Genomic DNA, 52,656 nt, shown 5'->3' on the forward strand with positions numbered 1-52,656 from the left:
GCGCTACGTTCGGGACGTAGAGGTCGCAGGTTCGAATCCTGTCTCCCCGACCACTTCGGTGGTCACCAAGAAGCCTGGAAGACATCACTGTCCTCCGGGTTTTTTTGTATCAAGCGCCAGGCCGCCCGCATGACGGGACCTTGCCGCGCAGCGCACGTACAATGGCCGCGCTGCCGGCCCTCCTGCAGCCCCCACCCCCACCTGCCGCTTCGGCGTAGACCGATGCCGGCGCTGCATGCCGTTGCTGCGGCGTGCGACACCTGCAAGGACCACCGATGAGTTCCTCCCCTTCCGATTCGCCGTCGCTGCTGCACGGTCGTGTCCTCGCGTTTGCCGCGATCCTGCTGGCAGCGGTCAACCTGCGCACTGCGGTCACCTCGATCACCCCGCTGCTGGACGTGCTCGGCCAGCAGTTCGGCTTCGGCACCACCATGACCGGCGTGCTGGGCATGCTGCCGACCGCCTCGTTCGCGCTGTTCGGCGTGGCCACGCCGGCATTGGCGCGTCGCCTGGGCCTGGAACGCACCACGCTGCTGGCGATGGTGATGGCGATGGCCGGCCTGCTGCTGCGTTCCAGCGCCGGCAACGTCGGCACGCTGCTGCTCGGTTCGGTGGTTGCACTGGCCGGCATGGGCATCGGCAACGTGGTGGTGCCGCCGCTGGTGAAGCGCTATTTCGCCAACAAGGTTGGCACCATGAGCACGCTGTACATCAGCGTGCTGCAGCTGGGCACGATGCTGCCGGCGCTGCTGGCAGTGCCGGTGGCGAATGCTGCGGGCTGGCGCGTGTCGCTGGGCATGTGGGCGCTGCTGGCGCTGGCCGCCGCCCTGCCGTGGCTGCTGCTGGCCAGGCGCGCACCGAAGCCGCAGGCCGACGCCACCGATCCCACCGCACAGCCGCACGGCAAGGTCTGGCGCACGTCGCTGGGCTGGAGCATGACGCTCATGTTCGGCATGACCTCGCTGATGACCTATTCGATGTTCACCTGGCTGCCGCGCATCGTGGTCGAGGCCGGTGGCACGCCCGCGTTCGGCGGCGTGATGGTCGCCGTGTTCTCGGCACTGGGCCTGCTGCCGTCGCTGGTCATTCCGTCGATGGCGGTGCGCCTGCAGAACCCGTTCCCGCTGGTGCTGATCGGTTTCTTCTCGTTCGTGATCGCCTTCACCGGCCTGCTTGTGGCCCCGATGAAGGCGCCGCTGCTGTGGGCCTGCCTGCTCGGCGTCGGTCCGTCCACCTTCCCGCTGGCGCTGACCCTGATCAACCTGCGCACCCGCACCCCCACCGGCTCGGCCGCGCTGTCCGGGTTCATGCAGGGCGTGGGCTACAGCTTCAGCTGCCTGGGGCCGTTCCTGGTCGGCTGGCTGCACACCGTCAGCGACGGCTGGACGATCCCATTCAGCTTCCTGTTCGGCTGCGCCACCCTGATGCTGTGCGCCTCCTGGGTGGCCTGCAAGCCGCGCAAGCTGGAAGACCTCTGGTAAGCCACGTGGGGCCTCGCAACCGGCCCCACCTACCGCTCGTCAGCCCGTCTGCGCATTTTGACGCCGGGCTGACAATTCCGGGCGGATAGTGCCCACGAATGCCCATCCTTGCCGCGTGCCGGCATCGGGCATGGGGGCGGCAGCGCCGCCCAGGCCACCACTCGGTGTGCGGGGGACTCTCGTTTCAGACAAGACATTGCAGGTCGCTGTCCTGGTTTCGCCCATCCCTGTTGGATGGGAGTTCGCGAGGGGAGTGACGCAGGCCACGGCCATCCCAAAATCTGGCATGTGATGTGCGTCACATTTTTCAGGTTGTCTGGTTCGGAAGCCAAGGGGGTCCCCAATGGTTGTCCACCGCCGGCTGGCACTCTGCGTCGGCCTTGCCTGTACCGCCCTGGCCTGGGCCAGCAGCGCTGCCCCGCCTGACCGCGAGGCGGCCCTGGCCGAGATCGGCCGCTACCGCGACCAGGCCCGTTGGCTGGATGCGCTCGGCGCGATCGAGCGCGCCAGCCAGCAGCAGCCCAACGACGACCTGCTGTTCAAGCTGCGCGTCCTGACCCTGGGCGACATCGGCAATGCCTGGCGCGCCTGGGAGCTGTACCAGCAGCGCCCGCAACTGTTCGACGCTGCTCAGAAGCAACGCATCGAAGGCGACTACCTGGCCAAGCTGGTGGTCTGGAGCCTGGCCTACAGCAGCAGCGAAGACAGCCGGCTGGAAGAAGCCGAATCGACCCTGGCGCGCATGCAGCGCTATCTGGGCAGCGAAGGCACCCCACCTGTGCAGGCGCCATTGCGCATCCGCATGGACCGGCTGATCCTGCTCAACCGGCTGGGCCGCCATGCGCAGGTGCGAGAGGAAGCCCGCGCACTGCAGGCTGAAGGCCATGCCCTGCCCGACTATGTTCTGCCTGCGGTCGGCGATTCGCTGATGGGCACGCTGCATCCGGAAGAAGCCATTCCGGTGCTGCAGGCGGCCGTCGCAGGCGATCCGACGCGCGACGCCTCGCATTCGGAACTGGCTTACGCCTACCTGGAAAGCGAGCAGCAGGAAAAGGCCGTCGACCTGCTGCAGGCGTGGCGCGACAAGGAACCTGCCTGGCGCTGGAGCAACGGCAAGTCGCCGTATCCAAACTGGTCGCGCTACGAAGCCGACCTCAACCTGGCGATGGTGCGCGCCTACAGCGGTGACCTGCCCACCGCGCAGCGCGATCTGGAATCGATGGTCGACATCGCACCGGGCAACGGCGGCCTGCAGAGCGCGCTGGGCAGCGTGTACATGATGCGCGGCTGGCCACGCAGGGCGCTGCAACGGCAACAGATGGCGCATGCGCTGGACCCGCGCGACATCGAGCCACGGCTGGGCATGCAGGAAGCCTACGTCGCCCTGCAGCGCGATGACCTGGCGCGACCGCTGCACGACGATCTGGTCGCGCGCTACCCCACCCAGCCCGCCGTCGAACGCATGGACCAGGCCTGGCGCGCGCACCGCGGCTGGCAGCTGAAGGCATGGACCGACATCGGACGCAGTTCCGGTGGTGGTGGCACCTCGCCACTGGGCAACGACGACCGCCGCTATGGCATGGAAGTCCAGACACCCGTACTCGACGATCGCTGGCGGCTGTTCGCCTTCGCCGACCGGCGCTCGGTCGATTTCCAGGACCGGCGCATCGACCCGCTGTGGCTGGGCGCGGGCGTACGCTACCGATTCGGCCGTCTGGATGCGGAAGCTGCAGTGCTGCGCGCCAACGACCACATCGGTGATACCGGCCTGCGCGTCGGCGCGGGCTGGCAGTTCAACGACTACTGGCATGCCGGACTGACCGCCGCACGCAATGATCCGGATGCATCAATGCAGGGGCGCGTGGCCGGCATCACTGCCGACAGCGTCAGCGCGCAGGTCGACTACCGGCGCAGCGAACGCACGCACTGGATGTTCGGCGCCAGCCGCTTCCGCTACGACGATGGCAACCATCGCGAACTGTTCAGCACCAGCGTCGAGCAGCGGCTGCTGACACGCCCACGGTGGCTGATCGATGGCCTCGCCAGTGCCTATACCAGCCGGGGCAGCCGCGACGATGCACCCTACTTCAACCCCAGTCGTGACCGCATGGTCGAGATCGGCCTGCGCATCGACCAGCAGCTGTGGCGGCACTATGAGCGCCATTTCCGGCACCGGCTGACGGTCTCGCTGGGCGACTACTGGCAGGACGGCTTCGGCAGTGCACTGGTGCCGTCGGTGTCCTACATGCACGAGTGGCAGATCGGCCAGGGCCGCGTGTTCGAGTATGGCGTGCGCTGGTCGCGGCCGGTCTACGACGGCCACCGCGAGCGTCATATCGGCTTCGAAGCCGCACTGCGCTGGGGAGACTGACATGACCCGCATCCTGCGCCTGATCGTGCTCCTGCTGCTGTCGGCTGCGCCGCCGGCCTTCGCGCAGCAGGCCCTGCATCTCGATGCGATCGACAACGGCCTGCTGATCCTCAGCTACCACGACATCCGCGACCAGGTCGCAGCCAAGGGGGATGCCGATACCTATGCGGTGAGCACGCAGAACTTCGCCGCCCATCTGGACTGGCTGGGGGCACACGGTTACCACCCGGTGTCGCTGTCGCAGGTGATCGACGCCTCCCGGGGACGCGCCACGCTGCCACCGAAACCGGTACTGCTGACCTTCGATGACGGCCTGCGCAGCGTCTACGACAAGGCCTTCCCGTTGCTGCAGGCTTACCGCTATCCGGCGCTGGTGGCGGTGATCACCGACTACGTGGACATGGCACCTGGCCGCACCATCGACTATGGCTACCGGCCGTTCGGCCGCGACGACTTCATCACCTGGGCACAGCTGAAGCAGATGCACGACAGCGGCCTGATCGAAGTGGCCAGCCATACCGACGACCTGCACCACGGGGTGCTCGCCAACCCACAGGGGAACTCCACCCCGGCTGTCGTGACCCGCGTTTACAACCCCGCCACGCGCAGCTATGAGAGCGAGGCGCAGTACGCGCAACGCCTGCGCGCCGATCTCTCGCGCAGCGTGCAACGCATCGAGCAGCATCTGGGCGTGCGCCCGCGCGCCATCGTCTGGCCATACGCGGCCTACAACCAGTTGAGCAACGACATCGCCGAGCAGCTGGGCATGCCGGTGTCCTTCGATCTGGAGGGCCGCAGCACGCCGGTGGCCAGCGACCTGCATGGCCTGGCGCGCTTCCTGGTCAGCGACAACCCGACCGTGGAAGGACTGGCCTACGAGCTGCGCCGCGACGTCGCACTCGATGGCATCCGTGCCCTGCAGATCGACCTGGATGATGTCTACGACCCCGAGCCCGCACAGCAGGCGCGCAATCTGGATGCACTGATCGAGCGGGTCAAGCGCATCGCACCGACGCACGTCTACCTGCAGGCGTTCGCCGATCCGGACGGCAACAACACCGCCGATGCACTGTACTTCCCCAACCGCCACCTGCCGATGCGCGCGGACCTGTTCAGTCGCGTCGCCTGGCAGCTGAAATCGCGTGCGGGGGTGAAGGTCTACGCATGGCTGCCGGTACTCGGCTTCGAGCTGCCCAACCCGGTGCAGCGCAAGGCGCTGGCGATCCGCAACGGCGATGCCGATGGCATGTACCGGCTGGACTTCACCAATCCCCAGGCGCGCCAGGTCATGCTCGACCTCTACGAGGATCTGGCGGTCAACTCCTACTTCGAGGGCCTGCTGTTCCATGACGATGGGTACCTGCGCGATTCCGAGCTGCCCACGCTGGCGGCCGGCGATGGGGGCAGCGCACGCACGCAGGCGTTGATCGACTTCACCCTGGCGCTGCGCAACAGCGCGCAGCGCTGGCGGCCGAAGCTGGCCACGGTGCGCAACCTGTACGCGGAGCCGGTGCTGCGCCCGCAGAGCGAAGCCTGGTTCGCGCAGCGCCTGGACCTGTTCAACAAGGCCTACGACCAGACCGCACTGATGGCGATGCCGTGGATGGAAGGCAGCAAGCATCCGGAGCGCTGGCTCGACCAGCTGCTGGCCGCGGTGCGTGCACATGACCCACAGCTGCAGCACACCCTGTTCGAACTGCAGACCGTCGATTGGCGCAGCGGGCAACCGATTCCCGCCGAGCGCCTGCGCGCGCAGATCCGCCAGCTGCAGGCGCAGGGCGTGCACCACTTCGCCTGGTACCCGGACGACTTCATCGCCGACCAGCCCTCCACCCGCGATGCCCGCGCGGCAATGTCCGCCGGCAACTTCCCGTACCCGGAGAAGTGACATGGACATGCATCCGTTGCTGCAGGTCCTGTTCCAGTTCGCCTTCTACTACCCGATGGTGATGGCATTCTTCTGGATGTCGGGCGGCCTGTATTACTACTTCCGGCGCGAGCGCCATTCGCGCCCACGCAACGACCCGCCGCTGATGGTCGATCCACCGTTCGCGAGCCTCCTGATTCCCTGCCACAACGAGTCGGCAAACCTCGACGACACACTCGGCGCGGCGCTGGCCCAGCGCTACCCGGCCGACTATGAGGTGATCGCCATCGACGACGGCAGCAGCGACGACACGGGTGCGCGGCTGGACGCCCTGGCGGCAAAGCACCCACGGCTGCGCGTGCTGCACCTGGACCGCAACCTCGGCAAGGCCAATGCGCTGCGCATGGGGGCGCTCGCCGCATGCTCGGAATACCTGGTGTGCATCGACGGCGACGCGATGCTGGAAGAACACGCGCTGCACTGGATGATCTGGCACCTGGTCAGCGGCAACCGGGTCGGCGCGGTCACCGGCAACCCGCGCATCCGCAACCGCTCCACCCTGCTCGGACGCCTGCAGGTGGCCGAGTTCTCCTCGATCATCGGCATGATCAAGCGCGCGCAGCGGGTGTACGGGCGCATCTTCACCATCTCCGGCGTGATCGCCGGCTTCCGCCGCACCGCCCTGCACCAGGTCGGCTGGTGGTCCGATGACATGGTGACCGAAGACATCGACATCAGCTGGCGCCTGCAGCGCGCGCACTGGGACATCCGCTACGAACCCAACGCACTATGCTTCATCCTGATGCCGGAAACCCTGAAGGGACTGTGGCGGCAGCGGCTGCGCTGGGCCCAGGGCGGCGTGGAGGTGATGCTGCGCCACGCCCGCTCGCTGCTGCACTGGAAGGAGCGGCGCATGTGGGGCGTACTGCTGGAGTACGTGCTCAGCGTGATCTGGGCCTACACCATGTTGTTCATCGTGGTGCTGTGGGCGCTGGGCAAGTTCATCGAACTGCCCCCGCAACTGCATATCGCCAGCCTGCTGCCGGAGTGGCATGGCGTGATCCTGGCCCTGGTCTGCCTGCTGCAGTTCGCCAGCAGCCTGATCATCGACCGTCGTTACGAAACACAGATTGGACGCAACTACTTCTGGGTCATCTGGTACCCGATGGCGTACTGGCTGATCAGCCTTTCCACCACCCTGGTGGCACTGCCGAAGACCCTGCTGCGCCGACGCAGCAAGCGCGCCACCTGGACCAGTCCCGATCGGGGGATCCGATGAACGCACAACGCCCGTCCAACCGCTTCGACTCGCGGATGATCCGCAAGCCGCATCGCCAACCACGCTTCCAACGCACCGCCTGGGGCTTCGTCACCCTGGCGTTCTGGGGGTTCTACTTCTACCTGTGGGCCCCACTGGTCACCCTGGTGTCGTGGCTGGTCGGCGGCCAGCTGGCCTGGCAGCAGCTGTACGAACGGCAAAGCCAGTTCGACCCCTATGTGCTGGTGGCGTTGCCGCTGATGCTGCTGTGCGCCAGCGTACTGCTGATCGGCTGGGCCGAGTACAACCGCGCGCGCTTCCGCGGCCACGACCGGCGCCTGCCGCGGCCGCTGGCCAGCCTCAACGAAGTGGCCGCCGACCTGGGGGCCAGCACCGGGCTGGCCGAGCGCCTGCTGGGCTGCAAGGCCGCCACGCTGCACATGGACGATCACGCGCGGCCGATCGGCATCCGCCGCGAGGTTGTGTAACTCGATTGCCCTGGGTGCCGACCCTGGTCGGCACTTGCTTTGGTAGATGCCGACCTTGGTCGGCGTTCTCTCTGGTGGGTGCCGACCTTGGTCGGCACCGGGGGCTACCGCGAAGAGCATCCACGCATGGCGTGGATCTACTTGCGGGTCTGCCCTTCACCGCGCACGACAAATCGTTCGACGGTGAGTGCCTCCAGCCCCATCGGGCCGTACGCGTGCAGGCGCGTGGTGGAGATGCCGATCTCGCTGCCCAGGCCCAGCTGGCCGCCGTCGGAGAAACGCGAGGACGCATTGACCATCACCACCGCCGAGCGCAGCGCAGTGACGAAGCGCTCGGCATGGCCGGCGTCTTCGGTGGCGATCACTTCGGTATGGTCGGAGGTGTAGGCACGGATGTGCGCGATGGCCGCGTCGAGGTCTTCAACCACGCACACCGCCAGCACCAGATCAAGGAACTCGGCGGCGTAGTCGTCTTCGGTGGCCAGCGTACTGCCCGGCAGCAGCGGCTGCGCCAGCGCATCGGCGCGCAGCTGCACGCCGCGCTCGCCAAGTGCCTGTGCCACGCGCGGCAGGAACGTATCGGCCACGGCACGATGCACCAGCAGCGTTTCCAGCGAGTTGCAGGCTGCAGGGCGGCTGCACTTGCCATCCACCAGCAGGTCAATGGCCTTGCCGAGGTCGGCGCTGGCATCCACGAACAGATGGCACACGCCCTTGTAATGCTTGATCACCGGCACCCGCGCATGTTCGGCAACGAAGCGGATCAGGCCTTCGCCACCGCGCGGAATGGCCAGATCGATCAGCTCATGCAGCTGCAGCAGTTCCAGCATCGCTTCGCGACGCAGGTCGGTCAGCACGGTCACCGCCGCCGGAGGCACACCATGGGCGGTCAATGCACCGGCCAGTGCCTGGGCGATGGCGGTGTTGGAATGGATCGCTTCGGAGCCGCCACGCAGGACCACACCATTGCCGGCCTTCAGGCACAGCGCCGCGGCTTCGGCAGTCACGTTCGGACGTGCCTCGTAGATCATCGCGATCACGCCCAGCGGCACGCGCACCTTCTGCACACGGATGCCGTTCGGGCGAACATCGTCGCGGGTGACCTGGCCAACCGGATCGGGAAGCGCAGCGACCTCACGCACGGCTTCGGCCATCGCAAACAGGCGCGGCGGGTCCAGCGCCAGGCGGTCGAGCATGGCACTGCCAACGCCCTTGTCGCGCGCGGCGGCGAGGTCACGTGCATTACCGGCCAGGATCAGCCCGGCATTCACTTCCAGCGCCTGTGCCATCGCCAGCAGCAGCGTGCGGCGGGCCTCACTGTCGAGGCCGGCAACCACCTGGGCCGCATCACGACAGGCACGCGCCTGCGCTTCGATTTCGCTCATTGGGGTGTCCTTCAAACGGGTCATGGCAGCACCAGATCGTCGCGGTGGACGACAGCGCCACCGTAGTTGTAGCCGAGCATGGCCTGGATATCGCGGGTGTGGCGACCGGCGATGCGGCGTACATCGTCGGCCGCATACTGACTGACCCCGCGCGCAACGCAGACACGGCCCTGTGGTGCATTCCAGCACACCTGCACCATATCGCCACGCCGGAACGCGCCCTCCGCACCGGTGATGCCACCGGGCAGCAACGAAGCGCCTTTCTCACGCATGGCCTGCGCCGCGCCCGCATCGACGATGATCGCGCCCTCGGCCAGCGGCGCGTGCCGCAGCCAGTGCTTGCGTGCGGCCTCACGGCTGCGCGCGGCGTGGATGCGGGTGCCGAACAGGCGGTCCTGCGCCAGTGCGCGCACCACGTCACTGCTGCGGCCATTGAACAGATAGGTCTCGATGCCGAGACGACCGGCCTTGGCCGCCGCTTCCAGCTTGGTGCGCATGCCGCCGGTACCGGCACGCGAGCCCGCACCGCCTGCCATTGCCAGCACCCCGTCGCTCAGTTCCGGCACGTCATGCATCGGCCGTGCATCGGTCACCGTGCGCGGATCGGCGCTGTACAGGCCATCGATGTCGGTGGCGATGAACAGCGCATCGGCATCTACCAGCGCCGCCACCGTTGCGGCCAGATTGTCGTTGTCGCCGAGCTTGAGTTCGTCCACCGATACCGTGTCGTTCTCGTTGACCACCGGCAGCGCGCCCAGCCGCAGCAGCTCGTTGAGGGTGGCCCGTGCATTGAGGTAGCGGCGGCGGTTGCGCAGGTCGTCGTGGGTCAGCAGCACCTGCGCCACCGGGCGCTCGAAGAAGCGCTGCCAGAGCCCGATCAGCTGGGCCTGGCCGAGCGCGGCCAGGGCCTGCCGCGCCGCCATCGCCGCACCGGGTTCATCGGCCCGCGGCAGGATCGCGCGCCCCGCCGCAACCGCACCGGAGGAGACGATCACCACCTCGCGCCCGGCCAGGACGTTGGCGGAAACAAACTGGGCCAGGCCCAGCGCGTGGCGTGGCGACAGGCCGCCCCCATCGGCCGCCAGCAGGCTGCTGCCGACCTTCAGCACTGCACGCCGCCACGGCGGCAGCGCTTGTTCGGGGAACGGCGAGGCGACGTGGGCAGCGTGCTGGATCATCGGTCAGGCTCTCAGCGGGTGTTCCATTCGTGCACGGTCAGCGCGGAGGCCTGCATCGTCACCAGCGGATCGGTGGCGACGATGGCCTGCGCCTGCGCCAGGCTGTCCACGTTGCACAGCACATAGGCGCCACCGCTGCCATCGGCAAAACCGCCGGTCAGCTGCAGCTTGCCCTGTGCCTGCAACGCATCGAGAAAGTCACGGTGCGGCTGCACGGCGGCAGCGGTGAAATCGGGCCGGCGCATGGCCAGCACCAGGTAGACGGTGCCGGCCATCAGGACAGCGCCTGCCAGCGCGCGTGCAGTTCGTCCAGGCGCAGGTCGGCGGCCGAACCCGGCGATACGCGTGCGGCCAGGCTGCCTTCCGGGGTACGCCCCTGCCCTGCGCTGTCGGCACCGGCGGCAGCAGCCTTGTAGGCCTCGCGGAACGGCACACCGGCCACGGCCGCTTCCACCGCCACATCGGTGGCGTACATGCCCGAGTCGATTGCCGCGCGAACCTTGTCGTCGCGCCATTCCAGGTTGGCCAGCAGCGCCGGCAGCAGTTCCAGCGCCGACAGGCCGCGACCGAAGCCGTGGAAGATGGCGCCCTTGGACGACTGCAGGTCGCGGTGATAGCCCGACGGCAGCGACAGCAGCTGCTCGATCTCGGTACGCGCGGCGGCGACGCTGGCGTGGGTCGCGCGCATCAGCTCGATCACGTCCGGATTGCGCTTGTTGGGCATGATCGAACTGCCGGTGGTGTACTGCGCCGGCAGCGCGACGAAGCCGAACTCGGCGCTGGTGAACAGCGACAGGTCCCAGGCAATGCGGCGCAGGTCCAGCGTGGCGCCGCCCAGCGCTTCCAGCGCGGCCAGTTCGAACTTGCCGCGCGACAGCTGCGCGTAGATCGGCGAGATCTGCATGCGGGCGAAACCGAGCGCGGCCGTGGTGTGCTCACGGTCCAGCGGCAGGTTCACACCGTAGCCGGCAGCCGTGCCAAGCGGATTGGCGTCGACCAGCGCATGGGTGTCGCGCGCGCGGATGGCGTTGTCGATGAAGGCCTCGGCCCAGCCGGCCCACCACATGCCGGCCGAGGACACCACGGCACGCTGGATGTGGGTGTAGCCGGGGATCGGCAGATCCTTCTCGGCCTGCGCACGGTCCAGCGCGACCTTGGCAACCTCGGCGCTGAGCTGGGCCACACGCAGCAGCTTCTCCTTCAGCCACAGGCGGGTGGCAACCAGGATCTGGTCATTGCGGCTGCGGCCGGTGTGGATCTTGCGGCCGGCATCGCCAAGGCGTTCGGTCAGGCGCGCTTCGATCGCCGAGTGACCATCTTCGTACTGCGTGTCCAGCACGAAGCGGCCTTCACGGAAGTCCTGCGCCAGCACGTCGAGCTCGCGCAGCAGGCCCGCCAGCTCATCGGCGCTGAGGATGCCGATGTGCTGCAGGCCCTGTGCATGCGCGGCGCTGGCGGCGATGTCGTGCAGGAAGAATTCGCGATCGAGGATCACGTCATCGCCGGCGAGGAAGGTCTGGATCTGGGCGTCGACGGCGACGCCGGGCTTCTGCCAAAGAAGGTCTGCCATGGGGGCTCCGGAATACGTGTTCAGTGCGGGATCGACGTCAGTTCGTCGATGCCCAGCGCGAGGTTGAGGTTCTGCATGGCCTGGGTGGCCGCGCCCTTGAGCAGGTTGTCCAGGGTCGCCACCACCACCACCCGCTTGCCGCCCGGGGCCAGGGTGAAGCCACCGACCTGCGCACCGTGGCGGCCGGCGATGCGGCTGACCCACGGCGCTTCATCCACTACCTCGATCAGCGGTTCGCCCGCATAGGCCTGCTGGAAGCGCTCGACGATCTGTTCGCGGGTCTGCACGCGGTTCAGCCACAGGTTGGCGGTGAGCGTGATGCCCCGGAAATGCGGCGCGACATGCGGCATGAATTCAACCGCAACGCCCAGCTGGACCGACACTTCACGCTCGTGCACGTGGTTGGTCAGCGCATACGGCATCAGGTTGTCGGCGAGCAGTTCGACGTTGTTCTTGTCCGACGGCGTGGTGCCGGCGCCGGAATAGCCGGACACACCGAAGCACTGCGGCGGGCCGGCCAGCAGGTCCAGCAGCGGATGCACTGCCAGCTGCATCGCCGTGGCATAGCAGCCCGGGTTGCTGATGTGCTTCTGGCCGTTGTAGCGGCCGCGGGTCAGCTCCGGCAGGCCGTAGTACCAGCTGTTGTCGAAGCGGTAGTCGGCCGACAGGTCGACGATGACGGTGTCCGGCTTCGCCGCTTCCAGTGCGGCCACGAACGGTGCGGCCAGGCCGTTGGGCAGGGCCAGGATCACCGCGTCCACTCCCTTGGCGGCCACCGCGTCGGCGTCCAGGTTCTCGTACTGCAGCTCGCCCTGGAATTCCGGATGGTGGTCGGACAGGCGCTGCCCGGCGCGTTCGCGCGAGGACACGAAGGCCAGCTTCAGCCGCGGGTGTGCGGCCACCAGCTTGATCAGCTCGGCGCCGGTATGGCCACGGGCGCCGACGATGCCCAGGGTGAAAGTCGAATCGTTCATGCGTGGCTGTCCAGGCGGTACTGCAGGTGGCGCTTCACGCCCTGCCATTCCGTATCGATGATGGAGAAGATGACGGTGTCGCGCGGCGTGCCGTCGGCGTGCCGCTTGTGGTTGCGCAGCACGCCGTCCTGCTTGGCGCCGAGGCGGGCGATGGCGGTGCGCGAGGTGAAGTTGAACCAGCTGGTTTCCAGCACCAGGCTGATGCAGCCCATGGTTTCGAAGGCGTGCTGCAGCAGCAACAGCTTGGTTTCGGTGTTGACGCCAGTACGCTGCACGCGCGGTGCATACCAGGTGTAGCCCAGGCTGAGCTTGGGCACGCCGGCATCCAGGTCGTAGAAGCGGGTGGTACCCACGATGTCACCCGCCGCATCGAGGATCACGAACGGCAGCACCTTGCCTTCTGCCTGTGCCTGCAGCGCGGCCTGCACATAGTGCTCGACCCGCTCCGGCGAAGGCACCTGGGTGTACCAGAGCTGGTCCAGGCCGCTGCCCTCCACGGCGGCGCGCAGGCCAGGCACATGCTCGGGCTGCAGCGGCTGCAGTGTCACGTGCTGGCCGCGCAGGGTGGGAATCGTAGTCCAGTGATCGGAATGGTCCATCATTCAGCCCTGCAGGCTCGGTGCGCGCTGGGCGCAGTGGTCGACATAGGTGCTGATCCGGTCGATGCCATCGGCGCCGTACCAGAACACCTTCCAATGGCCCTGCTTGTAGCAGCCATCGGATTCAGCATAGTAGAAGTGATTGATCGGGTTGCCATTGCGCGAACGCCAGAACAGCTGCGGCGTTTCATCCCGCATCACGTTCCACACCGCGCGGCCGAGGCCTTCACCCTGTGCATCATCGAGCACGGCGAACTTGTCCAGGTACACGCCCTCGGCTTCGTCAGTGAGGATCACCGCGGTGCGGTAGTTCTCGCTGACATAGGCGCGCAGCAGCTTGGTCTTCTGGAAATAGTCAGGCACCAGCGTGCGGCCGAAGCTGGATTCGATCAGGCCCTTCAGCCGTGGCAGGTCCAGCTCGTTCCACGCGGTGGCGCGCAGCACCTTCTCGCCCTTGCGCACCAGCGTGCCCGAGCCCTTGTGGGTGAACAGTTCCTTGGCCAGGTCAGCCGGGCGCGTGATGGACACCGACGATTCCAGCGGCAGGCGGTCGAGCAGATCCTTGATCTGTTCGATCTTCACCTTCATGCCACCGTGGATCCACGGCTGCGCGATCAGGTGGTCGTACTCGGTGGACAGGTTGATCGAATCGATCACGCTGCCCTGCTCGTCCAGCAGGCCGCCGGTGCCGGTCAGGAAAATGATCTTGTACGGCTGCAGCTCCTGCACCAGCTCGTTGGCGGCGAAGTCGGCGTTGACGTTGAGGATCTGGCCACCCGCGGTTTCGCCCAGGCTGGTGATGACCGGGATCGAGCCGGCGCGCAGGCTGGCCTCGATCGGCGCCAGGTTGACCTTCTTCACCTCGCCGACCAGGCCGTAGGTGTCCACGCCCAGGTACTCCGCCTCGAACACGCCACCGGTGATCGAGGTGGCACGCGCGCCGTTCTGCTGCAGGGCTTCGACCAGGCGCAGGTTGGACTGCTGGAACACCCGGCGCACGATCGCCAGTGCCTCCGGCGACGTCACGCGCAGACCGTTGACGGTCTGCTTTTCGATGCCGGCGGCCGACAGCTCGGCATCCAGCTGCGGGCCGGCGCCGTGCAGCACGATCGGGGTCAGGCCGACTTCCTGCAGGAACGACAGCGAAGAGGTCAGCGCGTCGAGATCGTCGCGCAGCACCGCGCCGCCGACCTTGACCACGGCAAAGCGCTTGGCGTCCAGCTGCGAGAAGCGCTTGAGGTACTGGCTGATCTCCTTCGCGCTGGCCATGCTGGAAAGCAGGCGCACGATGGTCTGGCGGGTCTGGCGGTGGGGCTGGAGGGCAGGAGACATTTCGGTTTCGTCACAGGCGGCGGTCGCCGCGTTGCAGTTCCACCGTGCCGGAGCACGGCGGCGTTGTGGGGTCGATCAGGCGCCGGCGGCGATGATGCGGTGCACGGCGTCGGTGTAGCGCTGCAGCTGGTCCAGCGTCACGAACTCATCGGCGGTATGGGCCTGGGCGATGTCTCCCGGGCCGAACACCAGCGTGGTGTATCCACCGGCCGAGAACAGCGACGCCTCGGTCCAGAAGTCCACCGCGTTGCCGATCGGCAGCTCCAGTGCGTCGGCCACATCGCGCGCCAGCAGGCGGCGGTTCTCGGCTTCGGCGATGTCACCGGCCGGCAGGCTGGGGCCACGGAACGTCTCGGTGAACACGGCAGCTTCCGGTTCGGCGAAACCGGCAAAGGTCGCCAGCAGGCCATCAATGTCCATCGACGGCAGCGGGCGGAACCCGAACCGCACTTCGGCGGCCGGGGCAATCATGTTGGCCTTGATGCCGCCCTCGACGCGGCCGATGTTGAAACGCAGGCCGGTGAGGCCGCCGAAGCGCGCCGAGGCCAGCGATTCCACATGGTCCAGCGCACGGTTGCCCCAGCGCATGGCCTGATGCAGTGCGCTGGCGGCCGCATCCTGCTTGCCCGAGGCATGCCCGGCGCGACCGGCGAACTGCATCAGCACCGAGCTGATGCCCCGGTGCGCCAGTACGGCTTCGCTCATGGTCGGCTCGGCCACCAGCACTGCTTCATACGGAATGCCACGGGCCAGGAACGCGGCGATGCAGCGCGGATCGTTGGCTTCCTCGTCACTGGAGAACAGGAACGCGGCATCGCCATCACTGGCATTGGCCGCGGCCACCAGCGCGGCGGCCGCGCCCTTGATGTCGCACACGCCAAGGCCGACCACGCGGTCGTCCAGGCGGCGCATCACGTGCGGGTCGGCACTCCAGTGCGGCGAGTCCGGCACGGTATCCAGGTGCACGTTGAACAGGTACTTCGGCGTGCCACGCACCGCATACAGGCTGACCGCACCGGCGCCATGGTCGATCACCTCGACGTTGAAGCCGGGCAGGTTCGCGCGCAGGTAATCGAAGATGCCACCGGTGGTGATCGCACGCGGCGGATTACGGGTGTCGAAGGACACCAGGGCCTGCAGGTGATCGAGCGTCTGTTCAAGCATGAATCAACAATCCTGTGGAATTCCGCCGGGCATGGCCCAGCGCTACCGGAGCGCATCTGGAGGAGAGCCCCCTTCTTGTTGAAGGGGGCGCGCCAACGGCGCAGGGTTAAGGTGAAATGCGCGGGCTCGTGCTCAAGTCAACCACGGTTGACTTGAGCAAAGAGCGTCGAGCTCATGCCGAACAGCTTGATGAAGCCCTCAGCCTCTTCCACGCCCCAGTCGGCCGACTGCGCGTAGGTGGCGCCCTTGGTGTTGAGCAGGTACGGCGACTTCACGGCCACCGCGTCGACGCGGCCACCACGGGTTTCCAGCACCACTTCACCGTTGACCTTGGCCTGCGAGGACTTCAGGAAGGCCTCGATGTCGGTCTTCAGCGGGTCGTGGTAGAAGCCTTCGTACACCAGCTCCACCCACTTGCGTGCCACGTCCGGCTTGAAGCGGTTCTGCTGCTTGGTCAGCACGGCGTCTTCAAGCGCGCGGTGCGCGGCCAGCAGCGAGACCAGGCCCGGCGCTTCGAACACGATGCGACCCTTCAGGCCGATCACGGTGTCGCCGGTGTACACGCCGCGGCCAACGCCGTACGGGGCGAACAGCTTGTTGAGCTGGGCCAGGATCTGGTCACCCGCCAGCGCCTTGCCGTTCAGTTCGACGGCTTCGCCCTCGACGAACTTCAGGGTCACGGTCAGTGCCTGTTCCGGCCACTCGCTGCGCGGTGCGCACCAGCCACGCGCGCCCTCGCCCGGGGCTTCCCAACGGTCGATCTCGCCGCCGGACATGGTCAGGCCCAGCAGGTTCTCGTTGATGGTGTAGGCCTGCTGCTTGGCGCGCACGCCGAAGCCGCGCTCTTCCAGGTACTTCTGCTCGTAGGCGCGGGTCTGGGTGTGTTCCTTCTGGATCTCGCGGATCGGCGCGATGATCTGGTAGTCACCCAGGGCCTTCACGGCCAGGTCGAAACGGACCTGGTCGTTGCCCATGCCGGTGCAGCCGTGGGCGATGATGTTGGTGCCCAGCTCGGCAGCACGCTTCAGCGCGGCATCGACGATCAGGTAGCGGTCCGAGACCAGCAGCGGGTACTGGCCCTGGTAGCCTTCGCCGGCCCACACGAACGGCTTGACGAAGCCTTCCCAGATGGCCGGACCACCGTTGACGGTAACGTGGCTGGCCACGCCCAGTTCGGCGGCGCGCTTCTCGATGAAATCGCGCTCTTCATCATCCACGCCGCCGGTGTCGGCGAACACGGTGTGCACGTTGTAGCCGCGCTCCTGCAGGTACGGCACGCAGAAGCTGGTATCCAGGCCGCCGGAGAAGGCGAGAACGACGTCTTTGTTGCTCATGGGGATCAGGTCCACTTGGGGGATGGGAATTCGGTAGAGCCGACCGCTGGTCGGCTGAAATGTTGGATGCGCCGCTGCGGGAGCAGCCGACCAACGGTCGGCTCTAACCCCTTGCTTGATTCAGCGCCCGGCAACCGCCGCCATGATCGCCTTCTGCACGTGCAGGCGGTTCTCGGCTTCGTTGATGGCGATGCACTGCGGCGAATCCATCACCGCGTCGGTGGCCTTCACGTTGCGGCGCAGCGGCAGGCAGTGGCTGAACACACCGTTGTTGGTCAGCGCCATCTTCCGCTCGTCCACGATGAAATGCTTGAACTGGTCGCGGATCGGCTTTTCCGGTTCCCAGTCGCCGAAGAACGGCAGCGCGCCCCAGCTCTTGGCGTAGACCACGTCGGCACCGGCGTAGGCGCTGTCGATGTCATGGCTGATCTTCAGCGAACCGCCGCTCTCGGCCACGTTCTGCTCGGCCCAGCCCATGTAGCGGTCGTCGAGGATGTAGTCGGCGGTCGGGCACAGCAGGGTCACGTCCATGCCCATGCGGGTGGCGATGGTCAGCGCCGAATTGGCCACTGCGGTGTTCAGCGGCTTGGGGTGGTAGGTCCAGGTCAGCACGTACTTCTTGCCGCGCAGGTCCTGGGTGCCGAAGTGCTCCTGCAGGGCCATGATGTGGGCCAGCTCCTGGCACGGGTGGGTGATGGTCTCCATGTTGATGACCGGCACCGGCGAGTACTTGGCGAAGCTGTTGAGGACGATGTCCTGGCGGTCGTAGGCCCAGTCGATGAACTTGGGGAACGCACGCACGGCGATGATGTCGCAGTAACGGCCCAGCACCTTGGCCACTTCGGCGATGTGCTCTTCGGTATCGCCGTCCATCACCGTGCCGAGGTTGAACTCGATCGGCCACGCATCCTTGCCCGGCTGCAGCACCACCGCGTGGGCGCCGAGCTGGAACGCACCCAGTTCAAAGCTGGTGCGGGTGCGCATGGACGGATTGAAGAACACCAGCGCGATCGACTTGCCCTTGAGCTGGTCGCCGAGCTTGTTGCGCTTGAACAGCGCGGCCTGGGTCAGCAGCGCGTCGAGCTCGCTGCGGCTCCAGTCCTGGGTGTTCAGGAAGTGCTTGGGGGACATCATCTTTCCTTGCATGGCGGCGCCGGGTTCGACGCGGTGGAAGGGAAAACAGGAAGCAAAGGTGGAACGAAAAGGTTGCAGTTGCAGCTTTCATGACGCGGAAACGAAAAAACCCAGCCGGCGGGCTGGGTTTTTTTCGGACGAACAGCAAAAAGCTCCGGTTACCCAGCGAGGATGTGGGGTTCCGGTCGACGCGCACGCGAGGTCATGCCCGACGCCTGTCGGGCTGCGCTGCTGTCGTGCTGGAAGTCGGTGAGCTTCATGGTCAACCATCTTTGCATGCGGCCGGGGCCGACGCAAGGGGCCGGGGTCGCAGAATCAGGGATTGCCGGCGGCGCCCTGCTCGGGGCCGACCCAGGGGGTGATCGACACCCGGATCTTGAGCCGGTTGCCGGGGTCTTCCGGCAGCCGCGAGCGGTACTTGGTGCCCTTGTAGACGTAGTCCACGTCGTAGGCGATGGGCCGGCGGAATTCACGTCCCACCGGCACGATGCGACAGTCGCGGGTCAGCATCGGACCATTGTTGGCCGGTGCCGGCGCCGGAGCCGGTGACTCGGCGGCGGTATCCTCGGAGACCTCTTCATCGCTGCGCTTGAACATCGAGCGTACCGAGTCCCAGAAGCGGCTGATCCGTCCCTTGTCCTCGACCGGCTCCTCACCAGTGACATTGACCGGCGCCAGGGTCCGGGTCGAGACCGGCTCGCAGTGTTCTTCGGTACGGGTCGCGCGCAGGGTCTGGAACACGGGTTCGACGTTCAGTACCTGCGCGTAATCGAACTTCACGTTCTCCACGATCACCACCCGGTTGCGGGGCTCGGCCTCCTGCGCCTGGGCCACGGCGGCCAGCGCCGACAGGCAGGCCAGGGTCAGCAACGCGGTGGATTTCATTGGCGAAGGGAGCAAGGACACGGCAATAGTGTAGGCAGTGGCGAGCGCAAGGGGCTGAACATTACCCGTCCACGCTGCTCCTGCCCACCCCACCCTGGTTGCACCCGGCGTCCACCGGTGGCAGGCGGTGCCCCCAAAAGGGGGCCGACACGTTCTAAAATCACAGGCTTGTCCCCCAGCCACAGCCCCATGACCCTGCGCCTGCACAACAACCTGACTCGCCAGCTCGAACCGTTCACCCCGCTCGACCCGGCCTGTCCGACCCTGTATGTGTGCGGCCCGACGGTCTACAACTACGTGCACATCGGCAACGCCCGTGGCCCAGTGGTGTTCGGGGTGCTGGCCGATCTGCTGCGGCGCCGTTTCGGTGGCCTGCGCTACGCGCGCAACATCACCGACGTGGACGACAAGATCAACAACGCCGCGCGTGAGCAGGGCGTGCCGATCAGCACCATCACCGACAGGTTCGCCGCCGCCTACCGTGAAGACATGGCCGCGCTGGGCGTGGTGCCGCCGGACATCGAGCCGGAAGTGACCGCGCACATCCCGCAGATCATCACCATGATCGAGCAGCTGATCGCCAATGGTCATGCCTACGCCGCCGAAGGCCACGTGCTGTTCGCGGTGGCCAGCTTCGAAGGCTACGGCAAGCTCTCGCGCCGCGACCCGGAAGAGATGCTGGCCGGCGCCCGCGTCGACGTGGCCCCGTACAAGCGCGACCCAGGCGATTTCGTGCTGTGGAAGCCGTCCAGCGATGACCTCCCTGGCTGGGAGTCTCCCTGGGGCCGTGGCCGCCCGGGCTGGCATATCGAATGCTCGGCGATGGCCGCCGCCCACCTGGGCGAGACCATCGATATCCATGCCGGCGGCGTCGACCTGCAGTTCCCGCACCACGAGAACGAGCTTGCGCAGAGCGAATGCGCCCACGGCGGCAAGATCTTCGCCCGCTTCTGGCTGCACAACGGCATGCTCAACTTCGGCGGCGCCAAGATGAGCAAGTCGCTGGGCAACATCGAACGCGTGCACGATCTGGTCCGCCAGCACCCGCCGGAAGCGCTGCGCCTGGCCCTGCTGTCGGCCCACTACCGGCAGCCGCTGGACTGGTCCGATGGCCTCATCGAGCAGTCGGTGCGCACCCTGGACCGCCTGTACGGCACGCTGCGCGAGCTGGCGTCGGTCGAGGCGGTCGTGGCGATCCCGGCCACGGTCGAGGCAACCCTGGATGACGACCTGAACACCCCGCAGGCACTGGCCGAAGTGGCCCGCATCGCCGCCGATGCACGCCGGGCCACCGACCCGGCCGAACAGGCGCGCCTGAAGGGCGAACTGCTCGGTGCCGGCCTGGCCCTGGGCCTGCTGCAGGCCGATCCGGCGCAGTGGTTCGGCACCGCGGCCAGCGATGATGGCGAAGATGCCCGCATCCAGGGCCTGATCGACGAGCGTGCCGCCGCCAAGCAGGCACGCGACTTCGCCCGTTCCGACGCCATCCGCGACCAGCTGGCCGCCGAAGGCATCGTGCTGGAAGACACCCCGCAGGGCGTGCGCTGGTCGCGCAAGCGCGGCTGACCCACCCTGCCCCGTGGCCGGTCCGCCGGCCACGCTCCACTGTAGAGACTGTTGTGACCGACTCCCCGTTCCCGCTTGAACCCACCGCCGCCGAGGCCCAGACCGCCATCGCCGAGGAATTCGGCTTCTTCGGCGACTGGTCCGAGCGCTACCAGTATCTGATCGACCTCGGCCGTAAGCTGCCCGCCTTCCCGGACGAATGGAAGACCGAAGAGCACCGCCTGCTCGGCTGCCAGTCAATGGTCTGGATCGTGCCGGAAGGCAATGCGCAGTCGCTGCGCTTCCACGCCATCAGTGATTCGGCCATCGTCTCCGGCCTGATCTTCCTGGCCCTGCGCGTGTACTCCGGGCGCTCGGCGCAGGAGATCCTGGATACCGAGCCCAGCTACATCCAGGACATCGGCCTGGCCCGCCACCTCTCGCCCACCCGCAGCAACGGCGTGGCGGCGATGCTGGCCTTCATCCGCGAGACCGCGCAGGCCCAGCTGCAGCGCGACCCGTCGTGAGCGAACCTGCCACGGCCGAAGACACCGCGCTGGGGCTGCTGTCCCGGCCCGGTTTCGCCAAGCTGCTGGCCTACCGCATCTTCGCGATGCTGTCCTACCAGGTGGTCGCGGTCACCGTCGGCTGGCACATCTACGAAGTCACCCGCAATCCGTTCTCGCTGGGCCTGGTTGGCCTGGCCGAGGTGCTGCCGTTCTTCTGCGTCGCACCGTTCGCCGGTTATCTGGTCGACCACCTGCCGCGCCGCCGGCTCGGCATGGTCGCCTGCTCCGGGTTGATCGCCACCGCGCTGGTGTTGACCGGCGTGGCCAAGGGCTGGCTGCCGTTCGAAGGCGTGTGGCCGATCTATGCGGCCATTGCGCTGACCGGCATGGTCCGCGCCTTCCTGTCGCCGATCTACAACGCACTGTTCGCCCGCGTGCTGGCCCGTGACCAGTTCGCACGTGGCGCTGGCCTCGGCGCCGTGGTGTTCCAGGCCGGCATGGTGGCCGGTCCGGCATTGGGTGGCGTGCTGGTCGGCTTCGGCGGCAAGGGCCTGTCCTACGCGGTGGCCACGGGCTTCGCGCTGGTGGCGATGGCCTGCCTGGCCACGCTGAAGGTGGAAGAACCGGTGCATACCGGTCCGGCCGCCCCGATTTTCAAGAGCATCGCTGAAGGCGCGCGCTTCGTGGTCGGCAACCGGATCATGGTCGGGGCGATGGCGCTGGACATGTTCTCGGTGCTGCTGGGCGGCGTGGTGGCGATGCTGCCGGCGTTCCTGCACGAGATCCTGCACCACGGTCCGGAGGGCCTGGGCATCCTGCGCGCAATGCCGGCGCTGGGCTCGGTCTGCGTTGGCCTGTGGCTGGCGCGCCACCCGCTGCACCGCAATGCCGGCCGCGTGCTGCTGTTCGCGGTGGCCGGCTTCGGCCTGTGCGTGATCAGCTTCGGGCTGTCGCAGCACTTCTGGCTGTCCGCGCTGATCCTGCTGTTCTATGGGGCCTTCGACGGCGTGTCGGTGGTGATCCGCTCGACCATCCTGCAGCTGGCCACACCGGAAGAAATGCGCGGCCGGGTGTCGTCGATCAACGGCATTTTCATCAGTTCGTCCAACGAACTGGGCGCGTTCTATGCCGGCACGATGGCAAAGCTGCTCGGCCTGGTGCCGGCAGTGGTGCTGGGTGGGTTCGCGGTGCTGAGCGTGGCCGGGATCACGGCGTGGAAGAACCCGACGTTGCGGAAACTGAATCTTCGCGACCTGCAGTGATCACGGCGGCGCCGCTCTTTTCTGTAGAGTCGAGCCATGCTCGACTGCTTTCCAGAGGCGCCAGTCGAGCATGGCTCGACTCTACAGAAGTGCCTGCCGAGCATGGGCTCGGCGCTACAGGGGACAACCAGCCGCCCAACAAAAAACCCGGCCGAGGCCGGGTTTTTCGCATGACCAGACAACGATCAGGAATCAGTCGCCCTGCTGCTTCTGCAGGTGCTCCCAGCGCTCCTGGGCGTCGATGGTGCGTTCGGCGGTGAGGCGCGCTTCCAGGCGCTCCAGGCCGATTTCTTCGCCGGTGTCGACGCAGTAACCGTAGTCGCCGGCTTCCAGGCGCTTCAGGGTGCTGTCGATCTTGCCGATCAGCTTGCGGTAGCGGTCACGGGTACGCAGTTCCAGCGAGTTCTCGGTCTCGCGGGTCGCGCGCTCGGCTTCGTCGCCGATGTCACGCACTTCCTCGCGCAGGTTCTCGATGGTCTGCTTGGACTCTTCCACCAGGTCCGCGCGCCAGTTCTGCAGGCGCTGACGGAAATACTCCTGCTGCAGCGGGCTCATGTATTCCTCTTCCGAGGACGGCTTGTAGCCAGCCGGCAGGATCGGGCGGCCGGTGGCCTCGTCGGTCTTGTACTCGACCACCTTGTACTTGCTGCGCGGGGCCGGTGCCGCCGAGCGGGCGGCGACGGCCACGGCAACCTTGCCGACAGGGCGCGACACGGTCTTCGGGGCGGAATCGGATTTCACGGCGGTTTTGGCAGGCGATTTCGAAACGGGCACGGGATTCTTGGATTGCGGGGCCTTCGAAGCAGCAGGAGCGGCGGCCGGGGCCGGCTTGGGGGCCGGTTGGGCTGCTGCCACTGCCACGGTCTTGGCCGGGACAGGCTTGGCCGGAGCCGGCTTGGGGGCAGGCTTCGGTGCGGACTTCACTACGGGGGCCGGGGTCAGCTTTGCGGCCGGCGCGGCAACATTCTTGGTGACTTTCTTTACAGCGGCAGGCGTGGCCACCGGTTTAGCCGCAGCAACCTTCTTCGCTGCAGGTTTGGCGACCGGCTTGGCCGCAGCCTTCTTCACCACCGCCTTCGGCGCCGGCTTGGCTGCTGCCTTCTTCGCCACCGGCTTGGCGGCGGCCTTCTTCACCGGCGCGGCCTTGCTGGCGGCTTTCTTCACCACCGGCGCCTTCTTGCTGGCAGCGGCAGGCTTGGCCTTGGCGGGCGCAGCAGCCTTCTTCGCCACCGGCTTGGTTGCCTTGACCGGCGTTTTCTTTGCGGTGGCCTTCCTGGCCGCCGGTTGCGAGGACGCTGCCTTGGTCGCCGGCTTGCTGGCCGGTTTCCTGGCAACGGGCTTTGCCGCCAACTTCTTCACAACAGGCTTGGCGGTTTTCTTGGCGGCCGTTGCGGCCTTCTTTGCAGTTTTTTTAGCAGCCACGAAACGCTCTTCCTTGGATTCCCCGGGGCCCGGGAAAGCGGGCCTTTATAGCCTACCCGACCCGCAGCAGCAACCTCGACCCCCTGCTCCATTCAGTCCTGGAGTCAAGGCGCCCTTGGAGGCAGTCCGACGAACACGGACCGCCTTGCGCGGTACGGAACCTGGCCAGCACCCGAAGGCGCTGGTACCGGTCGCAGGCCATCGGCGACATGCGACCAACGGCCCATCCTGCACAAATGCGGCCTTCATGCCAACTGGCATAAGATGACTGGGTGATCTCGCGCCTGCTCATTGCCCTGCTGCGCTTCTACAAGCGCTTCATCAGCCCCCTGCTGGGGCCACGCTGCCGTTTCGTGCCGAGCTGTTCTGAATACGCGATGGACGCCATCTCGCGGCACGGCCCGCTGCGCGGAAGCTGGCTGGCTGCGCGCCGGCTGGGCCGCTGCCACCCGTTCCATCCCGGCGGCTTCGACCCCGTGCCCGAGTCCCCCAACGCCCCCTCTTGCCGTTGCACAGGAAAACACTGACATGTCCTCCACCCTCATCACCAACGCCCGCATGGTCAACGAAGGCCGCACCTTCGACGGCGACCTGCGCATCGAGAACGGCCGCATCGCGCAGATCGGCAACGGGCTGGCGCCGCGCGACGGCGAGCAGGTGGTGGACGCAGCCGGACGCTGGTTGCTTCCGGGCATGATCGACGACCAGGTGCACTTCCGCGAACCGGGCCTGACCCACAAGGGCGACATCGCCAGCGAATCGGCAGCTGCGGTGGCCGGTGGCCTGACCAGCTTCATGGACATGCCCAACACCAATCCGCCGACACTGGATTCGACCATCCTGGAAGCCAAATACGAGCTCGCGCGCGGCCGCGCCTGGGCCAACTACGGCTTCTACCACGGCGCCAGCAATGACAACCTGGACGCCATCCGTGCGCTGGACCCGAAGAAGGCCCCGGGCGTGAAGGTGTTCATGGGCGCCTCCACCGGCAACATGCTGGTGGACAATCCGGAAACGCTGGACGCGATCTTCCGCGAATGCCCGACGCCGATCATCACGCACTGCGAAGACACGCCGATGATCGACGCCAACCTGAAGGCCTTCCAGGAGAAATACGGCGATGCGCTGACCCCGGACATGCATCCGGACATCCGCTCGCGCGAGGCCTGCATCAAGTCGACCCGCCTGGCGATGTCGCTGGCGCGCAAGCACGGCACCCGCCTGCATGTGCTGCACATCTCCACCGCCGATGAGCTGGCGCTGTTCGAGAAGGGTCCGCTGATCCGCGCCGACGGCAGCCGCAAGCAGATCACCGCCGAAACCTGCGTGCACTTCCTGCACTTCGCGCGCCCGGACTATGCGACCAAGGGCAACCTGATCAAGTGCAACCCGGCGATCAAGGAAGTGTCCGACCGCGAGGCGATCACCGCCGCGCTGGCCGACGACGTGCTGGACGTGCTGGCTACCGACCACGCGCCGCACACCTGGGAAGAGAAGCAGAAGCCCTACGCACAAGCGCCGTCGGGCCTGCCGCTGGTGCAGTACGCGCTGGTGGCCGCGCTGGAGCGCGTGCACGAAGGCAAGCTGACCCGCGAGCAGGTGGTGCAGAAGTTCGCGCATGCGCCGGCACAGCTGTTCGACGTGGAAGAACGTGGCTTCCTGCGCGAGGGTTACTTCGCCGACCTGGTGCTGGTCGAAGACGTTCCGTTCACGGTCAAGCGCGAGGACGTGCTGTCCAAGTGCGGCTGGTCGCCGTTTGAAGGCACCACCTTCCGTTCGCGCGTGGCCTCCACCTGGGTCAATGGCCAACTGGTGTGGGACGGCAGCAAACTGGTGGGCGAGCCGGCCGGCCAGCGCATGACCTACGACCGCTGATGCGCTCCGCACTTCTGATCGGGGCGCTGCTGGTGGCCGCGTCCCTGTTCACCGCACCGCCGACGCAGGCACAGGACGGCATCGGCAGCCTGATCGACAGCCGGGTGGTGTTCCCGGCCAGCGCATCGCAGGGCGCACTGGTGATCGGCAAGGTACCCGCCGGCAGCCGCGTGCAGTACGCCGGCCGCCAACTGCGGGTGAGCGGCTATGGCAGCGTGGTGTTCGGCATCGGCCGCGACGAGAAGGGTCCGCTGCGCGTGCAGGTGCAACGCCCTGACGGTGGCAGCGAGACCGCGACCATTGCGGTGACCCCGCGCGACTGGCCCACCGAGCGGGTCAACGGCGTGCCGCCGAAGACGGTCAACCCGCCGCCGGCGATTGCCGAGCGGATCAAGCGCGAACAAGCACAGGTGACCGCCGCGCGTGCCCGCGATGACGACCGTACCGACTTCACCCAGACCTTCATCTGGCCGGTGCAGGGCCGCATCAGTGGTCGCTTCGGCAATGCCCGCGTCTATAACGGACAGCCCGGTGCCGGTCATTCCGGCATGGACATCGCGGTACCGACCGGCACGCCGGTGAAGGCGCCGGCCGCCGGCATCGTCACCTTCGCCGGCCCCGACCTGTACTTGACCGGCGGCACGCTGCTGCTCGACCACGGTTTCGGTGTCAGCTCCAACTTCCTGCACCTGTCGCGCATCGACGTAAAAGTTGGCGACCGTGTGGAACAGGGCCAGGTGATCGCTGCGGTCGGCGCCACCGGTCGTGCCACCGGCCCGCACCTGCACTGGGGCATGAACTGGTTCGGTACCCGTATCGATCCGCTGCTGGTGCTGGAACGCAAATAACGGTCGTGGCGGCCGCTGGCCGGCAACCCCATGATCTTCGCGGCGAATCTGGATGCCGGCCGGCGGCCGGCGCTACCGTGATGTTTCGACGCATGGAAACAAGGAACGTTGCATGCCCGCTACGGGTGATATCCACGTCGTCCACAACGCACGCCTGGGCGCCTACGTGGCCTACCAGCTCACCCACCAGAATACGGAGGACGGTAGCTTCGCCGTCCTTGCACTGGACTGGGTGGGCAGTGCCCTGCCGGATGCCGCCGCCGTTGCAGCCATGCAACCTGCCCGCTTCAGCCCGTTCCGTGCGGCGCCCGCGATCCTGCACCGCTGGGTAGGCAAGCGCGTCCCGCGCGATTTCCAGCAGGTGGGCTGGCGCGAGCCGCTGATCGCCGATCATCCGAAGGCTTACGGCAGCTGGCCGGATGGCGCCGAATGGGTCGGGCAACGCAAGTGGGATGCGCTGGATACCGATGCCGTGCGCGCCTTCCACGCCGCGATGTCCGCGCCGCAAGACCAGAGCGTGGTACTGGAAAGCGATGCCTTTCCGGTGCGGCGCTGCACCCGCCAACTGGACAGCGCAACCCTGAACCGTGCGCCGTCACTGGCTGTATTCGATGCCCTGCCGCTGCTCACGCAGCTGGAGATCGGCACACCGGTGCCGGGCCTGCTGCCGTGGCTGCGTACACGGCCGTTGATCCATACCTTGCAGATCAGTGGCCTGCAGCAGACCGACGTCGATGTGCGAGAAACCAGGCTCCTGCAGATGACGATCGATGTCACCGGCCTGCGCTCGCTCCACCTCAACCCGCAGCTGGATCGCCTGACGCTGATCGGCAGCATCGATCCCGCGCTGATCATCCACGCCGAGGACGAAGGCCGCTGGCTGACCCTCATCAGTACCGATCCGCTGCTGCCAGGCCTGGGCCTGACGCAGCTCGGTGAACTGCAGCTGCGGGAAGTACGTGAACTCGACGCCGCACGCATCGCCCAGCAGTTCCCGCAACTGCAATCGCTCGCGATCAACGGCGCCCCCTGCCTGCTGCATCAGCTGCAGTGCCTCGGCGATCTGCAGCAGCTGCACACCCTCAGCGGCAGCGATCTCTTTCCGCCTGCTGGTTCGGTGTTTCCGGCACCGGAATGCTGGCCGCGCTTGTGCCGGCTGTGGCTGCACAGCTTACCGGCCGATCTTGGCACCGCCATCAGGAAGGCCTACAAGGGCGAGGTGGCAAAAGGCCTGGATCTGGATGTGGGCCAGCTGCGCAAGCCCGAATGGCTGGCCGCAAATCTCGACAACCCCTTCCGCGACTGGGAGGGAAGCACGCACATCAGCACTGCGCAGGCGAAGAAGGCAACCACGCTATATCGCAAAGCCTGTAGGGATGCATTGAAGCTGGCCACCGATGACCGCGCTGCTGCAGAACTGACCGCAGCGCTGGCGCAGATCGGCCGCAACTACACCGAAGGCTTCAACGCACTGGACCGCCGCAGCGGCTTCATCGAAACCGAAGAGCGCGAGCAGATCTACATGGCGTGGATGGGCATCGTCGATGCAGTGGATATGCGAAGTGAAATCGCGCTGGACCGCGAGGTGCTGCGCGCTGCAATGAATGAGGTCAGGACATTCTGAGACGCCAGGGGGCGGTCGTACCGGCCGCTGGCCGGCAACCCCATGAATCCTGCATCGCCCTGGCTGTCGGCCAGCGGCCGGCACTACCACGGCAATCGATCAGCCGCGCGCAGCCCACCACACACGCAGCAGGGTGCGTACCGGCGTGGCTTCGATCGGCTTGCCTGCCGCCTGCGCGGCAACGCGTGCACGCGCCAGGCTGGACCACACGCGGCGCGGGCGCGGGCCGGGCACGCGGCTGCCCCAGCCCTTCAACAGATGCTGCGCCCAGCGCTGTGCGGCCGTGCTGGCATCACCGTCCAGCAGGCTGCGCGGCACACCGGCTACGCCGGCATCCTGCAGGCGCTGGGCCAGGGTCTGCAGCTGCACCGCACGACCGGCGCCAGTGCGCGGCTTGTCCGCGAACAGGGCTGCCTCCACCGCAGCCACGGCTTCAGCGTAATGGGCCAGCGCACGCTCGGCACCGGCTGCATCCAGCGCGACGGTACGCGCTTCAACCAGATCGGGCAGCGCTTCGGCCAGTTGCGCCCACGGCGCACGCACCGGCTCCAGCAGGCGGCCCAGCGGGTGGCGCGAACGATGCGCGGCCCAGCTGCGCAGCTCCTCGCCCCACCACGCCAGCTTGGCGTCGGCCGGCAACGGGTCGCCGCTGGTGTTGAGCATGTCGTCGAATTCCTGCAGCAGCGCGAACCACGCCACCGCAAGCTCGCGTTGCGATTCGGCCACGAACGGGGCGGCCACCGACCATTCCGGCCAACGGCTGCGCCACTTGTCGAGGAAACTGTCCAGCGCGGTACTGCTCACTACGTGATTCCTTACGGCTGGGCCGGGGCTGCCGGCCGGGTCGGCCAGAGGCTGGCCAGTTGCAGAAGTTCGGCGTTCTCGACCAGCACGTCGGCCTGCCAGGCCAGCGGATCGTCGCTGTGCAGGCGATAGCCCCACAGCGCCGCCACCGACGGCATGGCGGCGGCACGTGCCGCGATGATGTCGCGCTCGTCGTCGCCCACGTACACGCAGTCTTCGGCGGCGATGCCGATGGCCTGCGCGGCGTGCAGCAGCGGCAGCGGATGCGGCTTGCGTTCGGCCAGGCTGTCACCACCCACCAGTACCGCACAGCGCTGCTGCCAGCCGTGCTGCGGCAGGATCAAGCGCGCCAGGTATTCAGGCTTGTTGGTGACAATGCCCCACACCGTACCGGCGTCGTCCAACGCGGCGAGCATGCCGGCCACGCCATCGAACAGCCCCGCGTGCTGGCCGATCAATGCTTCGTAGCGCTGCAGGAATTCCGGGATCAGCGCGTCACGTGCGGCTACGTCCAGTTCCGGGAACGCAGCCGAGACCATCGCCCGCGAGCCCTTCGACACCACCGGGCGCAGCGCGGCCGGATCGATGGGTGCGCGTCCACGCTCGGCCAGCATCGCGTCGCAGGTGGCGACGAAGTCCGGCGCGCTGTCCAGCAGGGTGCCATCCAGGTCGAACAGCACCGCGCGCGGGAAGCGTGCCGCGGTCATGCCGGCTTGACCGCGTAGGCCAGGTAGTTGATGTCGGTACGGCTGCTCAGGCGGGCATGGTTGCGCCACGGCTCGTAGGCCATGCCGCTGACATCCACCAGCTGCATGTCGGCCTCGCGCAGCCAACGCGCCAGCTCGGCCGGCTTGATGAATTCCTGGTAGTGGTGGGTACCCTTGGGCAGCAGCCGCGCCACATACTCGGCGCCGACGATCGCCACCGCGAAGGCGGCGGCGGTGCGGTTGATGGTCGACAGGAACAGGTGGCCGCCCGGCTTCAGCAGGCGCTTGCAGGCCTCGATGATCGCGCCCGGGTCGGGCACGTGTTCGAGCATTTCCATGCAGGTGACCACATCGAAGCTGTCCGGCTGCTCGGCTGCCAGATCTTCGGCAGCCTGCACCCGGTAATCGACCTTGGCGCCGCTTTCCAGCGCATGCAGACGCGCGACCTTGACCAGTTCCGGGGCCAGGTCGATGGCGGTGACGTCAGCACCGGCCTGGGCCAGCGCTTCACTCAACAGGCCGCCACCACAACCGATGTCGAGCACGCGCGCACCGCGCAGCGGCACGCGATCGGCCACGTACTGCAGGCGCACCGGGTTCAGCGCATGCAGCGGCTTCTGCGGGCCGTCAGCGTCCCACCAGCGGTTGGCCAGCGCGGCGAACTTGTCCAGCTCGGCCTGATCGAAATTGGAGGAAGCGTGGGGGGCAGTCATGAGGGGTCCTTGCGGCGCCGGGGTTCAGGCGCGGATATGACGGATGCGCTCGCGCCACTGGCGCGCGTTGGCGATGATGCCCGGCAGGTCCATGCCGACCAGCTCGCGCTGCACCAGCTTCGGCTTGCCGGCAATCCAGACGTCGCTGACCTGCTGGCGGCCGGTGGCGTACACCAGCTGCGACAGCACGTTGTGCAGCGGCTGGGTTTCCAGCGCGGACAGGTCGACGCAGACCAGATCGGCCTGCTTGCCGACTTCGATGGAACCGATGCGGTCGCCGAAGCCCAGTGCGCGGGCGCCACCCAGGGTGGAGGCGCGCAGCGTGGTCGCCGCATCGAGCGCGGTCGCATCGTCGGCCACGGCCTTGGCCAGGATCGCCGCGGTGCGGTTCTCGCTGAACATGTCCAGGTCGTTGTTGCTGGCGCAGCCATCGGTGCCGATCGCCAGGTTCACGCCGGCGCGCTGCAGGGCGCAGGCCGGGCAGAAACCGGAGGCCAGCTTCAGGTTCGATTCCGGGCAGTGCACCACGCTGACGCCACGTTCGGCGCACAGGTGGATTTCCGCATCGGTCAGCTGGGTCATGTGCACCGCGATCAGGCGGTCGTTGACCAGGCCGAGCCGATCCAGCCGCGCCAGCGGGCGCTGGCCGTGCAGCTTGATCGAATCGTTGATCTCCTGCGCGGTCTCGTGGGTGTGCAGGTGCACCTGCATGTCGAGCTGGTCGGACAGCATCCGCACCCGCTCGAAGTTGGCATCGTTGACCGTGTAGGGCGCATGCGGCGCGAACGCGGTGCCGATCAGCGGATCGGTGCGCCACTGGTCGTGCAGTTCACCGGCCTTGGCGAAGTATTCGTCATCGGTCTTGGCCCAGGCGGTGGGGAAATCGATGATGACCGCGCCCACCAGCGCGCGGAAACCGTGCTTCTTGTAGACCGCGGCCTGCACGTCGCCGAAGAAGTAGTTCTCGTTGGCACAGGTGGTACCGCCGCGCAGCATCTCGGCGATGGCCAGGGTGGTGCCGTCGGCAACGAATTCGGGGCCGATCACCGCCGCTTCCACCGGCCAGATGTGCTGCTGCAGCCAGGTCATCAGCGGCAGGTCGTCGGCGACGCCGCGCAGCAGCGTCATCGGGTTGTGCGTGTGCGCATTGACCAGGCCCGGCATCAGGGCAGCCTCGGGGCGGCTCACCACCTGGGTGGCGCGGAACCGCGCGCGCGCCTCGGCACGCGGCAGGATGGCCACGATTTCACTGCCACGCACGGCAACGGCATGGTCTTCCAGCACCACCGCGTGCGGCTCGATCGGAACGACGTAACCGGCTTCGATGAGCAGGTCGCAGGCTTCGGGGAGGTGCGGGCTATCGCTCATGCGGGCTCACTGGCTGTGGGGCGAGATACTTCTGGGGGACACGCCCCTGAGTCAGGGGCTGCCGCGAAGCGGCGGGGTCTGGAGACTCGTGAAGCGGGGCCCATGATCTGCCGAAGCAGATCATGGGAGCGCCAGCGCGAATGCGATGGCGCGTACCCGGCCAGCGGCCGGCACTACCATGATCCGGCTGCGCCGGATTACTTGACGCGTGCGGAGTATTCGCCCGAACGGGTGTCGACGCGGATCACTTCTTCCTGGTTCACGAACAGCGGCACGCGGACCACGGCGCCGGTTTCCAGGGTGGCCGGCTTGCCGCCGCCGCCCGAGGTGTCGCCACGGACGCCCGGATCGGTTTCGGTGATCTTCAGTTCAACGAAGTTCGGCGGCTGCACGAAGATCGGCTCACCGTTCCACAGGGTGACCACGCAGGACTCTTCGCCCTTCAGCCACTTCTCGGCGCCGCCCATGCCGGCCTTGGTGGCCTGGACCTGCTCGAAGGATTCCGGGTCCATGAAGTGCCAGTACTCGCCGTCGCTGTACATGAAGTTCATGTCGGTATCGACGACGTCGGCTGCATCCAGCGAGTCGGTCGACTTCATGGTGACTTCCTGGGTACGGCCGTCCTTGATCAGGCGGTACTTCACGCGGGTGAAGGCCTGGCCCTTGCCCGGCTTGACGTATTCGGTGTCGATGATGACGGCCGGTTGGTTGTTGACCAGGATCTTCATCCCGTTCTTGACGTCGTTCATGCCGTAGCTGGCCATGCGTAAACTCCTGAGTGGCAAAAACGCCGCGGGTGCGGCGAGCCGTTAGAATGGAAAGCCCACCGGATGCCGGTGGGCGACTGTTTTTCTGCCCCCATGATAACCGCAGGCCCCCTCTCCATGCAGCTTTCCGCCTTCCCACGGCCCCAGTCGCCAGGTGCGCCCGCGCGCTGGCAGCAGCTCTGGCGCCAGGCGCTGCGCGACCCGCACGCCCTGCTGGCCCGGCTGCAGCTGGACCCGGCCGCGCTGGGTGTCTCGGAGGCGGCCATGGCCCAGTTCGCGCTGCGCGTGCCGGAGGGCTTCGTGGCCCGCATGCGCCCCGGCGATGCGGCCGACCCGCTGCTGCGCCAGGTGCTGCCGATCGAGGCGGAAATGCACCCGGCGCCCGGGTTCAGCTTCGATGCGGTGGGCGATGGCGCCGCCAAGAAGGCCACCGGCGTCATCCAGAAGTACCGTGGCCGCGCCCTGCTGGTCGCCACCGGCAGCTGCGCGATCAACTGCCGCTACTGTTTCCGCCGCCACTTCGACTATGGCGCGGAGAACGCCGCCAAGGGCGGCTGGCAGGAGGCAGTAGCCGCCATCGCGGCCGACCCGGACATCGACGAGGTGATCCTGTCCGGCGGTGACCCGCTGTCGCTGGCCACGCACAAACTGGTGGAACTGACCGACGCCCTGCGCCAGATACCGCACATCCGCCGCCTGCGCATCCATACCCGGCTGCCGATCGTGCTGCCGGAACGCGTGGACGATGAACTGGTCTCCTGGCTGGGCAGCCTGCCCTGGCCACTGGCAATCGTGGTCCACGCCAACCATGCCAATGAATTCGACGCCAGCGTGGACGCGGCCATGGCGCGCCTGCGTGGCACCGGTGCGCAACTGCTGAACCAGGCGGTGTTGCTGCGCGGGGTCAACGACAGCGTGCAGGCCCTGCAGGACCTGAGCGAGCGCAGCTTTGCTGCTGGCGTGCTGCCCTATTACCTGCACCAGCTGGACCGGGTCGAGGGCGTGGCCCACTTCGAAGTGGACGACACCCAGGCCAAGGCGCTGATTGCCGGCCTGACCGCACGCCTGTCCGGCTACCTGATCCCCAAGCTGGTGCGCGAACTGCCCGGCGACCCAAGCAAGCGCCCGCTGTAACAAAAAAGGGGACGGAGGGAATTAAGTCGCAAATGCACAAGCGACTTAATTCCCTCCGTCCCCTTTTTTGGGGTCAGACGCCCGATTCGATCATCCGCACCACTTCGGTGGCGGTCACCGGGTGGCTCAGCCAGTAGCCCTGGCCAAGGTCGCAGCCGCGCTGCGCCAGCAGCTCGAACTGTGCCTGCTGCTCGATGCCCTCGGCCACCACGGTGATGCCCAGCGCGTGGGCCATGGCGATGATCGCCGTGGTCAGCGCAAGGTCGTCGGGATCGCGCTGCATGTCGGCAACGAAGCTCTTGTCGATCTTCACGCCGTCCACGGGCACCTGGCGCAGATGACTGAGCCCGGAGAAGCCCGTACCGAAATCGTCCAGCCACACCTTCACGCCGGTGCGGTGCAGCTTGTCCAGCAGCTGCGCGGCAACCATCTCGTCGCCGATCACGGCGGTTTCGGTCAGCTCCAGGTGCAGGCGCGACGCCGGCAGCCCGGACTCATGCAGGCACTGCGCGACCAGTGCCGGCAGCTCGCCGCCACGCAGCTGCCGCGGTGACACGTTGACCGACACGAACAGATCATCGCCGGCCGCCCCGCGCGGCCACTGCGCGGCCTCCATGCAGGCCGCACGCAGCACCTTCGGGCCGATGATCTCGATCAGGCCACTCTGCTCGGCCACCTCGATGAACACCGAGGGCGGGATCGTGCCCAGGGTCGGATGCTGCCAGCGCAGCAGTACTTCAACGCCGACCATGCGGCGGTCGCGCATGCGGAAGATCGGCTGGTAGGCCAGGCGCAGCTCACCGCGCTCCCAGGCGCCGCGCAGCTCCTGTTCCATATGCACGCGACGCTCGACCGCATGGTCCATCGCCCGGCTGTAATAGCGATAGCAGTTCTTGCCGGCCATCTTCGCCTGGTACATGGCGATGTCGCCGTTCTTCAGCAGCGTGGTCGCATCGGCAGCATCGTCGGGGAACAGGGTCACGCCGATCGAGGTGCCCAGGAACAGTTCCCTGCCCTGCACCACCAGCGGCTTGCCCAGCTCGCGCACCAGCACTTCGGCCAGCAACCGCGCGTTGGCGGCCACATCACCATCGCCGACCAGGATCACGAACTCGTCGCCGCCGAAGCGGGCCAGCAGGGCTTCATCGCCCCCGGCCTCGGTGACCGCACGGCCGATACGCTGGGCGAACTGCAGCAATGCCTCATCGCCGGCCTCGTGGCCAAGGGTGTCATTGACCCGCTTGAAATCGTCGATATCGGCGAACAGCAGGCCCAACCGGTGATTGGCGGCACGGGCCGCCATCAACCGATGATCAAGCGCCTCGCGGAATGCCAGCCGGTTGGTCAGCCCGGTCAGTGCGTCGGTATAGGCCATGCGCCGCACTTCGCGGTCATGGCGCGCGATCGCATCGCGCATCCGGGCGAAACCGCGGACCAGTTCGCCGACCTCGTCGTCGCGGGTGTTCTCGGCCAGGGGTGTCTGGTAGTCACCGGCCTCGATGCGGCGGGCGGCGACGGCAAGATCACGGATCGGCGCGACCAGGGTGCGCTGCACGTACAGGATCACCACCACGCCGATCACCACCAGCAGGCCCAGCATCAGCAGCAGCCAGCCCAGGTGACGGCTGCCAACCTGCTGCAGGCGCTCGCCCAGGGTGGCGTTGGCCGCCTGCTCGCGCTGCTGCACCTCATCCAGCGCCATGCCGACCCGGACGCCGCCAATGCGCTGGTTGCCGATCATGATCGGCATGGTGTTGTCGAGCACCTTCGGCGATTCCTGCACGACCAGCATCTGCGCGGCCGCGGCCTTGGGTGCCAGTGGATCGGCCATCGGCTGACCGAATCCAGACACCTCGACCGAGCCATCGTGTACCAGCCGGCCGCGTTCATCGAACACCAGTACATAGCGCACCACGGGCTGGCGCGCGGTACTGCGCACCAGTACGCCCACCTGGTCCAGGTCACGGTAGTACAACGGGTTGGCCAGCGCGTCGGACAGCTCACGCGCCATCGCCTCGCCGCGGCTGCGCACGCTGCGGTCGAACAATTCATGGATGACGCCGCCGCTGAGGTTGCGCACCTCGCCCTGCATCGCGGCCTGCCGCCCCAACAACACCGCAAGGATCGCGATCACCACGACCATCGCCCCGCCCATCGCGAGCAGGAACCGGGCCTGCATCCCCGAGCCAAGCCACTTCATTCCACTTCCATCCGCACGCGCGTCAATCCTTGTTTCAATTCATCCAACCGCTGCTGCGCATGCGCATCGACGCGGTGGAACCCGGAAGTGCCAAAAAACCGATGCAGCGCCCCCTGTGCCTGCGGGTCGCTGGCTGCCTGCAGCAGTACTTCCTGCAGGCGATCGCGCACGCGTGGATCAAGGTCGGCGCGGACCATCTCCACCGCACGCGGGTAGGGCTCGGTGCGCAGCAGCTCGCGGAAGTCGCGCCGGAACGCTGCCGGCATCCGCCGCTCGTCGTTCCAGTCCACGCTGCTCACCGCCCCCACGTCAACCACCCCCTTGTGCACGAACGTCGCGATGTTCAGCTCGCTGCGTGCAAACACGTAACCCACACTATCCCGGCCCGGCATGTCCCATGCACCGGCCAGGATCTGGGGCGACAGGCCCTCCTGCAGCAACGTCATCACCGGCACCAGATAGGCACTGGTGGACGCCGTGTTCTGCAGGGCCAGGCGATGGCCCCGCAGATCCTGCACGCGCTGGATCGGGCTGTCGCGGCGCACGAAGAACACCGTCTGGTAATCACGCACGCCGTTGCGCTCGGTCAGCAGCAGTGGACGGGCGCCACTGCGCTGGCCAAGCGCCACCGCCGTACCGGAGGTTTCCGTGACCCAGTCGACCCTGCCCCGCCGCAGATAGCTGGCCATCTGCTGCGGGTCGCGTGCCATCAGGATCCTCCCCTCCTTGATGCCAACGTCATGCATGCGCGCCACCACGTAGTCCAGTAATGGTTGCAGCTGCTCGTAATGGGCCTTGGGATCATCGCTGATCCGGCCCAGCACCAGCACCGGGTCCGGTGCTGCACGCACCGTCCCGGCCAGCAGGACCATGGCCAGGCTCAGCAGTCCCCCCTGCATTGCCTTTCGCAGACCCGACACAGGCTTCATCCCCCCTGGGTATCCGGACAGACTACCCGAAAAAATGAGAACGTCGTCAGCTGTCCTTGCCGCCTGCCTGGGCCAGTCGCGCCATGCGCTGGGTGTCGGCGAGGATGCCGCGCAGCAGGCGCACTTCCTGCTCGCTCGGCTCACTGCGCAGGAACAGGCGGCGCAGCTTGCGCATCGCCGATTCCGGGGCGCGGCCCTTGTGGAAATCGATCTCGTCCAGTGTGTCAGCCAGCTGGGCGAAGAAGCTCTCCATCTGCTCGTGGCTGGCCGCCTGTTCGCGGAAGCCGGGCTCGGCATCGGTGGCCGGTTGCGCGCCCAGCAGCTGCATGCGCGTTTCATAGGCCAGCACCTGCACGGCGGCAGCCAGGTTGAGCGAGCTGAACTCCGGGTCGGACGGGATGTGCACCGCTGCATGGCAAAGCTGCAGTTCCTCGTTGGTCAGGCCGGTGCGCTCACGGCCGAACACCAGCGCCACCTCGGCACCCTCGCCAGCCTTGGCCACCGCGCGGGCAGCGGCATCGGCGGGCAGGTACTCCTCCAGCTGGACGCGGCGTGCACGGGCGGTGCAGCCCAGTACCAGGCGGCAATCGGCCACCGCCTCGGCCAGGGTGGCCACCACCGGGGCATCCCCCAGCACGTCTTCGGCACCGGCCGAGCGGCGGAAGGCCTCCTCGTCCAGTGGCTTTTCGGGGGCAACCAGCACCAGGCGGGCCAGGCCCATGGTCTTCAGGGCGCGGGCGGCGGCGCCCATGTTGCCGGGGTGCTGGGTACCGACCAGGACGAATCGGAGGCGGGTGGCGGCAGGAAACTGGGACATGAACAGGGAAAAGGTCGAGCTGGACGATGACCAATGGTAAACTGTGCGGCCGGCCACTGCGCCGGACCCGCTCTTTTCCCCCGCCAGTCCATCTCTTCTGCCTTTCCGGGAGCCCACGCCATGCAGAAACCCGCCGTAACCGTCATGGTCAAGGCCGCCCGCCTCGCCGGCAACGTCCTGTTGCGCAACATCAACAAGCTCGAGGCACTGAACGTGGTGCAGAAGGGCCGGATGGACTACGCCAGCGAAGTGGATGCGGACGCGGAAAAGGTCATCGTCAAGGAACTCAAGCGCGCCTACCCCGAATACGGTGTATTCGGCGAGGAAGGCGGCGTGCAGGGCGAGCGTCGGCACATGTGGGTCATCGACCCGCTGGACGGCACCAGCAACTACCTGCGCGGCGTGCCGCACTACTGCGTGTCGATCGCCCTGGTCGAGAACGGCGAGCCGACCGATGCGGTCATCTTCGACCCGCTGCGCAATGAACTGTTCACCGCCAGCCGTGGCGCCGGCGCCGTACTGAACGACCGCCGCATCCGCGTGGCCGAGCGCAAGGATCTGGAAGGCACGATGATCCACACCGGCTTCGCGCCGCGTGAGCGCAACCGCGCCAGCGCCCAGCTGAAGGCGGTCGACGCCCTGCTGGTGCACGGCGAAGACATCCGCCGCACCGGCTCGGCTGCACTGGACCTGGCCTACGTGGCCTGTGGCCGCGCTGATGCCTACTTCGAAGCCGGCGTGAAGGGGTGGGACATCGCTGCCGGCCTGCTGCTGGTCCGCGAAGCGGGCGGCAAGGTCTGCGACTTCAAGGGCGCGACCCTGGGCCGCATGGACAACCGCGGTCCGGAGACCCACCAGATCGTGGCCGGCAACCTGAAGGTGGCCGAGTCGCTGCAGAAGGTGCTGGTGAACACTGGCTACGCGGCGGAGTTCGACGCGAAGTTCTGATCTGCGCGTAGACGCGGTTCATGGAGACGGCACCTGCGAAGGTGCCGTTTTCGTTTGCGCGGTGATCGTGCTTGTCACTTTCTTTGCTCGTGCAAAGAAAGTAACCAAAGAAACACGCCGCCAGGGCGCGAGCCGATGCTGTGCATCGGTACCCTGCGCTCCTCGGTCCGTCGAGGGACGGTGCGGGAACTCGCTGCGCTCAGACACCCGCACCTCTTCGCCCTCGCCGGACCTGCGGTGCTCGGCTCGCTCAAGGCGGACCCAAGGTCAAATGCCACAGCTGCACCCAGTAGATCCACGCCATGCGTGGATGCTGTTGCCGTTGATCTTGACTTTCCAGTCCGCCTTGAGCGAGCCGAGCATCGCAGGGGACCGGCGCGTAGCAACGGCTCGCGGCTGGCGGAGCGTTTCTTTGGTTACTTTCTTTGCGCGCAAAGAAAGTGACACCTCCCCGCAGGCGAGGAAACGATCCGGCACCACCCATGCGTGCGCGCGCAAACAAAAACGCCCGGCGCGAGGCCAGGCGTTCCTGCACTGCCTTGGAAGCGGACGCTTACGCCACCGTCGACGCCCGCAGCGCGGCGATGCGCTCTTCCAGCGGCGGGTGGCTCATGAACAGCTTCTTCGCCGTCGAACCGGCAATACCGAACGCCGCGATCTGCGTCGGCAGCGTGCTCTGGCCGTGGTTGAGCTGCAGGCGTTCCAGCGCGGCGATCATCTTCTGGCGGCCGGCCAGCGAGGCACCGCCTGCGTCGGCGCGGAACTCGCGATGGCGCGAGAACCACATCGAGATCATGGTGGCGAACAGGCCGAACACCATCTCCAGCACGAACACGATGATGTAGTAGGCGAAGCCGCGGCCGCCGCCTTCGCGGTTGCCCGACAGTGCGCTGTCGATGATGCCGCCGACAACGCGCGCCAGCACGATGACGAACGTGTTCAGCACACCCTGCAGCAGGGCCATGGTGATCATGTCACCGTTGGCGACGTGGGCGATCTCGTGGCCCAGCACCGCTTCGGCCTCGTCTTCGCTCATATTGTGCAGCAGGCCGGTGGACACCGCGACCAGCGCATTGTTGCGGTTGGCACCCGTGGCGAAGGCATTGATCTCCGGACCTTCATACACGGCCACTTCGGGCATGCCGATGCCGGCCGCCTTGGCCTGGCGCTCGACGGTGGCCAGCAGCCAGCGCTCGGTCTGGTTGCGCGGCTCGGTGATCACCACCGCGCCGGTGGAGCGCTTGGCCATCCACTTGGACAGCAGCAGCGAGATGAAGGAGCCACCGAAACCGAAGATGCCGGCCATGATCAGCAGGCCGCTCATCTTGCTGGGGTCGGTTCCCAACAGCGACATCACGATGCTGGCCAGGATCAGCACGGCAAAGTTCGTGGCCAGGAAGAGGGCAATACGGGTGAACATGGGAAATTCCGGCTCGGAAGGGGTCGATATCGATCAATTTGCGGTGCGGTCAGCTTGAATTCAAGCGCCAACCTGACCGACGATTCAGCCAGCATGACCTCCCCCATTCCCTGCGGCCGTTTCGCCCCTTCGCCGACCGGCCTGCTCCACCCCGGATCCCTGCTCGCCGCCTTCGGCAGCTGGCTGCTCGCCCGCCATCACGGCGGCCTGTGGCGGCTGCGCCTCGAAGACGTCGACCCGCCGCGCACCGTGCCCGGTGCAGCGGAATCACAGCTGCAGGCGCTGGCCGCGTTCGGCCTGGTCCACGATGGCCCGGTACTCTGGCAGAGCACGCGCGGCGAGGCCTACCAGGCCGCGTTGGATGAACTGCTCGCCAGCGACCAGGCCTTTGTCTGCCACTGCAGCCGCAGCGACCTTGCCGCCGGCGGCGGCATCCATCATCGCTGCGTCGCCCGGCAACCACGACCGGACCCGGCCGTCCGCTTCCGCGTGCCGCCCGGCAGCCTTGTGCACTTCGACGATGGCCTGCGCGGCCCGCAGCAGCAGGACGTGCATGCCGAGGTCGGCGACTTCGTGCTGCGCCGCGCCGATGGCTGCTGGGCCTACCAGCTGGCGGTGGTGGTCGATGACGCCGCGCAGGGGGTGACCGAAGTGGTGCGCGGGGCCGACCTGCTCGACTCCACCGCACGGCAGATCCTGCTGCAGCAGGCGTTGGGCCTGGCGGTGCCGCGCTACTGGCACTTGCCGCTGCTGCTGGATACACCGGGCCACAAGCTGTCCAAGTCACTGGCGGCGCTGCCGGTGGACAGCGCACGTCCGCTGCCGGTGCTGCGCCAGCTCTGGCAGCTGCTCGGCCAAGCCCCTGAGGCGCTGGCGCAGGCACACGATCTGGACGCGCTGCTGGCCACCGCTCGACAGGCCTTCGACCCGGCGCGGTTGCCGCGTAGCGACATCCTGTTGCCGGCCGGCGCACTTTCCGCGCCGATGTTGCAGAATCACCCTTCCCCCACCTGATACCCGGACAGCACTCCATGACATCTCGCGTCGCACTGGTCACCGGCGGAACCGGCGGCATCGGTACCGCCATCTGCCAACGCCTGGCCGACCAGGGCCACCGGGTCGCCACCAACTACCGCGACGAGGCCAAGGCCCGCGCCTGGCAGCAGGCGATGACCGAACGCGGCTACAGCGTGTCGATCTTCCCGGGCGATGTCTCCGATCCGGACAGCGCCGAAGCGCTGGTGCGCGCCGTCGAGGCCGAACTGGGTCCGGTCGAGATCCTGGTCAACAACGCCGGCATCACCCGCGATACCACCTTCCACCGCATGCGCGCGGACCAGTGGCACGATGTGATCAACACCAATCTCAATTCGGTGTTCAACGTCACCCGTCCGGTCATCGAGGGCATGCGCCGCCGCGGCTGGGGCCGGGTCATCCAGATCAGCTCGATCAACGGCCTGAAGGGCCAGTACGGTCAGGCCAACTACGCGGCGGCCAAGGCCGGCATGCACGGCTTCACCATCTCGCTGGCCCGCGAGAACGCCGGTTTTGGCATCACCGTCAACACCATTTCGCCCGGCTACGTCGCTACCGACATGGTGATGGCGGTGCCGGAGGAGGTGCGTGCCAAGATCATCGCCGACATCCCCACCGGACGCCTGGGCAAGCCGGAGGAAATCGCCTACGGCGTCTCGTTCCTGGTCGCCGATGAAGCCTCGTGGATCACCGGTAGCAACCTGGACATCAACGGCGGCCACCATATGGGTTGGTAAGCCGCGCAGCGGGCCATCGCGGCGAACGCCGCCGGCCCCTGCCAAGAGTCATGCTGCGCAGCACGCAAACCCTTGTTGCGCAACATGATCGCCGCCGAAAGCCAAGCCTGGCGGGGGCTGAGGCGGTTGCAACGGCTGCTGCACTGCGCCATGCTGCGCGTCTACTGTGACGAGTACCGCTTCATGGCTGCGACCCGCATCATCAAGAAGTATCCGAACCGCCGTCTCTACGACACCGAGATCTCCAGCTACATCACCATCGAGGACGTGCGCCAGCTGATCCTGGACGGTGAAGACTTCGAAGTCCGCGACGCCAAGAGCGGCGACGACCTCACGCGATCGGTCCTGCTGCAGATCATCGCCGACCAGGAACAGGACGGCGAACCGATGCTGTCCACCCAGCTGCTGAGCCAGCTGATCCGCTTCTACGGCGATTCCCTGCAGGGCTTCATGGGCAATTACCTGGAGCGCAGCATGCAGGTCTTCCTCGACCAGCAGCAGCAGTTCCGCCAGCAGATGGGCAACCTGCTGGGCCAGACCCCGTGGGCGATGATGAACCAGCTGACCGAGCGCAACCTGGAGTTGTGGCAGGAATTCCAGCGCAACATGGGCACCGGCTTCGGTGGCCCGCGTCCGGGCGGCACCGGAACGGGAACCGGCGCAGGTACCGGCAACAAGCCGAACGAACCGGGCACCGGCACCGGCGGCAAGACCCGCCGCTGAGCTGCTGCAACGGCTGATACGAAAACGGCGCGCCCCTGGCGCGCCGTTTTGTTTGGCATCGCGCCAACGATACGTCAGCGTTTCGCCTTGCATCCCGTGCATACGCGCTCGACCTTGTAACCCTTCGCCTTCAGCTTCTCGACCACGCCGTCGTTGCCCAGCAGGTGCAGCGTGCCGACCACCACCAGCGTACCGCCCTGCCCTGCCTGCAGGTACGGCAGCAGCTTCGGCACCCAGGCGTCATTGCGGCCGGTATTGATGCGCTGATACAGCTGCGGATACTGCTGGCGCATTTCCGCCGCCATCCGGGTCCACAGCACGCGCTCGTCACCGCGGCGCCAGGCGTCGTGCAGCTGGCGTGCCTGCTCGTCGGCCTTGCCGGCCTGGTCCAGCGCTTCGGCCAGCATCTGCCGCTGTTCCTGCAGCGTCATTCCGTCGAGCATGCCGATCTGGGTGTCGATGTCTTCCAGTCCCGCAGTCTTGCGCCCGGTCTTCTGCGCACGCTCCATGAAGTGACGGTCCAGGCCCAGTGCCGGGTCCAAGCCCAGCTTCTGCATCTGCCCGACCGAAATGCTCAGGCCGACAAACCACGGCTTCATCCCCTGCATCTGCGCCAGCGGCAGCTTGTTTTCGGTGGCGAACACCTGCAGCTTCTGCCAGGTCGCAGCATCCAGATCGCGCTTGAGCTCGCTGCCATCGGTGCGCACCGCAGCCTGCACCATGCGGCTGGCCAACTGTGGCGACTGCATGTCTTCCGGCGACAGTTCGAACACGACCCGCTGCGAAGCCTCGAACGCCTGTTCGACATCGGGCGACAACGGGTAGTCCTGCGGCTTCAGCAGGTGGAAGGAACCGAGCAGGTAGAGGCGCGAATCGCCCGGACCGGTCACTTTCCACAGCAACGGCACCGGCGGCTTGGCCGCCGCTGCGCCAGTGGTATCGGCTTGCACGGTACGCGCTGCAACCAGCGGTGCCAGCGCACAGGCCGCCAACAGAACGGTGGCACGCAACAGGGATCTGATCGGCATATCAGCCTTCTCCTTCAGGCAGGTGGTACGCCTTCTCGCCCGCTTCCACACGCAGGTCCAACCGGTTTTCCGGTGGCGCCAACGGGCAGGTCGCGTAGGCGGTGAACGCACACGGTGGGTTGTAGGCATGGTTGAAATCGATGCGCACGGTGCCATCGGCAGCGGGGGCATCGGTATCCAGATAGCGACCGGCCGGATAGCTGCCACGGCCACTGGTGCGATCGGCAAAGATCAGGAACAGCGGCTGCCCCGGCGCACCGATCGCCTCCAGCCGCCAGCTGCGGCCATCGCGCTGGAACTCGACCGCGCCGGCATTGGGCATTTCGGTGGTCAGGCCGGTGATGTCGACGATGGGCAGGGTCTTGCCCGGCGGGTGCGCGATGAAGCGCGCCTGCACCTGCCAGTCCGGGCCGCCCGGCCAGTACTCCAGCCCACCGAAATCGCGACGTGCCGGCGCTTCGGCGTGCTTGACCCGCAGCGCATCGCGCGGACCGCGGCGGATGATGCTGAGCTGGCCTTTGCCGCCATCGAACGCCAGCAGCGTCGGCCGCGGATCCTTGTCGGTGTCGATGCGGATGCGGCCGCGCACCGGCTGACCATCATGGCTGACATCCACGCCGGCTTCGGGCGTGAACCACCATTGGCTGCCTTCACGGCGCAGCAGGCCCAGCTTGTCCGGCCCAACCGCCAGGCGGATGCCATTGGTCGCGCCGCTGCCGACGAAGTGGGATTTGTTCTGCAGCCAGTGCAGGCCGACCAGCGCGGTCCAGCCATCGGGCCGGGTCAGGTCCTGATAGCGTGCCACCCGCCACTGCTGCTGCTCGGCGGCATAGGACGGATCCTCCGCGGCCGAGGCTGGTGCCGGCGGCGTCGCCGGGCTGCAGGCGGCCAACACCAAAGCGGCCAGCAGGCCGCCCATTCCCCGATAACGCATCGATGCTCCCCTCAACGTCCGCGCAGGAACCAGCGGTCGATCTCCGCCAGCGAAAAACGGGCCCAGGTCGGCCGGCCGTGGTTGCACTGGCCGGACCGCTCGGTGATTTCCATGTCGCGCAGCAGCGCGTTCATTTCCGGCACGGTCAGGCGCCGGTTGGCGCGCACCGCGCCATGGCAGGCCATGGTCGACAGCAGTTCGTCGCGTGCACTGGCCACGCGCCGGCTCTGGCCGTGTTCGCGCAGGTCGGTCAGCACATCGCGCAGCAGGCCTTCCGGTTCGGCATGCGCCAGCAGCGCCGGAATGCTGCGCACGTGCAGCGCACCGGGACCGGCACGGGTCACTTCGAAGCCGAGTGCGGCCAGGGTTTCACTTTCATTCTCGGCGGTGTCGGCTTCGCGCTCGCCCACTGCGAGCGTGATCGGCACCAGCAGCGGCTGCGACTGCAGGCCGATGCCATCGTGCGCGTTCTTCAGCCGCTCGTAACCGATGCGTTCGTGTGCCGCATGCATGTCGACCACGATCAGGCCTTCGGCGTTCTCGGCCAGGATGTAGATGCCATGCAGCTGCGCGATCGCGTAGCCCAGCGGTGGCACGCCAGCGTCGGCACTGGTGACCGGCAGCCCGTTCTCGGTCGGCATCGGCGGCAGCGCAGCACCGCGTTCGGCGCCGGCCGGTGCGGCATACAGCGCGGCATAAGCCGCCGGTGCATCGGCCACCTGCAATCCCAGCGGTTGCTGCGGGCGCCAACCCGAGAATCCACCACCGCCACCACTCGAACCGGCACCCGGTGCGGCACCGCGTACCAGACCGAAACCGGAGGCACCCGCACTGGAGACCATCGGTGCCGCGCCTGCATCCACCGGATGCGCGGAGCCGGCGCCGATGTCCTGCACCGACATGCCGGCGCGGGTATCGGCCAGCGCATCCTTCAGCGTGCGGTAGACAAAATCATGCACCAGCCGCGAGTCGCGGAAGCGCACCTCGTGCTTGGCCGGGTGCACGTTGACGTCGACGCGGGTCGGGTCAAGCTCCAGGAACAGCACGTAGGCCGGTTGGCGGCCGTGATACAGCACGTCGCCATAGGCCATCTTCACCGCATGGGCGACGCTGCGGTCGCGCACCGAGCGGCCGTTGACGTACAGGTACTGCTGGTCGGCGCTGGCGCGCGAATAATGCGGCTGCGCAATCCAGCCGTGCAGGCGCAGGCCGGCACCGCTGTGGTCGACGCGAACGGCCTGGTTGGCGAAATCCTCGCCCAGCGTTTCGGCCAATCGCGCATCGGAATACAGATCGCCCGGCTTGTAGCGACGCGAGGCCTTGCCGTTGTGCGAGACGCGCAGTTCGACATCCGGCCGCGCCAGCGCCAGCGAACGCAGCCATTCTTCGATATGGCCCAGCTCGGTGCGCTCGGCGCGCAGGAACTTGCGCCGCGCCGGTACGTTGTAGAACAGCTCGCGCACTTCCACCGTGGTGCCCGGCGCATGCGCGCGGGGCGTCACTTCGCCGATCTTGCCGCCTTCGATCTGCAGCGCCGAACCGTGTTCGTCATGTGCGCGACGCGAGGACAGGGTGAAGCGGCTGACCGAGGCGATCGACGGCAGCGCTTCACCCCGGAAACCGAGCGTGGCCACCGATTCAAGATCGTCCAGATCGGCGATCTTGCTGGTGGCGTGGCGCGATACCGCCAGCGGCAACTGTTCCGGTGCGATGCCACTGCCGTTGTCGCGGATGCGGATCAGGCGGACACCGCCCTCTTCAAGATCGATATCAACGCGGCTGGCGCCGGCATCGATCGCGTTCTCGACCAGCTCCTTGACCACCGACGCGGGACGTTCGACCACTTCGCCAGCGGCGATCTGGTTGATGAGGATCTCCGGCAACGGCCGGATCGGGCGCGGATGGGTAGCAGACGTCATGCGGGGATGATAACGGAGCGGCCGAGGGTAGAGTCGAGCCATGCTCGACTGACGGGCTACCGGGAAGGCCCAGTCGAGCGCCGCTCGACTCTACAGAAAGCAGTAACCCGCCTTCGGCGGGTTACTTGCTGCCGCCGGCCATGGTGCCGGCGGCGTCGATCTCGGCCTGGGCCCGGGCGGCATACAACGTGCCCGGCGGCGGCTGACGGCTGAAGAACGTGTGCACACCGTCCAGTACCGCACCGGCGATCTTGCGCTGGTAGGCCGGGTCGATCAGGCGGCGCTCTTCATCCGGATTGGAAATGAACGCGGTTTCCACCAGCATCGCCGGCATGTCCGAAGTACGCAGCACCGCGAAGTTGGCGCGCTCGATGTTCGGCTTGTGGTTGTTGCCGATCCGCTTCAGGCCACCCAGCACATGGCCGGCCGCGTCCTCGGACGCCTTCATGTAGCCGCTCTGGGCCAGATCCAGCAGCACGTTGGCGAGCGTGCCTTCGGTCTGCTGCAGGCGCACGCCACCGACCAGGTCGGCCGCGTTTTCCTTGTCCGCCAACCAGCGGGCGCGCTGCGAAGAAGCGCCCTTGGTCGACAGCACGTACACCGACGAGCCCGTGGCCGAACGGTTTTCCGCCGCGTCGGCATGGATCGAAATGAAGATGTCGGCCTTGTTCGCACGCGCCTTCTGCGCGCGCATCGGCAGCGGAATGAACACGTCGCTGTCGCGGGTCAGGTAGGCCTTCAGGCCCGGCGTCGCGTTGACCTGACGGGCCAGCTCACGCGCTACGGCCAGGGTCACATCCTTCTCGCGCTTGCCGGTCGGGCCGATCGCACCGGGGTCCTGGCCGCCGTGGCCCGGATCGATGGCCACCACCAGGTGGCGCATGCCAGCCTGCATGCGGATGCGCGAGGCATCGCTGGGCATGGCCGGACGCGGTGGCACCACCGTGGTTGGAACCGGTGCAGGCGCTGTGGCCGGCGGCGTGGTTACCACGGCGGCGGTACGCTGGCCGGCAAGGATGGCAGCCGGCGATGCGGACGGCGTGCTGCTGGCAGCCGTGCCCGCTGCCGCGACCTGGGCCGGTGCAGTGGACGGGGCCGGGGTCGGAGTGGCCGGTGTGGCAGCGGCGGCGCTGGCCTGCTGCTGTACCTGCGCGGTCAACAGCGCGGTGGCGCGCGCGGCGTCGTTGCGCGACTGCGCGCTCTCGGCCGGCGTCGGTGCGGGCGTGTTGACCGGTGCCTGCGGCTGCACCGCCGGCGTCGCTGGCGGGCGGCTGGCGGCCACGGCCGGGCCATCGCCCGGCCATTCGATCACCAGCTTGGATTCATTGCCTTCGCGCTGCATCTGTGGGCGGAACGGCGCCACCGATTCAGCGAGGTCGAAAACGACACGGAAGGTCCCCGGCACCGGCTGTCCGGTACGCACCGCCGTGACCACGCCCTGCGCGGCCGGCATTTTCAGGTTGCGTATGGCGCTGGAGTCCGGGAAATCGACCACCAGGCGGTTCGGTCCGGCCAGCGACAAGGTCTTGTAACCGCCACTGCCGACCAGCGAGATCTCGGCACGGGTGCCGGTGGCGCCGGTATTCAGCAGGACCTGACGGACTTCACCGGCCCACGCACTGACGCTCGCCAGACTCAGTCCGACGGCGGCACAGATGGCAATGAGACGGTTCCCCGGGCGCATGGCTCAGGATTCAATCACCGCGCTGAACGGAATGCAACACCTTTTTCCTTAATAATCCGTAACCTGCCGGTGTTTGTTCTCGTCAGCCGACAGAAATGGCCTGCAAGTCGCCCCCTTGGGGGAGCCGTTCCAGCCATTCATGCCCGACGTCGCTGGCTCCAGTGAGACGGACGCGACGCCCCTGCCCCTCGATCTCCAGCGCCACCACCAGGTCGGTCGGCGGCAGCGCGCCAGCGCCGCGTTCCGGCCATTCCACCAGCCACAACACCGCGCTGCCCTCGTCCAGCCCGAGAAAATCGAGCTCGCCGGCCTGGCCGATCCGGTACAGATCCAGATGCCAGGCCTCGCCACCGCTGGCCAGCGGATAGCGCTCGACCAGGGTGTAGGTCGGGCTGCGGATCGCCCCCTGCACGCCCAGTGCGCGCAGCAGTGCGCGGGCGGTGGTGGATTTGCCGGCGCCCAGGTCGCCGCGCAGTTCGACCAGCGCCTGCGGCGGTCGGGTGGCGGCCAGCCACTGCCCGAGCAGTTCAGTGGCATCGCTGTCGGCAAGGAAGAAATCGATCATCGGGAAAGTTCCGGGTTGGCCAGTCGCCGCAGCGGCGACAGCAGATCAGTTGGAAGCAGGCCGCGCGCGCCGTCGGCGGCAGCGACGTCGCCGGCAAGCGCATGCAGCAGCGCTCCAGCGGCGGCGGCATCGAAGGCGGCCAGGCCTTGCCCACGCAGGCTGGCGATGATGCCTGTCAGCAGGTCTCCCATGCCACCCACGGCCATGCCGGGATTGCCAGCCGCGATCAGTCGTGGCCGCTGCCCCGGCGCTGCGACGATGCTGCCGGCGCCCTTCAGCACCACCACGGCGTGGAAGCGCTCGGCCAGTGCCTGTGCGCAGGTGAAGCGATCGGCCTGGATGTCAGACGTGCTGCAACCCAGCAGGCGCGCGGCCTCGCCCGGGTGTGGCGTAAGGATGGCGCCGGGCAGCGCGCGCGGATCCTGCGCCAGCAGGTTCAGTGCATCGGCATCGACCACCAGTGGCCTGGCGCTGGCCAGCACCCGCGCAAACAGTGCGCGCGCCCATTCGTCCTGGCCCAGACCGGGGCCGATCGCCACCACCCTGGCCTTGTCCAGCAGTGCCGGCAGCGCGTCACCATCTTCCAGTGCATGGGTCATGGCTTCGGGCAGCCGCGCCAGCAACGGGCCAACGTGGTCGCGGCGGGTGCCCAGGCTCAGCAATCCAGCACCCGCGCGCAAGGCGGCTTCGGCCGCCATCGCGATGGCGCCGCCGCTGCCATGGTTGCCGCCGACGCACAGCACGTGCCCGGATTCGCCCTTGTGGGTATTGGTGCGGCGCGGCGGCAGCAGGGCTGGCAGGCGCACCTGCGTCCAGAGCTGCGCAGCGGGTGACACGCCCTGCCATGCGGCCGCGGGTAGCTGCAGCGGCGCCAGCGCCTTCCGCCCGCAATGGTCCAGCGCATCGCCGGTGTACAGCCCGCGATGCGGCACGATGAACTGCACGGTCAGCGCCGCCCTCACCGCGTCGCCCGGTACGGCGCCGCGGTCGGCATCCACGCCACTGGGGACGTCCAGCGCCAGAACCGGTGCCGCCTGCGCGTTGAGCGCGGCAATCAGCGTCTGAGCCACGCCCTCCGGCACGCGATCGAAGCCCAGCCCGAACAGGGCATCGACCCAGATATCGGCCTCGGGAAGCGCGCCGTCGAAATCGGTGAGGGTGCCGCCGTCGGATGTGAATTCCGATGCTGCACGCTGTGCCAGCGCGGTTGACGGTGGCTTCCCCGGCAAGGCGATCACCGTCACCTCACGTCCGGCCTGCAGCGCATGGCGAGCCAGCACATGGCCGTCGCCGCCGTTGTTGCCCGCACCAACCACCACGCCGATCCGCTGCGCCTGCGGCCAATGCTGCAGCAGGCACTGCCAGGCGGCCTGGCCGGCCTGTGCCATCAGGCCCCAACCGCCCTCGGCGGCCAGCGCCGAGGCCTGCGCATCAAGCGCACGCGCGGCAGCGGAATCGAACAGATCGGCAAGGTTGGCCATGCGGGGATTTTATACTGGTGCACATGTCCCCCGTCCCCGCCCCTGTCGATCCGGCCCAGGCCGTGCAGCGCATCCGCGAACTCGCCCGTGCGCATGGCTTCCAGCGCTGTGGCATCGCCGGCATCGAGCTGGGCGAGGATGAAGCGCACCTGGCTGACTGGCTGGGCCAGGGCCTGTACGGCACGATGGACTGGATGGCGCGCCACGGCACCCTGCGCGCGCGCCCGGCCGAACTGCTGCCCGGCACCGTGCGGGTGATCTCGGTGGGCATGGACTACAGCCACAAGGACGACACCGAGGCTTGGGCAACCCTGGCCAACCCGGGCCGCGCCTACGTGGCCCGTTACGCCTTGGGCCGCGACTACCACAAGCTGATGCGCAACCGCCTGCAGAAGCTGGCCACGCAGATCAACGATGAAGTGGCACCGCTGGGCTACCGCGTATTCGTCGATTCCGCCCCCGTGCTGGAACGCGCACTGGCGCGCAATGCCGGCCTGGGCTGGATCGGCAAGCACACCTGCCTGATCGACCGCCATGGCGGCTCCTGGTTCTTCATCGGCGAGATCTACATCGATATCCCGCTGCCGATCGATGCACCGGCCACAGCACACTGCGGTACCTGCACGCGCTGCATCGATGTCTGCCCGACCCAGGCCATCACCGGCCCGCAGCGGCTGGACGCGCGGCGCTGTATCTCCTACCTGACCATCGAGCACGACGGGGCCATTCCCGAAGAGATGCGGCCGTTGATCGGCAACCGCATCTACGGCTGTGATGACTGCCAGCTGGTCTGCCCCTGGAACAAGTTCGCCAAGCGTACCGACGAAGCCGATTTCCGCGCGCGCAACAACCTCGATACCGCGCGGCTGGACCAGCTGTTCGCCTGGGATGAAGCCGAGTTCCTGCGCCGTACCGAAGGCAGCCCGATCCGGCGCAGTGGCCATGAACGCTGGCTGCGCAACATCGCCGTGGCACTGGGCAATGCACCGTCCTCGGCCGAAGCGCTCGCCGCATTGCATACCCGCATCGATGATCCCTCGCCGCTGGTGCGTGAACACGTGCAGTGGGCGCTGGGCCAGCACACGGTGCGCTGACGTGCGATCCTGAGCCCCCGTTCCGCCCGCAGCACGCCGTTCCCATGCAGCCACGCAACAACGACATCCTCACCCCCAGCCAGCTCAACACCCTGGCCCGCGACCTGCTGGAAGGCAGCTTCCCGGCGATCTGGGTCGAGGCCGAACTGGGCAGCGTGGCGCGCCCTGCCTCCGGGCACCTGTATTTCACCCTGAAGGACGCACGTGCGCAGCTGCGCGCAGCAATGTTCCGGATGAAGGCGCAGTACCTGAAGTTCGTGCCGCGCGAAGGCATGCGCGTGCTGGTGCGCGGCAAGGTGACCCTGTACGACGCCCGTGGCGAGTACCAGATGGTGCTGGACCACATGGAAGAAGCCGGCGAAGGCGCGCTGCGCCGCGCTTTCGAGGAGCTGAAGGCACGCCTGGAGGCCGAGGGCCTGTTCGACCCGGCACGCAAGCGGCCGCTGCCGGCGCACGTGCAGCGCCTGGCAGTGATCACCTCGCCCACCGGTGCCGCCGTACGCGACGTGCTGAGCGTGCTCGGCCGCCGCTTCCCGCTGCTGGAAGTGGACCTGCTGCCGACCCTGGTCCAGGGCAGCAGTGCCGCCGCGCAGATCACCCGCCTGCTGCAGGCGGCCGACGCCAGTGGCCGCTACGACGTGATCCTGCTGACCCGCGGTGGCGGCTCGCTGGAAGACCTGTGGGCCTTCAACGATGAAGCGCTGGCCCGGGCGATCGCCGCCAGCCGCACCCCGGTGGTGTCGGCGGTGGGACACGAAACCGACTTCAGCCTCAGCGATTTTGCCGCCGACCTGCGCGCACCGACGCCGTCGGTGGCGGCCGAACTGCTGGTACCCGACCAGCGCGAACTGGCCCTGCGCCTGCGCCGCACGGCCGCCCGCATGGTGCAGTTGCAACGGCATGCGATGCAGCAGGCGATGCAGCGCGCCGATCGTGCCCTGCTGCGCCTGAACGCACAGAGCCCGCAGGCACGGCTGGACCTGCTGCGCCGCCGCCAACTGGATCTGGGTCGGCGCCTGCATGCCGCCTTCAACCAGCAACAGGAACGCCGTGCCGCGCGCCTGCGCCATGCGGCGGCAGTGCTGCGCGGGCATCATCCGCAGCGCCAGCTCGACGCGATGCAGCGCCGCCTGGCTGCCCTGCGCGGGCGCCCACAGATTGCGATGCAGCGTCTGCTGGAACGCGATGCACTGCGCCTGCGCGGGCTGGCGCGTTCGCTGGAAGCGGTCAGCCCGCTGGCGACTGTGGCACGTGGCTACAGCATCCTGACCCGCAGCGACGACGGTGCCCTGGTGCGGCACGTCGACCAGGTGCAGCCGGGTGACGCCCTGCAGGCCCGTATTGGCGACGGTGTGATCGAGGTGCAGGTCAAGTAAAGGGTTGTTCGGCAGGGCTGCGCCCTGCACCTGCAGAAGCGCTCAAGCAACAGCAACAGCCGAAGCAACAGCCAAAGCTGGTATTCCGTGGGATGGCGGGGCGGTGTGGCTGTGCAGGACACGCCGTAAACCCATCCATGGGGGCTCGATGGCGCCATCCATGGCGCC

The 52,656-nt window shown here is 67.4% G+C and carries 46 protein-coding genes; 19 read left to right on the forward strand and 27 right to left on the reverse strand.

Annotated elements, in window-relative coordinates; genetic code table 11:
* The first annotated feature begins 275 nt into the window (after positions 1 to 275).
* From R1L06_RS14115 to pgaD, 5 genes are all read left to right on the forward strand, one after another.
* On the forward strand, positions 276 to 1,481 hold the full coding sequence (locus R1L06_RS14115) for a CynX/NimT family MFS transporter (protein ID WP_032129410.1): 1,206 nt from the start codon (positions 276 to 278) through the stop codon (positions 1,479 to 1,481).
* A gap of 343 nt (positions 1,482 to 1,824) precedes the next feature.
* Positions 1,825 to 3,852 carry a poly-beta-1,6 N-acetyl-D-glucosamine export porin PgaA gene (pgaA, locus tag R1L06_RS14120; RefSeq protein WP_317218022.1) on the forward strand — a complete coding sequence of 676 codons (2,028 nt, stop codon included), beginning with the start codon at positions 1,825 to 1,827 and terminating at the stop codon, positions 3,850 to 3,852.
* Between the two features lies 1 nt (position 3,853).
* On the forward strand, positions 3,854 to 5,740 hold the full coding sequence (gene pgaB / locus R1L06_RS14125; protein ID WP_317218023.1) for a poly-beta-1,6-N-acetyl-D-glucosamine N-deacetylase PgaB: 1,887 nt from the start codon (positions 3,854 to 3,856) through the stop codon (positions 5,738 to 5,740).
* Between the two features lies 1 nt (position 5,741).
* Positions 5,742 to 6,998, forward strand: a complete 1,257-nt coding sequence (gene pgaC / locus R1L06_RS14130) for a poly-beta-1,6-N-acetyl-D-glucosamine synthase (RefSeq protein WP_317218024.1) — start codon at positions 5,742 to 5,744, stop codon at positions 6,996 to 6,998.
* On the forward strand, positions 6,995 to 7,465 hold the full coding sequence (pgaD, locus tag R1L06_RS14135; RefSeq protein WP_032129407.1) for a poly-beta-1,6-N-acetyl-D-glucosamine biosynthesis protein PgaD: 471 nt from the start codon (positions 6,995 to 6,997) through the stop codon (positions 7,463 to 7,465). The genes pgaC and pgaD overlap by 4 nt, the downstream gene beginning before the upstream one ends.
* A gap of 137 nt (positions 7,466 to 7,602) precedes the next feature.
* On the opposite strand, the gene R1L06_RS14140 is transcribed toward pgaD, so the two are convergent.
* From R1L06_RS14140 to R1L06_RS14190, 11 genes are all read right to left on the reverse strand, one after another.
* On the reverse strand, positions 7,603 to 8,874 hold the full coding sequence (locus R1L06_RS14140) for a glutamate-5-semialdehyde dehydrogenase (protein ID WP_317218025.1): 1,272 nt from the start codon (positions 8,872 to 8,874) through the stop codon (positions 7,603 to 7,605).
* Positions 8,871 to 10,028 (reverse strand): glutamate 5-kinase, encoded by a 1,158-nt coding sequence (proB, locus tag R1L06_RS14145; protein WP_317218026.1) that lies wholly within the window; start codon positions 10,026 to 10,028, stop codon positions 8,871 to 8,873. Before proB ends, R1L06_RS14140 begins: the two co-directional genes overlap by 4 nt.
* A gap of 11 nt (positions 10,029 to 10,039) precedes the next feature.
* The gene (locus R1L06_RS14150) at positions 10,040 to 10,303 is read right to left on the reverse strand and encodes a YciI family protein (RefSeq protein ID WP_317218027.1); all 264 of its coding nucleotides are present in this window, start codon (positions 10,301 to 10,303) and stop codon (positions 10,040 to 10,042) included.
* Complete coding sequence (argH, locus tag R1L06_RS14155) at positions 10,303 to 11,598, reverse strand: argininosuccinate lyase (RefSeq protein ID WP_317218028.1); 1,296 nt, start codon at positions 11,596 to 11,598, stop codon at positions 10,303 to 10,305. The genes R1L06_RS14150 and argH overlap by 1 nt, the downstream gene beginning before the upstream one ends.
* Before the next feature lie 20 nt (positions 11,599 to 11,618).
* The gene (gene argC, locus R1L06_RS14160) at positions 11,619 to 12,572 is read right to left on the reverse strand and encodes an N-acetyl-gamma-glutamyl-phosphate reductase (RefSeq protein ID WP_032129402.1); all 954 of its coding nucleotides are present in this window, start codon (positions 12,570 to 12,572) and stop codon (positions 11,619 to 11,621) included.
* Positions 12,569 to 13,171, reverse strand: a complete 603-nt coding sequence (locus R1L06_RS14165; RefSeq protein ID WP_049401159.1) for a GNAT family N-acetyltransferase — start codon at positions 13,169 to 13,171, stop codon at positions 12,569 to 12,571. Before R1L06_RS14165 ends, argC begins: the two co-directional genes overlap by 4 nt.
* Positions 13,172 to 13,174: 3 nt before the next feature.
* On the reverse strand, positions 13,175 to 14,503 hold the full coding sequence (locus R1L06_RS14170; protein WP_049423943.1) for an acetylglutamate kinase: 1,329 nt from the start codon (positions 14,501 to 14,503) through the stop codon (positions 13,175 to 13,177).
* 75 nt (positions 14,504 to 14,578) lie between these two features.
* Positions 14,579 to 15,667 (reverse strand): acetylornithine deacetylase, encoded by a 1,089-nt coding sequence (locus R1L06_RS14175; protein WP_317218029.1) that lies wholly within the window; start codon positions 15,665 to 15,667, stop codon positions 14,579 to 14,581.
* A gap of 137 nt (positions 15,668 to 15,804) precedes the next feature.
* Positions 15,805 to 17,001, reverse strand: a complete 1,197-nt coding sequence (locus R1L06_RS14180) for an argininosuccinate synthase (protein ID WP_317218030.1) — start codon at positions 16,999 to 17,001, stop codon at positions 15,805 to 15,807.
* 120 nt (positions 17,002 to 17,121) lie between these two features.
* Positions 17,122 to 18,132, reverse strand: a complete 1,011-nt coding sequence (locus R1L06_RS14185) for an N-acetylornithine carbamoyltransferase (protein ID WP_317218031.1) — start codon at positions 18,130 to 18,132, stop codon at positions 17,122 to 17,124.
* A gap of 318 nt (positions 18,133 to 18,450) precedes the next feature.
* Positions 18,451 to 19,020 carry a glycine zipper 2TM domain-containing protein gene (locus R1L06_RS14190; protein ID WP_032129397.1) on the reverse strand — a complete coding sequence of 190 codons (570 nt, stop codon included), beginning with the start codon at positions 19,018 to 19,020 and terminating at the stop codon, positions 18,451 to 18,453.
* Positions 19,021 to 19,209: 189 nt separating this feature from the next.
* Between R1L06_RS14190 and cysS the strand changes: the two genes are divergently transcribed.
* The 3 genes from cysS to R1L06_RS14205 are packed head-to-tail and all read left to right on the forward strand — an operon-like array spanning position 19,210 to position 22,336.
* On the forward strand, positions 19,210 to 20,586 hold the full coding sequence (gene cysS, locus R1L06_RS14195; protein ID WP_032129396.1) for a cysteine--tRNA ligase: 1,377 nt from the start codon (positions 19,210 to 19,212) through the stop codon (positions 20,584 to 20,586).
* 53 nt (positions 20,587 to 20,639) lie between these two features.
* Positions 20,640 to 21,092 carry a SufE family protein gene (locus R1L06_RS14200; RefSeq protein WP_005410372.1) on the forward strand — a complete coding sequence of 151 codons (453 nt, stop codon included), beginning with the start codon at positions 20,640 to 20,642 and terminating at the stop codon, positions 21,090 to 21,092.
* Positions 21,089 to 22,336 (forward strand): MFS transporter, encoded by a 1,248-nt coding sequence (locus tag R1L06_RS14205; RefSeq protein WP_032129395.1) that lies wholly within the window; start codon positions 21,089 to 21,091, stop codon positions 22,334 to 22,336. Before R1L06_RS14200 ends, R1L06_RS14205 begins: the two co-directional genes overlap by 4 nt.
* Positions 22,337 to 22,528: 192 nt before the next feature.
* Here R1L06_RS14205 and dksA read toward each other — a convergent pair whose 3' ends face one another.
* Positions 22,529 to 23,758, reverse strand: a complete 1,230-nt coding sequence (gene dksA / locus R1L06_RS14210; protein ID WP_317218032.1) for an RNA polymerase-binding protein DksA — start codon at positions 23,756 to 23,758, stop codon at positions 22,529 to 22,531.
* A gap of 272 nt (positions 23,759 to 24,030) precedes the next feature.
* Between dksA and yidD the strand changes: the two genes are divergently transcribed.
* From yidD to R1L06_RS14230, 4 genes are all read left to right on the forward strand, one after another.
* On the forward strand, positions 24,031 to 24,285 hold the full coding sequence (gene yidD / locus R1L06_RS14215; RefSeq protein ID WP_014037867.1) for a membrane protein insertion efficiency factor YidD: 255 nt from the start codon (positions 24,031 to 24,033) through the stop codon (positions 24,283 to 24,285).
* 1 nt (position 24,286) lies between these two features.
* Positions 24,287 to 25,633, forward strand: coding sequence for a dihydroorotase (locus R1L06_RS14220; protein WP_010486624.1), 1,347 nt, complete (start codon positions 24,287 to 24,289; stop codon positions 25,631 to 25,633).
* Positions 25,633 to 26,481, forward strand: a complete 849-nt coding sequence (locus R1L06_RS14225; RefSeq protein WP_317218033.1) for a M23 family metallopeptidase — start codon at positions 25,633 to 25,635, stop codon at positions 26,479 to 26,481. Before R1L06_RS14220 ends, R1L06_RS14225 begins: the two co-directional genes overlap by 1 nt.
* 112 nt (positions 26,482 to 26,593) lie before the next feature.
* Positions 26,594 to 28,105, forward strand: coding sequence for a hypothetical protein (locus tag R1L06_RS14230; protein WP_317218034.1), 1,512 nt, complete (start codon positions 26,594 to 26,596; stop codon positions 28,103 to 28,105).
* A gap of 99 nt (positions 28,106 to 28,204) precedes the next feature.
* Here R1L06_RS14230 and R1L06_RS14235 read toward each other — a convergent pair whose 3' ends face one another.
* The 5 genes from R1L06_RS14235 to efp all read right to left on the reverse strand — a co-directional run bounded on the left by R1L06_RS14235 (position 28,205) and on the right by efp (position 32,461).
* Positions 28,205 to 28,909: a squalene/phytoene synthase family protein gene (locus R1L06_RS14235; RefSeq protein ID WP_071229708.1), complete on the reverse strand. Its 705-nt coding sequence runs from the start codon at positions 28,907 to 28,909 to the stop codon at positions 28,205 to 28,207.
* An 11-nt stretch (positions 28,910 to 28,920) separates the two neighbouring features.
* The gene (locus R1L06_RS14240; RefSeq protein WP_317218035.1) at positions 28,921 to 29,616 is read right to left on the reverse strand and encodes a phosphoglycolate phosphatase; all 696 of its coding nucleotides are present in this window, start codon (positions 29,614 to 29,616) and stop codon (positions 28,921 to 28,923) included.
* Positions 29,613 to 30,329 (reverse strand): bifunctional 2-polyprenyl-6-hydroxyphenol methylase/3-demethylubiquinol 3-O-methyltransferase UbiG, encoded by a 717-nt coding sequence (gene ubiG / locus R1L06_RS14245; RefSeq protein WP_317218036.1) that lies wholly within the window; start codon positions 30,327 to 30,329, stop codon positions 29,613 to 29,615. The genes R1L06_RS14240 and ubiG overlap by 4 nt, the downstream gene beginning before the upstream one ends.
* A gap of 24 nt (positions 30,330 to 30,353) precedes the next feature.
* On the reverse strand, positions 30,354 to 31,697 hold the full coding sequence (locus R1L06_RS14250) for a TRZ/ATZ family hydrolase (RefSeq protein WP_014037873.1): 1,344 nt from the start codon (positions 31,695 to 31,697) through the stop codon (positions 30,354 to 30,356).
* Positions 31,698 to 31,894: 197 nt separating this feature from the next.
* Positions 31,895 to 32,461 carry an elongation factor P gene (gene efp, locus R1L06_RS14255; protein WP_014037874.1) on the reverse strand — a complete coding sequence of 189 codons (567 nt, stop codon included), beginning with the start codon at positions 32,459 to 32,461 and terminating at the stop codon, positions 31,895 to 31,897.
* A gap of 96 nt (positions 32,462 to 32,557) precedes the next feature.
* On the opposite strand from efp, the gene epmB reads away from it, so the two are divergent.
* On the forward strand, positions 32,558 to 33,598 hold the full coding sequence (epmB, locus tag R1L06_RS14260) for an EF-P beta-lysylation protein EpmB (RefSeq protein WP_317218037.1): 1,041 nt from the start codon (positions 32,558 to 32,560) through the stop codon (positions 33,596 to 33,598).
* Between the two features lie 73 nt (positions 33,599 to 33,671).
* Here the strand turns inward: epmB and R1L06_RS14265 are convergent, their stop codons facing one another.
* From R1L06_RS14265 to R1L06_RS14275, 3 genes are all read right to left on the reverse strand, one after another.
* A complete protein-coding gene (locus tag R1L06_RS14265) occupies positions 33,672 to 35,798 on the reverse strand; it encodes a putative bifunctional diguanylate cyclase/phosphodiesterase (protein WP_317218038.1) in 2,127 nt (708 codons plus the stop codon).
* Positions 35,795 to 36,697, reverse strand: coding sequence for a phosphate/phosphite/phosphonate ABC transporter substrate-binding protein (locus R1L06_RS14270; protein WP_032952775.1), 903 nt, complete (start codon positions 36,695 to 36,697; stop codon positions 35,795 to 35,797). The genes R1L06_RS14265 and R1L06_RS14270 overlap by 4 nt, the downstream gene beginning before the upstream one ends.
* 76 nt (positions 36,698 to 36,773) lie before the next feature.
* The gene (locus tag R1L06_RS14275; RefSeq protein WP_049401245.1) at positions 36,774 to 37,544 is read right to left on the reverse strand and encodes an RNA methyltransferase; all 771 of its coding nucleotides are present in this window, start codon (positions 37,542 to 37,544) and stop codon (positions 36,774 to 36,776) included.
* A gap of 120 nt (positions 37,545 to 37,664) precedes the next feature.
* On the opposite strand from R1L06_RS14275, the gene R1L06_RS14280 reads away from it, so the two are divergent.
* Positions 37,665 to 38,492 carry an inositol monophosphatase family protein gene (locus tag R1L06_RS14280; protein WP_197616063.1) on the forward strand — a complete coding sequence of 276 codons (828 nt, stop codon included), beginning with the start codon at positions 37,665 to 37,667 and terminating at the stop codon, positions 38,490 to 38,492.
* A 553-nt stretch (positions 38,493 to 39,045) separates the two neighbouring features.
* On the opposite strand, the gene htpX is transcribed toward R1L06_RS14280, so the two are convergent.
* Positions 39,046 to 39,912, reverse strand: coding sequence for a protease HtpX (gene htpX, locus R1L06_RS14285; RefSeq protein ID WP_049457138.1), 867 nt, complete (start codon positions 39,910 to 39,912; stop codon positions 39,046 to 39,048).
* Between the two features lie 93 nt (positions 39,913 to 40,005).
* On the opposite strand from htpX, the gene gluQRS reads away from it, so the two are divergent.
* From gluQRS to phaR, 3 genes are all read left to right on the forward strand, one after another.
* Positions 40,006 to 40,926, forward strand: a complete 921-nt coding sequence (gene gluQRS / locus R1L06_RS14290) for a tRNA glutamyl-Q(34) synthetase GluQRS (RefSeq protein ID WP_317218039.1) — start codon at positions 40,006 to 40,008, stop codon at positions 40,924 to 40,926.
* 17 nt (positions 40,927 to 40,943) lie between these two features.
* On the forward strand, positions 40,944 to 41,684 hold the full coding sequence (gene phbB / locus R1L06_RS14295; protein WP_049423910.1) for an acetoacetyl-CoA reductase: 741 nt from the start codon (positions 40,944 to 40,946) through the stop codon (positions 41,682 to 41,684).
* A 183-nt stretch (positions 41,685 to 41,867) separates the two neighbouring features.
* Positions 41,868 to 42,407, forward strand: a complete 540-nt coding sequence (gene phaR / locus R1L06_RS14300; RefSeq protein ID WP_032130258.1) for a polyhydroxyalkanoate synthesis repressor PhaR — start codon at positions 41,868 to 41,870, stop codon at positions 42,405 to 42,407.
* A gap of 74 nt (positions 42,408 to 42,481) precedes the next feature.
* Here phaR and R1L06_RS14305 read toward each other — a convergent pair whose 3' ends face one another.
* The 6 genes from R1L06_RS14305 to R1L06_RS14330 form a co-directional block, all read right to left on the reverse strand.
* The gene (locus R1L06_RS14305; protein ID WP_107431260.1) at positions 42,482 to 43,435 is read right to left on the reverse strand and encodes a TraB/GumN family protein; all 954 of its coding nucleotides are present in this window, start codon (positions 43,433 to 43,435) and stop codon (positions 42,482 to 42,484) included.
* A 1-nt stretch (position 43,436) separates the two neighbouring features.
* Positions 43,437 to 44,369: a DUF1684 domain-containing protein gene (locus R1L06_RS14310; protein ID WP_317218040.1), complete on the reverse strand. Its 933-nt coding sequence runs from the start codon at positions 44,367 to 44,369 to the stop codon at positions 43,437 to 43,439.
* An 11-nt stretch (positions 44,370 to 44,380) separates the two neighbouring features.
* Positions 44,381 to 46,288, reverse strand: coding sequence for a DNA mismatch repair endonuclease MutL (gene mutL / locus R1L06_RS14315; protein WP_032130257.1), 1,908 nt, complete (start codon positions 46,286 to 46,288; stop codon positions 44,381 to 44,383).
* Positions 46,289 to 46,409: 121 nt separating this feature from the next.
* On the reverse strand, positions 46,410 to 47,972 hold the full coding sequence (locus R1L06_RS14320; protein ID WP_032130507.1) for an N-acetylmuramoyl-L-alanine amidase: 1,563 nt from the start codon (positions 47,970 to 47,972) through the stop codon (positions 46,410 to 46,412).
* A gap of 82 nt (positions 47,973 to 48,054) precedes the next feature.
* On the reverse strand, positions 48,055 to 48,537 hold the full coding sequence (gene tsaE, locus R1L06_RS14325) for a tRNA (adenosine(37)-N6)-threonylcarbamoyltransferase complex ATPase subunit type 1 TsaE (RefSeq protein ID WP_032130506.1): 483 nt from the start codon (positions 48,535 to 48,537) through the stop codon (positions 48,055 to 48,057).
* Positions 48,534 to 50,018, reverse strand: coding sequence for an NAD(P)H-hydrate dehydratase (locus R1L06_RS14330; RefSeq protein ID WP_317218041.1), 1,485 nt, complete (start codon positions 50,016 to 50,018; stop codon positions 48,534 to 48,536). The genes tsaE and R1L06_RS14330 overlap by 4 nt, the downstream gene beginning before the upstream one ends.
* 23 nt (positions 50,019 to 50,041) lie before the next feature.
* Here R1L06_RS14330 and queG point away from each other — a divergent pair, with 23 nt between their 5' ends.
* Together queG and xseA are read left to right on the forward strand one after the other, a co-directional pair.
* Positions 50,042 to 51,112, forward strand: a complete 1,071-nt coding sequence (queG, locus tag R1L06_RS14335; RefSeq protein ID WP_317218042.1) for a tRNA epoxyqueuosine(34) reductase QueG — start codon at positions 50,042 to 50,044, stop codon at positions 51,110 to 51,112.
* A gap of 44 nt (positions 51,113 to 51,156) precedes the next feature.
* Positions 51,157 to 52,488 carry an exodeoxyribonuclease VII large subunit gene (gene xseA, locus R1L06_RS14340; protein ID WP_197616069.1) on the forward strand — a complete coding sequence of 444 codons (1,332 nt, stop codon included), beginning with the start codon at positions 51,157 to 51,159 and terminating at the stop codon, positions 52,486 to 52,488.
* Positions 52,489 to 52,656 lie beyond the last annotated feature (168 nt).

It is taken from the genome of Stenotrophomonas mexicanensis (genome assembly GCF_032911605.1).
Classification (GTDB): domain Bacteria; phylum Pseudomonadota; class Gammaproteobacteria; order Xanthomonadales; family Xanthomonadaceae; genus Stenotrophomonas; species Stenotrophomonas maltophilia_A.

Excerpts from the sequence above, each read along its gene's own strand:
- R1L06_RS14115 (WP_032129410.1), top strand. The coding sequence starts at position 276 with ATGAGTTCCTCCCCTTCCGATTCGCCGTCGCTGCTGCACGGTCGTGTC.
- pgaA (WP_317218022.1), top strand. The coding sequence starts at position 1,825 with ATGGTTGTCCACCGCCGGCTGGCACTCTGCGTCGGCCTTGCCTGTACC.
- pgaB (WP_317218023.1), top strand. The coding sequence starts at position 3,854 with ATGACCCGCATCCTGCGCCTGATCGTGCTCCTGCTGCTGTCGGCTGCG.
- pgaC (WP_317218024.1), top strand. The coding sequence starts at position 5,742 with ATGGACATGCATCCGTTGCTGCAGGTCCTGTTCCAGTTCGCCTTCTAC.
- pgaD (WP_032129407.1), top strand. The coding sequence starts at position 6,995 with ATGAACGCACAACGCCCGTCCAACCGCTTCGACTCGCGGATGATCCGC.
- R1L06_RS14140 (WP_317218025.1), bottom strand. The coding sequence starts at position 8,874 with ATGACCCGTTTGAAGGACACCCCAATGAGCGAAATCGAAGCGCAGGCG.
- proB (WP_317218026.1), bottom strand. The coding sequence starts at position 10,028 with ATGATCCAGCACGCTGCCCACGTCGCCTCGCCGTTCCCCGAACAAGCG.
- R1L06_RS14150 (WP_317218027.1), bottom strand. The coding sequence starts at position 10,303 with ATGGCCGGCACCGTCTACCTGGTGCTGGCCATGCGCCGGCCCGATTTC.
- argH (WP_317218028.1), bottom strand. The coding sequence starts at position 11,598 with ATGGCAGACCTTCTTTGGCAGAAGCCCGGCGTCGCCGTCGACGCCCAG.
- argC (WP_032129402.1), bottom strand. The coding sequence starts at position 12,572 with ATGAACGATTCGACTTTCACCCTGGGCATCGTCGGCGCCCGTGGCCAT.
- R1L06_RS14165 (WP_049401159.1), bottom strand. The coding sequence starts at position 13,171 with ATGGACCATTCCGATCACTGGACTACGATTCCCACCCTGCGCGGCCAG.
- R1L06_RS14170 (WP_049423943.1), bottom strand. The coding sequence starts at position 14,503 with ATGTCTCCTGCCCTCCAGCCCCACCGCCAGACCCGCCAGACCATCGTG.
- R1L06_RS14175 (WP_317218029.1), bottom strand. The coding sequence starts at position 15,667 with ATGCTTGAACAGACGCTCGATCACCTGCAGGCCCTGGTGTCCTTCGAC.
- R1L06_RS14180 (WP_317218030.1), bottom strand. The coding sequence starts at position 17,001 with ATGAGCAACAAAGACGTCGTTCTCGCCTTCTCCGGCGGCCTGGATACC.
- R1L06_RS14185 (WP_317218031.1), bottom strand. The coding sequence starts at position 18,132 with ATGTCCCCCAAGCACTTCCTGAACACCCAGGACTGGAGCCGCAGCGAG.
- R1L06_RS14190 (WP_032129397.1), bottom strand. The coding sequence starts at position 19,020 with ATGAAATCCACCGCGTTGCTGACCCTGGCCTGCCTGTCGGCGCTGGCC.
- cysS (WP_032129396.1), top strand. The coding sequence starts at position 19,210 with ATGACCCTGCGCCTGCACAACAACCTGACTCGCCAGCTCGAACCGTTC.
- R1L06_RS14220 (WP_010486624.1), top strand. The coding sequence starts at position 24,287 with ATGTCCTCCACCCTCATCACCAACGCCCGCATGGTCAACGAAGGCCGC.
- R1L06_RS14225 (WP_317218033.1), top strand. The coding sequence starts at position 25,633 with ATGCGCTCCGCACTTCTGATCGGGGCGCTGCTGGTGGCCGCGTCCCTG.
- R1L06_RS14230 (WP_317218034.1), top strand. The coding sequence starts at position 26,594 with ATGCCCGCTACGGGTGATATCCACGTCGTCCACAACGCACGCCTGGGC.
- R1L06_RS14240 (WP_317218035.1), bottom strand. The coding sequence starts at position 29,616 with ATGACCGCGGCACGCTTCCCGCGCGCGGTGCTGTTCGACCTGGATGGC.
- ubiG (WP_317218036.1), bottom strand. The coding sequence starts at position 30,329 with ATGACTGCCCCCCACGCTTCCTCCAATTTCGATCAGGCCGAGCTGGAC.
- R1L06_RS14250 (WP_014037873.1), bottom strand. The coding sequence starts at position 31,697 with ATGAGCGATAGCCCGCACCTCCCCGAAGCCTGCGACCTGCTCATCGAA.
- efp (WP_014037874.1), bottom strand. The coding sequence starts at position 32,461 with ATGGCCAGCTACGGCATGAACGACGTCAAGAACGGGATGAAGATCCTG.
- epmB (WP_317218037.1), top strand. The coding sequence starts at position 32,558 with ATGATAACCGCAGGCCCCCTCTCCATGCAGCTTTCCGCCTTCCCACGG.
- R1L06_RS14265 (WP_317218038.1), bottom strand. The coding sequence starts at position 35,798 with ATGAAGTGGCTTGGCTCGGGGATGCAGGCCCGGTTCCTGCTCGCGATG.
- R1L06_RS14270 (WP_032952775.1), bottom strand. The coding sequence starts at position 36,697 with ATGCAGGGGGGACTGCTGAGCCTGGCCATGGTCCTGCTGGCCGGGACG.
- R1L06_RS14275 (WP_049401245.1), bottom strand. The coding sequence starts at position 37,544 with ATGTCCCAGTTTCCTGCCGCCACCCGCCTCCGATTCGTCCTGGTCGGT.
- R1L06_RS14280 (WP_197616063.1), top strand. The coding sequence starts at position 37,665 with ATGCAGAAACCCGCCGTAACCGTCATGGTCAAGGCCGCCCGCCTCGCC.
- htpX (WP_049457138.1), bottom strand. The coding sequence starts at position 39,912 with ATGTTCACCCGTATTGCCCTCTTCCTGGCCACGAACTTTGCCGTGCTG.
- gluQRS (WP_317218039.1), top strand. The coding sequence starts at position 40,006 with ATGACCTCCCCCATTCCCTGCGGCCGTTTCGCCCCTTCGCCGACCGGC.
- phbB (WP_049423910.1), top strand. The coding sequence starts at position 40,944 with ATGACATCTCGCGTCGCACTGGTCACCGGCGGAACCGGCGGCATCGGT.
- phaR (WP_032130258.1), top strand. The coding sequence starts at position 41,868 with ATGGCTGCGACCCGCATCATCAAGAAGTATCCGAACCGCCGTCTCTAC.
- R1L06_RS14305 (WP_107431260.1), bottom strand. The coding sequence starts at position 43,435 with ATGCCGATCAGATCCCTGTTGCGTGCCACCGTTCTGTTGGCGGCCTGT.
- R1L06_RS14310 (WP_317218040.1), bottom strand. The coding sequence starts at position 44,369 with ATGCGTTATCGGGGAATGGGCGGCCTGCTGGCCGCTTTGGTGTTGGCC.
- mutL (WP_032130257.1), bottom strand. The coding sequence starts at position 46,288 with ATGACGTCTGCTACCCATCCGCGCCCGATCCGGCCGTTGCCGGAGATC.
- R1L06_RS14320 (WP_032130507.1), bottom strand. The coding sequence starts at position 47,972 with ATGCGCCCGGGGAACCGTCTCATTGCCATCTGTGCCGCCGTCGGACTG.
- tsaE (WP_032130506.1), bottom strand. The coding sequence starts at position 48,537 with ATGATCGATTTCTTCCTTGCCGACAGCGATGCCACTGAACTGCTCGGG.
- R1L06_RS14330 (WP_317218041.1), bottom strand. The coding sequence starts at position 50,018 with ATGGCCAACCTTGCCGATCTGTTCGATTCCGCTGCCGCGCGTGCGCTT.
- queG (WP_317218042.1), top strand. The coding sequence starts at position 50,042 with ATGTCCCCCGTCCCCGCCCCTGTCGATCCGGCCCAGGCCGTGCAGCGC.
- xseA (WP_197616069.1), top strand. The coding sequence starts at position 51,157 with ATGCAGCCACGCAACAACGACATCCTCACCCCCAGCCAGCTCAACACC.